This window comes from Nocardiopsis chromatogenes YIM 90109, assembly GCF_000341185.1.
Classification (GTDB): Bacteria; Actinomycetota; Actinomycetes; order Streptosporangiales; family Streptosporangiaceae; genus Nocardiopsis_A; species Nocardiopsis_A chromatogenes.
The window spans coordinates 1-54,149 of sequence record NZ_ANBH01000007.1 but is presented as its reverse complement, the minus strand read 5'-3'; the positions used below and the strand labels follow the sequence as shown (position 1 = coordinate 54,149).

Here is a 54,149-nt window from a genome sequence, read left to right as displayed (position 1 = left end):
GGGGCGCGCGCCCCGCCTGCTGGCCGAGCAGCGGGCCGCCGGAGCGGTGGTCATGCCCGTCGACGGCGACACCGCCGACCTGCTGTGGCTGCGCAAGCAGGGCGTGAGCGGGGTGCTCCTGGACCGCGGCGACGTCGGCCCCGAGGTGGCGTGCAGCGTGTCGGTGGACAACCTCGCCGGAGGGGCCGCGGCGGCCCGTCACCTGATCGGCCTGGGCCACGAGCGCATCACCTTCCTGAGCGGCCCCGAGGAGCTGGAGCAGTGCCGCACCCGCCTGCAGGGGCTGCGTGAGGGCCTGGGCGAGGTGGGCATCGATCCGCAGGAGGCGGTGCGGGTCGTGCACACGGCCCAGCTCAACGCCGAGTCCGGGGAGAAGGCGGTGGAGGAGGTCCTGGCCGGCGGCCCGGGGCGGCGCCCGACGGCCGTCTTCTGCGCCAACGACCAGCTCGCCCTCGGCGTCCTGAAGGGGCTGGGCGAGCGCGGCCTGAGCGCGCCGGGCGACCTGTCGGTGGTCGGGTACGACGACGTGGCGACCGCGTCCCTGGTGCACCCGGGGCTCACGACGGTGGCCCAGCCCAAGTACGAGCTGGGCTGTGCGGCGATGCGCCTGCTGCTCGGGGAGCTGAACGACCCCGACCACACGCATGAGCGGGTGCGCTACACCCCGGAACTGGTGGTGCGCGGCTCGACGGCGGTCAACCGCGGCTGAAGGGCGGGCGGCGGGCCGACCATCGCCGTGGGCCCGGGCCTGTTCGAGCGCCTGTACGCGGTTCCGGAGTCCCCGCGTGCCGATACCGAGGGCCCGGCTCAGGTGTGGTGTTCGGGACGGTTCTGATCGGGCTGCGGGCACGGCGAGGGGCGCCATTGTTCGGTGTGTGCGGGCCGGGGTGTGCCGGAGGGGCTGCGCGCTCGACGCCGTGGGGCGGGGCGACCGGCTGATCGGTGCCCCGGCCAACGGTTGTCGGTGGCCGACGACCGCTGACCGGGGCACACATTCCCCGTCAACGGTCTAGACCTCGGTGAACCGGACGACCGTCTCGCCGATCTCGTACTCCTCCATGGGGGACGCGGCGTCGGGATTCTGCTGGGTCGCCTCGCACGACATCGGCAGCGGCTCGTTGCCCGCCCCGCCGTCGGGGCGGCGCAGTGCCAGCCGCTCGCACGAGTTGTCGCCCAGGTACAGGCGCTGCTGCCCGGTCCCGGCCCACCCGGTCATGACCTCGCCTTCACCCGAGGCGAACCTTTCGGCGAGGTCCACCGCGTCCTCGCACCCCATGTCCCACGACACGGCGTGCACGTTCCACTCCCTCCCGCCGTTCATGGACACCTGGCCGCACGCGGGCGTGTACATGAGCGCGTCGTAGGGCACTTCGAAGATCTGCGTCTCCGGCGCGAACATGGCGCCTTCGGGCTCCTCGACCGGGGGCGCCTCGTCGACGGAGGTGAAGTCCACGGTCGTCGCCCAGTCGGCCGAGGTGTAGGCCAGGCGCAGCGGCAGCCCGTCTGCGTCCAGGTCCAGCTCCCCGCGCGCGTCCATCGGCTCGCCGTCGGGGCCGTCGATCGTGAACGTCCCGGTCAGGCGGGTCACTTGGGCGCCGTCCACCTCGGTCTCGGTGCCGTCCAGGTCCTCCGCGGACGTCAGCGCCTCCATGGCGCCGAGCACCGCGTCCCGGCTGTAGGCGTCGGCGGTGAACCGGTCCGCCTCCGCGTACCATCCCACCGGGTCGTCGATGACGGAATCGCGCGGGGCATAGGCGAGCACGCGGTCCCCGATGTTGGCCACGGTCTCGCCGCCCTGTTCGGGCGGGATCCGGTAGAGCAGCACGTTCTGCGGGGCGGTGGCGTAGAGCAGTTCGGCGGTGAAGGGCTCGCCGCCGGTGCCCTCGTCGGCCGGTTCGCGCACCAGGTCCGCGGTGAACCCGTCGCCGTCCTCCAGCACCGCGGCCGCCTGCCCGGCCAGGTCCGCGCGCTGGGTGGCGGCGTAGGACTCGTACCCGGCGTAGCCGCCGACCCCGGCGGCGCCCGCCGCGACGACGGCGGCGGAGGCGATCGCGATGCCCTTGGCGCCGAGCAGCGCCGAGCCGCCTCCGGTGGCCGCGGCCCCGCCGAGGCCGCCTCCTGCGCCCGCGCCGACGGCTCCGCCCCCGGCGGCCGTTCCCGCCCCGGTGGCGGCTCCGCCTCCTGCCGCGCCCGCGGCCCCGGCGCCCGCACCGATCCCGGAGGTGNGGGGGGGGCGGCCCCCGCCACGGCCGTCCCCGCGGCCATCCAGGCCTCGGGGCTGTGCCCGGCGGCGTCGAACCCGCGCCAGACGGACGCGAGGGCCGAACGCAGGCGCATGCGGGGCGACGCGCCGGGCGCGGCCCGGACCTGCTCGGCGCCTTCGGGCGCGGCACCTGCGACCCCCGTGGGCGCGGCCGCGTCGAGCGCGGCGGCGAAGCAGTCGCGCGCGCTCGGACGACGGGCGGGGTCGGATGCCAGGGCGGCCGTGACGATGCCGAGGAGTTCATCGGGAACCCCGTCCAGGTCGTACTCGCCCGCGCGCGTGCGGGCGAGCACCGTGNGGGCGGCCCCCGTGTCCCCCCCGCCGCCACCGAACGGCGGCCGCCCCGTCGCGGCATAGGCGACCATCGCTCCCCAGGCGAATACGTCGACGGCCGGGGACGGGGGCGCTCCCCCGAGGCGCTCGGGCGCCAGGTAGCCGGGCGTGCCTTCGATCCTGTCGGGTCCGGGGCGCCCCGCCGCGCGGGCGATGCCGAAGTCCAGCACCCGCGGGCCCACGGGGGAGAGCACCACGTTCCCCGGCTTGATGTCGCAGTGGACGACGCCCAGCCGGTGCAGCGCCTCCAGGGCCTCGGCGGTCCCGGCCGCGAAGGCGGCGAGCGCCGGGGCCTCCAGCGGCCCCGACTCCCGCACCCGGGCGCGCAGCGTGCGGCCGGGGACGAACTCGATCGCCAGCCAGGGCGGCTCGGCCGAGGGGTCGGCCCCCAGGAAGGCGGGGGCGCACTCGGCGTCCAGGGCGCGCATCAGGTCGGCCTCGCGTGCGAACGCGGCACGGTACTCCGGGGCCCCCGCGTGGCGCGGGTGGACGACCTTGACCGCCACGCACCTGCCCGACGCGTCGAGCGCCCCGTACACCGCGCCCATGCCGCCGGAGCCGAGCCTGCCGACCGGGCGGAACGGGCCGATCGCGCGGGGGTCTCCCGGCTCCAGCGCGGCGAGTTCGGGGGGAAGGGGGATGTTCACGGCTCTCCTGTCCGGCTATGGGGGTGTCGCGCCCCAATGATGCCGGTTCGCCGGACACGGCGGGATCCGGGCCCGTCCGGGATCACTCCGGAGGGCCGACCTTCTCCTCCGGGCGCCCGGGGAACTCCACGAGGGAGAAGAACTTCTCGGTCTCGGCGCCCCTGATGGCCCGGTACCGCTCGAAGAGCGACCGGTCGGCCTCCGCGATGCGGGCGTCCCGCTCGGGGCCGGCCGTCCCCGGGTCGACGGCCGCGAGCGACCACTCCAGGTGCGCGTCCTCCAGGTCCAGCTGGGCGCCGCGCAGGAGCCGCCACTGGCGGTCCCAGCGGAAGAAGGCGTGCAGGCTCGCCGACAGGGACATCGCCACGCCGGCCACCGAGACCGCCGCGGCCTTGTAGGGGTAGTCGGCGATGGCGAAGAGCGGCATCGCCGCGCCGAGCAGGATGAGCGCCGTCCCCGAGAGGCGGAACAGGAGCAGGGCGCGGTCGGCGCGGCGCCGGTACTCGTCCCGCAGGCGCAGGACGGCGGTCGGGACGTCGCCGGGCACGCCGTCGGCGGGCCGGTTCACGAGGGGCGGGCCGCGGGGCGGCCGGGGGCCGGACCGGCACCCGTGCGGGGGCGGGGCGTGCGGAGCGGGGGGTGGGGCAACGCGCCTCCTCGGTCGGCCGGTCGGCAAGGAGCGGTTGCGCCCAAGATAGCCCGTGCACGCGGGATTCAGGAGGGCGGCGGGCGGTTCCGCGGCCCAGGCACTTACCTAGTCATCAGTACTTACCTGAAAGTGGGTACCATAGACTCGGAATGTGCTGAGGTCGGCGGCGGTTGGAGGGGCTGACGGCCGGGATCGGCCCGGCCGCGACCGAGAGGACCGCCCATGTCCGTCGTCGTCACCGGTGCCACCGGCCACCTGGGCCGCACCGCCGTCGAAACGCTCCTTGACCGCGGCCTTCCGGCCGGGTCGGTCACCGCCGTGGGCCGCGACCCCGAGCGGCTGTCGGGCCTGGCCGAGCGCGGCGTCCGCACGGCGCGCGCCGACTACGGCGACCCCGCCTCTCTCAAGGCCGCCTTCGCAGGCGCCGACGTGCTGCTGCTGGTCTCGGGCAGCGAGATCGGCAAGAGGGTGGCCCAGCACCGCAACGCCGTCGAAGCCGCGGCCGATGCCGGGGTGGGGCACCTCGTCTACACCAGCGCGCCCAAGGCGACCGACACGACGCTGGTGTTGGCCCCCGAGCACGCGGCCACCGAGGAGATCATCGCCGCGTCCGGTCTGACGTCCACGATCCTGCGCAACGGCTGGTACAACGAGAACTTCCTCCCGCAACTGGAGGAGGCCCGCGCGACGGGCCGGATCGTCGGCAGCGCGGGGGAGGGGCTCACGTCGAGCGCCGCCCGGCGGGACTTCGCGGAGGCGGCCGCCGCGGTGCTGCTGGAGCCCGAGGCGCACGCGGGCGCCGTGTACGAGCTCTCCGGCGACGTGGCGTGGAGCAGGGCCGACTTGGCCCGGACCCTGTCCGAGGTGCTGGGCAAGGAGGTCGTCTACCAGGACCTGGGCACGGAGGACCACGTCGCCGCGCTGAAGGGGGCGGGGCTGGACGCGGACACGGCCGGGTTCGTGGCGGCCCTGGACGCCAACACGCGCGACGGTGAGCTGGGGGCGGTCACCGACACCCTGCGGCGGCTGATCGGGCGCCCGACCACTCCGATCGGGGAGACGCTGCGCGCCTCGGTGTGAGGCCGATCCCGCCTCGGGCGGCGACCCGGATCGTCCGTAAGGGGGTGGACCCCGACCGTCAGGCGCCGGTGTGCCCTCCGTCCCGGGCGCACCGTCCGGCCCTCGCGGCATCGAGGGCGGTCGGGCGGCGTCCGGAGAGCCCACTCCCGGGGCGGTCCGCCCCATCCGAGGCCGGTCACGCCCGCCGGAGCGGTGCCGTTTCCGTCCGACCGGCTCGGCGAGGCCGTGGCGGCCTGGGGCGGGGCCCGTCCCCCCGTGTTCGGCGCCCNGGGCGGCCCCTCGGCCGCCCGCCGACGGCGGTCACGGCCGCCGAACGCGGTACCCCTCCAACGGACACGTCGACCGCGGACGCCGTATCGACGCTCCTCCTCCGAGCGGTCGGGGACCGGGCCTGGAGCTCGCGGGCCGTGCGCGCGCAAGCGCGGAAGCTCAGACCAGGAAGCCGAACAGCGGACTGTCCGGCGACACCCGCTCGATCCGCAGCGGGGCGCTCTCCATCCGCTTCACCAGCGGGTCCAGGTTCTCCGGCGCCCCCAGCTCGACACCCACCAGCGCCGGGCCGGTCTCGCGGTTGTTGCGCTTGACGTACTCGAACCGCGTGATGTCGTCGTCGGGCCCCAGAACGTCGTCGAGGAACCGGCGCAGCGCCCCCGGCTCCTGCGGGAACTCGACCAGGAAGTAGTGCTTGCGGCCCTGGTGGATCAGGGCCCGCTCCACGATCTCGGCGTACCGGCTCACGTCGTTGTTGCCGCCCGAGAGCACGCACACCACCGTCGCCCCCCGCGGCAGGGCCGCCGCCGCGGACGCAGGGCCCAGGGCCGCCGGGGCCAGCGCACCGGCGGGCTCGCTGATGATCCCGTCGGTCTGGTAGAGGTCGAGCATCTCCACGCAGATCCGGCCCTCCGGGACGGCGGCCATGTGCGGCGCCCCGGCCGCCGCGATCGCGTGGGTCAGCCGCCCTACCTCGCGCACCGCCGCCCCGTCCACGAACGGGTCGATGTGCTCCAGCCCCACCGGGTGCCCGGCCTCCAGGGCGGCGGCCATGCTCGCCGCGCCCAGCGGCTCGGCACCGACCACCGGCACCCCGGGGTGGGTCTCGCGCAGCCACGCCAGGGTGCCCGCCAGCAGGCCGCCGCCGCCCACCGGCACCACCACGGCGTCGGGGGCGCCTCCCAACTGCTCGACGGCCTCGCGGACCACGGTCCCCTGCCCGGCGACCGTGCGCGGGTCGTCGAAGGCGGGGAGCGGCGTCATACCGAGCCCCTCGGCGTCGGCGCGGGCCGCGGCGGCCGCGTCGTCGTAGGTCTCCCCGGTCACGATGGGCTCGACGAAGGAGCCGCCCAGGGCCGCGACGCGGTCGCGCTTCTGGCGCGGGGTCGTGCGCGGCAGGTAGACCCGGGCCCGGATGCCCAGTGAGGCGCACGCGAACGCCACACCCTGGGCGTGGTTGCCCGCACTCGCGCAGACCACGCCCCGCCTCCGCTGCTCCGCGTCGAGCAAGCGCGCGAAGTTGAGCGCGCCGCGGCCCTTGTAGGAGCGCATCGGGGTGAGGTCCTCACGCTTGAGGCGGACGTCGAGGCCGTACTGGACCGACAGGCGCTCGCTGCGCTGCAGAGGCGTGGGCGGGATGACACCGGAGATCCTTGAGGCGGCCGCGGCCACGTCGGCCGCGGTCACCGTGGCAGGGGCCGTGCGCTCGTGGGTGCCGTTCTCGGTCAACGCGATCCTTCTTTCCACGGGGCGGGGTCGCAACGACCGTACAGCGGCGCGCGCCGGTGCGCGGGCGGACCCGGCCGGAGACGGCGCCCCGCGACCGGGGCGGCGGCCGGTGCGCGGAACGGTCCGATACCGATACGGGGAGTGTGCGGCGTTTTGCGCTCAGCCCCGAAAACCGCTTCGATGGGACGCCCCCGCGAGCGTTCAATGGGAACCGGCGGGGTCCGGAACGGGCGGCCCCGCGGGCCCGGCGCGCGCACCGGGCACCGCGCGGCGCCGCGCACGGCCTCCGGAACGCGCATGTCGGGTCGTTAACATTGCGACAAGGGAGAGGGGCAGTCGTTCATGGCTGAACAGGGCAAGGTGGCCCCCGCCAGACGGCGGGGACTGGCCGGTGAGGTCGCCGACCGCATTCGGGAGGCGATCTTCAACGGCGCCTATGCCCCTGGGGCGCAGCTGCGCGAGGTGGAGCTGTCCACGGCGCTCGACGTCAGCCGCGGACCGGTCCGCGAAGCGCTGCTGCTCCTCGAACGCGAAGGGCTCGTGCACAGCGCCTGGCACCGCGGTGTGACCGTCACCGAGCTGGAGCCCGGCGACGTCGCCGAGCTGGACACCCTGCGCGACGCCCTCGACGGCCTGGCCGTGCGCACCGTCGTCGCCGAGGCCGCCGAGGACGACCTGGACGCGGTGGAGGCGGCCGCCGAGCGGATGGCGCGGGCCGAGGACGGCCACACCATGGTGAAGTGCGACATCGCCTTCCACGACGCGGTGTACGCGGCCTCGGGCCACCGCCGGCTCCAGGAGGCATGGCGGGCGATCCGATCCCAGGTGCACCTGTTCCTGCTGACGCGGATCGGCCGGGACACCGACGGATACCTGGCGCACATCCCCGGGGAGCACCGGGAGCTGGCGGCCGCGCTGCGCGCGCGGGACGCCGGGCGCGCGCTGGAGCTGTTCGCCGCGCACCGCCGTGTCGCCTTCGAGGTGGTCACGCGGGCAGAGGGCGGGGGCGCGCCGACGGCGGTGGACGGGGCTCCGGCTCCGGAGCGCCGTTCCCAGCCCTGACCCTCGCCGCGCGGCCGCCCTGGTCCGGCCGCAGCCCCTGTGCCGTCCTTAGGATCGGGGGGAGAGTGCGTGTCGGCCGTCGAGGAGGCGCCATGCGGGCGAACAGGGTCCCGACCGAGGAGATCAAGCGCGAACCGGCGGCCTTCGCCGACCGGGTCACCGCGGACGGGCGGTTCGGGCGGGCCGCCGAGCCCGGCCGGTACCGCCTGGTGGTGAGCAGGGCGTGCCCGTGGGCGCACCGCGTCGTCATGGTCCGCAGACTGATGGGCCTGGAGGGCGCGGTCACGCTCGCGGTCGCCGACCCCGTCCAGGAGATCATCGAGGGCGACCCGCACTGGGTGTTCACCGAGGAGACCGGCAGCCCCGGCGGCCGCGACCCGGTGCTGGGGATCCACGCGCTGCGCGAGGCCTACCTGGCGGCCGACCCCGGCTACGAGGGCGGGGTCAGCGTTCCCGCCCTCGTGGACACCGAGTCCGGGCATGTGGTGTCCAACGACTACGACCGGCTCTCCATCGACATGGCCGCCGAGTGGGGCGCGCTGGCCCGCCCCGGGGCGCCGGACCTGTACCCGGAGCGGCTGCGGGAGGAGATCGAGGAGGTCGGGGAGGGGGTCTACCGGGACGTCAACAACGGGGTGTACCGCACCGGGTTCGCCCCCGACCAGGAGCGCTACGACGCGGCGGTCGCCCGCCTGTTCGCACGCCTGGACCGGCTGGAGGAGCGGCTGAGCACGCGGCGCTACCTCGTCGGCGACCACATCACCCTGGCCGACGTGCGCCTGTGGTCGACGCTGCTCCGCTTCGACGCGGTCTACCACGGCCTGTTCAAGTGCAACGTGCGCAAGATCAGCGAGTACCCGGCGCTGTGGGGGTACGCGCGCGACCTGTTCCAGACCCCGGGGTTCGGCGACACCGCGAACCTGGACCACATCAGGGCGCACTACTACCGGGTGATGACGGGCATCAACCCGACCGGTGTGATCGCGGCGGGCCCGGACCCGCGCGGCTGGCTGGCCCCGCACCACAGGGAGGAGCTGGGAGGCAGCCCCTTCGGCGAGGGGACGGCACCGGGCCCGGTCCCGGAGGACGAGCGGGTGCCGCCCATCGGCTGAGACGCCCGGCCCGAGCCGGACCGCCGGGAGCGACCGACAGGGAGCGACCGCGTCGGGAGGCGCTGATGGCCCGCATCCGATGTGCCGACCGGCCGGAGATGCGATACGCTTCCCAACGCCCCGGGGGCAGCGGCCGAACAGTCGCGAACCTGCGGGGGCACCGGGACGTAGCGCAGTTTGGCAGCGCACTTGACTGGGGGTCAAGGGGTCGTGGGTTCAAATCCCGCCGTCCCGACAGGCGAGGGGCGCTCACGCATGTGAGCGCCCCTTTGGCGTTCCCGGTGAGAGGATTCTCCTGAGTCGGCCACGGGTGGGGCCGCAGGGCACGCCGGGGTGGGTTTCACCGGGTTCTCGGCTATTTGACGGCCGTCGGTGCGCTTGGGTGCCGAGTGGCTGCCCGCCCTCCCTGTTCCGGGAGGGAGAACCTTGGTGCGGAGGTCATCGCTGCTCACTCGCTCAACCTGCGCAGGCGGGTGAGGCGGCGTAGGCCGGTGCCGTCCTCTCCTTCCCCGGCGGGGTGCAGGGCCTCCTTCAGCCTGCGCCTCACCTCGGCGGTGTCCAGGTGCATGCCGATGGCCACCAGGCCGTCCTCGCCGCCCCGCTGCGCGTGGGAGGCCACGTGGAGCTGCCTTCCGACCATGTTCACCGCGAACCGGCGCGTCCCGGCGCCCGCCGCCACCGTGACCGTGCCCTTCAGGCGGTAGGCGCCCTCCGGCGGGTCCTCCAGCAGGTCGACGAGGCGTCCCGGGTCGGCCGGGGCGTCCGCCGCGACGGTCACCGCGTCGGCGTGCACGTGCGGCGCGTGGTCCTCCCCGGCCGCCTCGGCGAACGGGAGCTCGGGCTGGGCCGCCTCCTCCGCCGCCGCGTCGAACACCAGGGCCGGATCGATGCGCCCGTGCTCGGTGGCCACGACGTGCGCCTGCGGGTTGCGCTCCTTGACCCTCTCGGCGATGCGCGCCCGCACCGCGTCCCGGTCCGGCCCGGCGATCCGGTCGATCTTGTTGATCACGACCAGGGTGGCCGCCGCGTACCGCTCGGGCGGCAGCACCCCGGTGTCGACGGTCGCGAAGTGCGCTCCGGCGTCGACGACGTCGACGACCCCGCCCGAGCGCACCCCCTTGACCTCGCTGAAGCGGATCAGCCGCGCCAGCGACGACGGGTCGGCCACACCGCTGGCCTCGACGATCACCGCGTCCAGGCGCAGACGGGGCTGGGCGAGCTTCTCCAACGCCTCGTCCAGGCCGCCCGCGTCGGGCAGGCAGCACACGCAGCCGCCGCTGATCGCCTCGGCCTCGTCGACCTGGCCGGTCACCAGCCCCGCGTCGACGTTGATGGAGCCGAAGTCGTTGACGACCACGCCGAGCCGCGCGCCGGGGGCGTGCAGAAGCCGGTTGAGGAGGGTCGTCTTACCCGCGCCGAGGTGTCCGGTCAGCGCGATGACGGGGAGCTGCCGCATGCCGTCATGCCTCTCGCATCGTCCGTTGGGTGGGTCGGTGCCACGATTGTCTTATGACTCGGGGCGGGCAGGCCGCACGATCGGATCGGATGGAGCGTGATCTGGGCCTCGGAGGGCCTACACGACCGTCGGCGGGACGCTCTTGGGAGGATCGCCCCGGGCGCCGACCGGCGGCGCCGGACCACCGTCGTCCCGTAGGGGGGCTCTTGAGCGCTGGCGAACCGCACGACGACATGGGGACGCCCGTGCCCCTGCGCCGTCCCGTGCGCCGGGTGGTCTCCCTGGTGCCCTCCCTGACCGAGGCCGTCGCGGTCACGGCGCCCGGCACGCTGGTCGGGGCCACGCAGTGGTGCACACACCCGCCCGGCCTTGAGGCCGAACGGGTGCGCGGGACGAAGAACCCGGACGTGCGCCGCATCCGGGAGCTGGCGCCCGACCTCGTCATCGCCAACAAGGAGGAGAACCGCGAACTGGACGTGCGGCGCCTGCGAGAGGCGGGCATCCCCGTGTGGGTCACCGTCATCGAGAGCGTCGAGCAGGCGCTGCGCTCCCTGCGCCGCCTCTTCGAGGAGGCCCTGGGCGTCCCGGTGCCCGACTGGTGGCAGAGCGCCCGCGCGGCCTTCGCGGCGCCGCCGCCCACGCCCCTCGCGAACGCGGTTGTGTGCGTCTGGCGCGACCCCTGGATGGTCGTCGGGCGGAGCAACTTCGCCTCGGAGGTGCTGCGGTACGCCGGTGCGGCCAACGTTTTCCAGGACCACGGCGACCGTTACCCGCGCGTGGGGCTCGACGAGATCCGCGGCTCCGGAGCCGACCTGGTCGTGCTGCCGGACGAGCCCTATGCGTTCTCCGCGGACGACGGCCCGGAGGAGTTCGGGGACCGGGCCCGGCTGGTGACCGGCCGACTGCTCACCTGGTACGGCCCGTCCCTGACCGACGCGCTGCCCCGCCTGCGGGCCGAGCTGGGGTTCGGGGACCACCCGGCCCAATGGTGCCCGGGGCGCGGCTAGGGGGTGTTGCGTGGATCATGGCCGTAGAAGGCACTGGCGGTGTCATGTCCATCGCAGGGCCGCTGTGCTCCCGAAAAGCAGGAGGAGCCGGCCTGGGTGTGCTGTCGACTGATGAGAACGCGGCGAGGGGCGTTCCTGGGCGCCGCGCAGTCGGGCCTGATCCAAGCAGCACGCGCCCTATTCCAGTCGGAGCCGCCCGGGGGCCTGGGCCTCGATGACGTCCACCAGCCAATCGAACACGGTCGGCCCTTCGCCCGCCGCAGCGCGGTCGCGTTCGGCCTGCACGGCGGGCCGGTTGGAGGGGTGGGCCCTTTGAATGCGCTCGTCGAGGCGGCGGACGGTCTCGTCGTACCCCAGGGCGCGGCGGGACGCCTCGTGGTCCCGCCATTCGATGATGAAGTCCCCGTCCTCGGGGGTGCCGTACCCTCCGCTCAGACAGTCGGCGAACGCGTCCAGGTTCGTGCCGAAGTAGCCGCCCGGGCCGTTCACGGCTTCGCCGACCACCTGCCAGAAGCGGTCGAGGCCGGTCACCTCGCGGCCCTCGATCACGTAGGTCGCCGTCATGTGCGGAGGGTACCCGGCCTTTCCTCGTCAGTGGGGTTCCTCAGGGGTGTTCCGCCCCCGGCACGGCCCGGCGGGCGCCGCCCGGACGGCCGTGCACCGGCGGGTCAGCAGCCGTAGTCGACCAGGCGGAACGAGGCGTAGTGGTCGGCGGTGTAGTAGTCCTCCTGGTAGGAGTCGCCGGTGACGATGCGGCGTGCGCCGCGGTGGGACAGGCCCGGCGTCTCGACGGTGTACTCGCGGTAGTAGCCCGTCTCCTGGTCCGGGAGGAGGTCTTCCCGGTTGTAGAAGGTCGTTCCGTCCTGCGGGTAGGGGAAGGGGCCGCCGGCCTCGATCAGGTCGAGGGTGTCGTGTGCCTCCGGGGGCAGGGCCGTGTAGCAGACGTGACCGACGGCGGCCACGGCCGGGGCGGTCGCACCGCCGACGAAGAGCGCCGCCATGAGGACGGCTGCGGTACCGATACGCGAAAACAGCGGGGAGATTCGCATGCCCACCATTGGGCGGTGCGGACCCGCGGCGCGTCAACGGCCGTCGAACGGAGTTCCCCGTCGTGTAGTCGGGCCGTCACCGGGGCGACGGCCCGGCTCCACGCCCGGCCGCCCCGCCCCGTCGCGGATGTGCGAGCAGCGGGGGCCGTGCGGAGGAGGACCCGGACACGCGAAAAGGGGCCCGGATTACTCCGAACCCCTTCGCGACCTGTCGGGACGGCGGGATTTGAACCCACGACCCCTTGACCCCCAGTCAAGTGCGCTGCCAAACTGCGCTACGTCCCGTGTCCTGCCGCTGGGCCCGGACTCCGTGCCCCGGCGACGGATGAAACTCTATCGCACTCGCGCCCGTGGTCGGGACAGGTTTCCCGGCGCGCAGGCGATCCCGGGACTTTCGTCGCTCTGCGTGTATGTGCTGGTGACAACGGGCAATCCGTGATGCACCATGAACCATGGAGCACACAGAGGCCGAGCAGGCCGGACGCCGGGTTCCGCCGGAGGTCGTCGACATCGTCGGGCGCATGGCGGGGCTCGTTCCCGGGCAAGCCCGTGCGGTCGCGGTCGTCGCCCGCACCTACCACCCCGCCGAGCTCGAGACCCGAGGGCAGCGGGAGACCGCCGACGCGGCCGCCCGAACCGCCGTCGCCGAGGAGATCGAGGAGCGCTGGCCCGGCGCACCCTACGTGGTCCTCCACGGCCCCGCCGAGGACTTCCCCGGGGCCGTGCCCGAGGCCGCCCGCGGGGACGAGGTCGTCATCGGCGTCGTCTACCGGGTCGGTGCGCCCCTGTCCGGGGAGTGATCCGCGGCCCCAGGGGCGCACGGCGCGCACTCTCGGGGGAAGGGTGCCGCGCGCGAACGGCTGAGGGCGGGCCCCGGGGCGGCCGATCGTGCCCCGAAAGCGTCGCCCGGAGTGTGTTCGCGCACGTCCGCTTGCGGTCGGTGCCTCCGTGCCGCATGCTCGGGCGGCGGGCCCGGTCCGGCGGACCGGGTATGAGGGGAAACGGGAGTGGCGCTGGGCACAGCGCGCCTCCCGCCGGAATGATCTTCCAGGGCTCGGGGTTGAGCCGCGGAGGACGCGAATCACCGCAACGGGGGAGAGACATGTTCGAGGTGCCTGAGGTCACTCTCAACAACGGCGTGCGCATGCCGCAGCTGGGCTTCGGGGTCTGGCAGGTGGGCTCGGCGGAGGCGACCGACGCCGTCGGCACCGCATTGCAGGCCGGATACCGCAGCGTGGACACCGCCGCCGCCTACGGCAACGAGGAGGGCGTCGGCGAGGCGGTCCGCCGTTCCGGCATCGCGCGCGACGACCTGTTCATCACGTCCAAGCTGTGGAACAGCGACCAGGGGTACGACGCGACGCTGAGGGCCTTCGACGCCTCGATGCAGCGCCTCGGCCTGGAGCAGCTCGACCTGTACCTGATCCACTGGCCGCTCCCCGCCCGGGACGCCTACGTCAGCACGTGGAAGGCGCTGGAGCGGCTCTACGCCGACGGGCGCGTACGCGCCATCGGCGTCTCCAACTTCCACGCGGCCCACCTTGAGCGGGTGATGGACGAGGGCGGCATCACGCCGATGGTCAACCAGATCGAGCTGCACCCCAGACTCGTCCAGGAGGAGCTGCGCCGGTTCGACGCCGAGCACGGCATCGTCACCGAGGCGTGGAGCCCGCTGGGGCAGGGCAACCTGCTGCAGGACCCGGCCATCGTGAAGATCGCCGACGCCTACGGCAAATCCCCGGCGCAGGTGATCATCCGCTGGCACCTGCAGCTCGGCAACGTGGTGATCCCCAAGTCGGTGACGCCGGAGCGGATCCGCGCCAACATCGACGTCTTCGACTTCGAGCTGTCCAGCGGCGACATGGGGGCGATCAGCGGCCTCAACGCCGACCAGCGCTTCGGCCCGGACCCGGACACCTTCGACGTGGTGGACTGACGTGCGCTGAGGAGCGGTAGGACGACACGCGGCGGTGGGCGGCCCCCCGGGACAGGGGGCCGCCCACCGCCGCGTGCATGTGCCTCTGTAGGCCCCGGCCGCCGAGGAGCGGCGACCGCTGGGGCGCGGCCGGTCAGGCCACCTCGCGGCGCTTGCGCGCAGCGGCCAGCGCGGCTTCCGGACCCTTGCGCGCCACGCGCGCGGTGTAGACGGCGAAACCCCCGAAGATGCTGACGGGGATCGCCATGATGACGGCCAGCATGATCAGGCCGACGATTCCGAGTTCACCCATGGCCCCATCCTAAGCGCCGCGCCCCGCTCGTGAGCAGTGGAGTGCCCCTCGCCGCCGGGATGCGCCCGAGCGGTGGTGCGCGCACGGTCACCGTGACGGGCGGCGGCGGTGCCGGAGCCCCGCTCCCGGGCCTGTCTCTTGATCTCGGGAGGTCGGTCGTGCAGCGGCCGACTTGAGGCCGACGTTCCGAGAGCAACAGCAGGAGGCCGCACGGTGGGACCGCGCATCGCGATGCGGGACACCCCGACCGGGGCCGGAGCGCGTTCCGACCGCCCGCCGGTCCGCGTGCGGCCCGGGGCCGGGCTCCCGCCGCCCCGCCACCCCTGTCGTGTGTCGTATTCGTGACGGCGGTCATGTTCGAGTGATACCTTCCCCCCATGGAGGCTGCCCCCCGACGCGCCCTGGTATCCGGCGGGGCCGGTGGAATCGGCCGCGCCGTCTGCGCCGAGCTGGTCCGCGCCGGTCTCGACGTCGTCGCCCTCGGGCGGGACGAGAAGAGGCTGGACCGGCTCTCCCGCGACCTCCCGGTGCGCACCCTGGTGTGCGACGCCGCCGACGAGGACCAGGTGGCGGCCGCCGCGGACGCCCTCTCCGGCCCCGTCGACGTGCTGGTCAACAACGCGGGCGCGGCCGAGTCCGCCCCGCTGCACCGCACCGGCCTGGACTCCTGGAACGCCCACTTCGCCGCCAACGCCATCACCGCCTTCCTGCTCACCCGCGCCCTGCTGCCCGGCATGCGCGAGCGCGACCGCGGCCGGATCGTGTTCGTCGCCTCGACCGCGGCCCTGGCCGGGACCCCCTACACCGCCGCCTACGCCGCCTCCAAGCACGCCGTCCTCGGCCTGGCCCGCGTCGTCGCGGCGGAGGTCGCCGGGACCGGCGTCACCAGCAACGCCGTCTGCCCCGCCTTCGTGCGCACCCCCATGACCGAGCGCTCCGCCGCGCGCATCGCCGAACGGACCGGCCGCGACGCGCGCGCCGCGGAGGAGGCGCTCGCCCGCTCCGCCCCGCTCGGGCGCCTGGTGGAGCCCGAAGAGGTCGCCTCCGCCGTCGCCTACCTCGCCTCCGACGCCGCCGCCTGCGTCAACGGCCAGTCCCTCGTACTCGACGGAGGAGGAATCCAGTCGTGAGCCCGTTCCGCGCCTCGGCGCCCTTCACCCCGGAGTGGAAGCACTTCGGCTTCACGGTCGACGACGGCGTCGCCACGGTCGCCTTCGACCGCCCCGAGCGCCTCAACGCCCTCACCTTCGAGGCCTACGCCGACCTGCGCGACCTGCTGCTGGAGCTGCCCCACCGGGACGACGTGCGCGCCCTGGTGCTGCGCGGGCGCGGCCGCGGGTTCTGTTCGGGCGGCGACGTCGACGCGATCATCGGCGCCACCCTCGACATGGCCCCCGACGACCTGCTGGCCTTCACCCGCATGACGGGCGAGACCGTGCGGGCGATGCGCGAGTGCCCGGTGCCCGTCATCGCCGCGGTGCACGGCGTGGCCGCCGGGGCCGGCGCGGTGCTGGCCCTGGCCGCCGACTTCCGGGTGGTGGAGAGCACCGCCCGGTTCGCGTTCCTGTTCACCCGGGTCGGCCTGGCCGGGGGCGACATGGGCGCGGCCTACCTGCTGCCGCGCATCGCGGGGCTGGGACACGCCACCCGGCTGCTGATGCTGGGCGACACGGTCGGCGCCGAGGAGGCCGACCGCTGCGGCCTGGTCAGCGAGGCGGTGGGGGAGGGCGAGGCGGCCGAGGCCGCCGGGCGGCTGGCCCGGCGCCTGGCCGACGGCCCCGCCTTCGCCTACGCCCAGACCAAGGCGCTGCTCTCCCGCGAGCTGGACATGGGCCTGTCCGGGGCGGTGGAGCTGGAGGCGGTCACCCAGGCCCTGCTCATGAAGAGCGAGGACTACCGGGAGTTCCACGCCGCCTTCACCGGCAGGCGGGACCCCCAGTGGAAGGGGAGGTAGTGCGATGACGGCGGACGCGAACGGGGACGGGCGGGAAACGGGCGCCGCAGGCGCCGGCTCCGGGGAGGCGCGTGTGGCCACCCGCCACCGCCTGGTCGACCCGCCGGGGCTGGCGCCCGCCGTGGGGTTCGCCCACGCGGTGGCGGCCGCCCCCGGCCGCACGGTCCACCTGGCGGGGCAGACCGCGCAGCTCCCCGACGGCACCATCGGCGCCCCGGACCTGCCCGGCCAGTTCCACCTTGCGCTGGGCAACCTGCTCACCGCACTGCGGGCGGCGGGCGGCGCCCCAGGCGACCTGGTGTCCCTGACCGTGTACACCACCGATGTCCCGGCCTACCGGGCCGACCTCGGGCACATCGGCCGGGTGTACCGCCGCCACCTCGGGCGCCACTACCCGGCGATGGCGCTGTTCGGCGTGACCGGGCTGTTCGACCCTCAGGCGCGGGTGGAGCTGGTGGGCACCGCCGTCGTCCCCTAGGAGGGGCCGTCGGGGTCCTCAGGGGCCCCGGGGGCCGGTTCGGGCTGACCGGCGCCGGAGGGCGCCGCGTCGGGGGAGCCCGGGTCGGGGAACGGCCCGGCGACCTCCTCGACGTGGCGCAGCGCCGGTTCCCGCAGCAGGGCGTGCAGGTCGGCGAAGACCCGGCCCGCGCGCACGCCCGACCACCGGGCGGGCAGCACCTCGGGCGGCAGCCCCGGGTCGAGGAAGGGCATGCGCCGCCAGGCGTCCACGGCGCGCAGGTGGTCGGCGAAGGCCGACGGCCCCTCGGCCGCCCGCCCCCGGGGCCCCTCCTGCGCCGCCCCGCCGTGGCCGCCGTGCAGCACGGCGCGCCAGCGCGCGAGGACGGGCTCGTACTCGTCCAGGAACCCCTGGTACATCTCCTGCAGCGCATCCAGGTCCCACCAGTCGGCGACGGCGTCGGACAGTTCCCCGAAGCCGATGCGGTGCCCGCTGAACAGTTGGGCGTACTCGCTCACGCCGAGCTCGCCCAAGGCCCGGCGCGCTTCGCTCGCCAGGTGCGCCGGGGCGATCCATACCCCCGCGGCCGTGGTGCCGAACCCCAGCCAGGCCAGGCGCGTGCGCAGCAGGTGGCGCTTTCCGCGCTCGGATTCGGGGATGGAGAACACCACCAGCACCCACCCGTCGGCCAGGTCGGCCGGGCGGCGGTCGAAGATCCGGCGGTCGCCGTCGGACAGGATGCGCACGCCCTCCCCGGACAGCCGGTACCCGGCGGTCCCGCCGCGCCGCTCGGCCTCCAGCAGCCCGCGCCGCTTGAGCCGGGAGACCGCCGAGCGCACCGCGGGCGGGTCCACGTCGAGCCCGCCCATCAGGCCGATGAGGCCCGAGACCGAGACCCACCCGCCGATGCGGCGGCCGTGGGCGCCGAAGAAGGACACGATGAGCGACCGGGGGCGGCGGTTGCGCCGCTCGCCGCCCGTGCGCGGGGCCCACCCGCCCCCGGCCGCGTTCGATGGGGTCGTCACACCGGCACGATACCGGCGGACCGGACGCCGTGTCGTCCTATTGACGGGCGTCATCAACTCTGTATATTCGGGTGGGAGCCACCGGTCACTCGGGGAGGGCACATGGCGTTCTCGCTCAGCCCGCACCACCGCGGCTTCGCCGAACGGGCGCGGGCCGCGGCCGAGCGCGAGTTCGGGCGCGACGGCCCGGCCGCCGCCGACCCGCCGCCCGCCACCGGCCCGGCCGACGGCCCCGGCGGCGAGCGCGACCTGCTGCGCCGCCTGGCCCGCTGCGGACTGCTGGAGCGCCTCTTCCCGGGCGGCCCGGCCCCCGCCATCGAGATCTGCCTGCTGCGCGAGGCCGTCGCGGGCGTGAGCACCGCCGCGGAGACGGCCCTGGCCCTGCAGGGCCTCGGCGCCTACCCGATCCTCCAGTCGGGCACCCCCGAACAGGTCGAGCGCTGGATTCCCGCGGTCGCCTCGGGCACCGCCGCGGCGGCCTTCGCCCTCAGCGAGCCCGAGGCCGGGTCCGACGCGGCCGCGCTCCAGCTGGAGGCCCGCCCCGACCCGCTGAGCGGGGGCTGGACGCTGCACGGCGAGAAGACCTGGATCTCCAACGCCCCCCACGCCGACGTCGCCACCGTCTTCGCCCGCACCGGTCCGGAACCGGGGGCCAAAGGCGTCACGGCCTTCCTGGTGCCCGCCGACCGCCCCGGGCTGTCGGCCGAGCCGATCGAGATGCTCGGCGAACACGCCCTGGGCTCACTGCACTTCGACGGCGTCCCGGTCGGCCGCGGCGACCTGCTGGGCGACGAGGGGCGCGGGTTCCGCACCGCCATGCGCACCCTCGACCTGTTCCGCCCCAGCGTGGGCGCGTTCGCCGTGGGCATGGCGCAGGCCGCGCTGGACGCCGCCCGCGGGCACGCCGCACGGCGCCAGGCCTTCGGCGGCCCACTGCGCGACCAGCAGGCGGTCGCGCACACACTGGCCGAGATGGCCACCCGCACCGAGGCCGCCCGCCTGCTCGTCTACTGGGCGGCCGACGCCCTCGACGCCCAAAGCGGAGACGGGGACGGCCCCTCCGGCGCGGCCTCCGACGCCCCGCCGGGCGACGGCCCGGCCGCCGGTCCGGGCCCCGGCGCCACCGAGCGCGCCGCCATGGCCAAGCTCTACGCCACCGAGACGGCCCAGTTCGTCGTCGACGCGGCCGTGCAGATCCACGGCGCCCGCGCCCTGCGCCGCGGGCACCTGCTCGAACACCTCTACCGCGAGGTGCGCGCCCCGCGCATCTACGAGGGCGCCTCGGAGGTCCAGCGCGGGATCATCGCGCGCGAGATGTACCGCCGCGCGGACGCCCCCCGGACGCACGGCACCGGCGCCGGCTGAACACGCCGGTACCGCCACCGGGGGAGGAAGACCGGAGGAGGAGCACGCAATGGAGCCGACCCTTTCCCCGTCCGCCTACACCGACACCTTCGCCCGAGACCGCCTTCCTCCGGCCGAGGAATGGCCCGAACTCCGCTTCACCCTGCCCGAGCTCGACCGCACCGGCCAGCACCTCAACTGCGCCGAGGAGCTGCTGGACGGCGGCCTGGAGCGCTTCGGCGCCGACCGCCCGTGCATCCGCGGCGAGCACGCGGGCGCGCGCCACTCCTGGAGCTTCGGTCAGCTCCGCGCGCGCGTGGACCGCATCGCCCGCACCCTCACCGAGGACATGGGGGTCCGCCCCGGCAACCGCGTCCTGCTGCGCGGCCCCAACTCGCCGTGGCTGGCCGCCTGCTGGCTGGCGGTCCTCAAGGCCGGGGGCGTCGTGGTGACCGTCCTGCCCGTACTGCGCACCGAAGAGCTGGAGGCCATCCTCCGCTCGGCGCGCGTCTCCCACGCCCTGTGCGACTCCCGCTTCGCCGACGACCTGGAGGAGGCGGCCGACCGCGCCGCCCCGGGCCTCGGGGAGCGCACCACCATCGCGCTCTACGGCGACGGCGGGCCGCAGGACCCGGCGGAACTGGCCGAGCGCGCCGCGGCCGAGGGCGAGCCCCCGTTCCCGGCGGTGCGGACCGCGGCCGACGACGTCGCCCTCATCGCCTACACCTCCGGGACCACCGGCCGCCCCAAGGGGTGCGTGCACTTCCACCGCGACGTCACCGCCATCGCCGACACGTTCTCGGCCCACATCCTCAAACCGCGCCCCGACGACCTGTTCGCCGGGAGCCCGCCGTTCGCCTTCACCTTCGGCCTGGGCGGGCTGCTCATCTTCCCGATGCGGGCCGGAGCCGAGACGCTGCTGCTGGAGAAGGCCGGGCCCGAACGGCTCGCGCGCGCGGTGGCCGAGGAGCGCGTCACCGTCCTGTTCACCGCCCCCACCGCCTACCGGGCGATGCTGGCCGAGGCGCGGTCCGGCACCGGCGCCGGCGCCCTGTCCTCGCTCAGGAGGTGCGTGTCGGCCGGGGAGCACCTGCCCGAGGCGGTGTGGAGCGCCTGGTACGAGGCCACCGGCGTCAAACTGATCGACGGCATCGGCGCCACCGAGATGCTGCACATCTTCATCTCCGCCTCCGACGACGACATCCGCCCCGGCTCCACCGGCAGGCCGGTGCCCGGGTTCACCGCCGAGGTCCTCGACGACGAGGGCCGCCCCGCCCCCGACGGCGTCCCCGGCCGCCTGGCCGTGCGCGGCCCCGTGGGCTGCCGCTACCTGGCCGACGAACGCCAGCGCCGCTACGTGCAGGACGGCTGGAACATCACCGGCGACACCTATATCCGCGACGCCGACGGCTACTTCTGGTACCGGTCGCGCTCGGACGACATCATCGTCTCGGCCGGGTACAACATCGCCGCCATGGAGGTCGAGGAGGTCCTCATGCGCTCGCCGCTGGTGCGCGAGGCGGCGGTGGTGGGGGTGCCCGACCCCGACCGGGGCCAGATCGTCAAGGCGGTGGTGGTCCCCGCCGAGGGCACGCCGTCGGACGGGGCCACCGCCGATGCGCTGAAGGCCTACGTCAAACAGAGCGTGGCCCCGTACAAGACGCCGCGGCTGGTCGAGTTCACCGCCGCGCTGCCCCGCACCGAGACGGGCAAGCTCCAGCGCTACAAACTGCGCGAGAACGGCTGAGGGGGGACATGCGCATCGCCTGCGTCGGCGGCGGCCCGGGAGGGCTGTACTTCGCCGCCCTGATGAAGGGGCTCGGCCCCGGACACGAGGTCACCGTCTACGAGCGCAACGCCCCCGGGGACTCCTTCGGGTTCGGCGTCGTGCTCTCCGACGAGACGCTCGGCGGCATCGAGCACGCCGACCCCGAGGTGTACGCGGCGCTGTCGGCCGAGTTCGCCCGGTGGGACGACATCGACGTGCACTACCGGGGGACCGTCACGACCTCCGGAGGGCACGGGTTCTCCGCCGTCGACCGCCGCCGCCTGCTGGGCATCCTGCGCGACCGGTGCGCGGCGCTCGGCGTGGACCTGCGCCTGCGCACCGAGGCCCCGCCGGCCGAGGAGCTGGAGCGCACCCACGACGTGGTGGTGGCCTGCGACGGGGCCGGGAGCGCCACCCGCACCGCCTTCGCGGGCGACTTCGGCACCACCCTGGAGCGGCGGCACTGCCGCTACATGTGGCTGGCCACCGACAAGGTCTTCGACGCCTTCAACTTCCACGTCGTCGAGACCCCCTACGGGGTGATGCAGGGGCACGCCTACCCCTACTCCGACGGCGCCTCCACGTTCATCGCGGAGATGCACGAGGACGTGTGGCGCGCCGCGGGCTTCGACGCGCCGGGGCGGCCGACCGCCTCCGACGGCACCGACCTGGAGGCCGTGGAGCGCTGCGCCGACCTGTTCGCCGACGCCCTGGAGGGGCACACCCTCATCCCCAACGCCTCGCGGTGGCGGTCCTTCACCACGGTCCGCAACCGGACCTGGCGGCGCGGTGCCATCGTGCTCCTGGGGGACGCCGCGCACACCGCGCACTTCTCCATCGGCTCGGGCACCAAGCTGGCCATGGAGGACGCCCTGGCGCTGGCGGCGTGCCTGCACGAGCACGACGGGGTGAAGGAGGCGCTGGCCGCCTATGAGGAGGAGCGGCGCCCGGTCGCCGAGAGCGTCCAGCGCGCGGCGCAGGCGAGCCTGGAGTGGTTCGAGGACATGGCGATGCACGTCGGCCAGGAGCCGAAGCAGTTCGCCTTCAACCTGCTCACCCGCAGCCGCAGGGTCGGCCGGGACAACCTCCGGCTGCGGGACCCGGACTTCGCCGACGCGGTGGACGGCTGGTTCGCCCGGGCCAACGGCGGCGGCGAGGCGCGGCCCCCCATGTTCCACCCGTTCCGCCTGCGCGGCCTGGAGCTGAAGAACCGGGTCGTGGTCTCGGCGATGGACATGTACTCCTCCGAGGACGGCACCCCCGGCGACTTCCACCTGGTCCACCTGGGCTCCAAGGCGCTGGGCGGCGCGGGGCTGGTGATGACCGAGATGGTGTGCGTGTCGGCGCCGGGCCGCATCACCCCCGGGTGCGCGGGGCTGTACGCCCCCGAGCACACCGAGGCCTGGCGCCGCGTCACCGACTTCGTGCACGAACGCTCCTCGGCGGCCATCGGTGTGCAGCTCGGGCACTCGGGCCGCAAGGGCGCCACCCGCCTGATGTGGGAGGGCATCGACGAACCCCTGGAGGAGGGGGAGTGGCCGGTGGTCGCGCCGTCGCCCCTGCCCTACCGCGAAGGCGTCAACCAGGTGCCCGAAGAGCTGACACGGGAGGGTATGGACCGGATCCGCGACGCGTTCGTGCGCAGCGCGCGCGAGGCCGAACGCGCCGGGTTCGACCTGCTGGAGCTGCACTGCGCCCACGGGTACCTGCTGTCGTCGTTCCTGTCGCCGGTCACCAACCGGCGCACCGACCGCTACGGCGGCGACCTTCAGGGCCGCCTGCGCTACCCGCTGGAGGTGTTCGCGGCGGTGCGCGAGGTGTGGTCCGGGCACAAGCCGGTGACCGTGCGGATCTCGGCCACCGACTGGGTCGAGGGCGGCACCACCGGTGAGGACGCGGTGGAGATCGCGCGCGCCTTCGCCGAGGCCGGGGCCGACGCCATCGACGTGTCCACCGGCCAGGTGACGCCGGACGAGCGGCCCGCCTACGGGCGCAGCTTCCAGGTGCCCTTTGCCGAGCGCATCCGCGCGCGCGTGGGCGTGCCGGTCATCGCGGTGGGGGCCATCTCCTCCCACGACGACGTCAACTCGCTGCTGCTGGCGGGGCGGGCCGACCTGTGCGCCCTGGGACGCACCCACCTGTACGACCCGCAGTGGACGCTGCACGCCGCCGCCGAACAGGGGTACTCCGGGCCGGGCGCACAGTGGCCGGTGCAGTTCCAGGCCGGGTCCCGGCGCCCGCCCACCGGGCGCACCGACGGCCCCCGCCCCCGCCTGGAGCTGCTGCGCAGCCCCGACCCCGGGCCCGCGCACCGGCGGTGGCGGCCCCAACACGCCGGAGGCCCGCGGACCGCCTGACCGGGCGCGCGGTGACGGAGGATGGGATCCATGGAGCGCGACGAGCGGGAACTGCGGTACGGAGACCACCCGAGCCAGCGGGTGAGCGTCCTGGGGCCGGAGCCGGGCGGGGACGGCCCCGCGCCGGTGGCGGTCCTGTTGCACGGGGGGTTCTGGCGGGACCGGCACGGCATGGAGCTGATGGACCCGCTCGCCGAGGACCTGGTGCGGGCCGGGTGGCAGGTGTGGAACGTGGAGTACCGCCGCACCGGCGCCGACGGCGGCGGCTGGCCGCAGACGCTCGACGACGTGCGGGCCGCCCTCGTGCTGCTGTCCGAGGAGCTCTCCGAGCGCCCGGAGGGGGCCGCGCCCGGCAAGGTGGTCGCCGTGGGGCATTCGGCCGGAGGCCACCTGGCACTGCTGGCCGCCCCCGGGTCGCCGCTGGGCGGGGTGGTCGGGCTGGCGCCGGTCACCGACATGGTGGACACCGCCGAACGGGGGCTGGGGGAGGGCGCGGCCGACGCGTTCCTGGGCGAGGAGGCGCCGCACTCGGCGTTCCACGCCTCCTCGCCCCTGCGGCAGGTGCCCGTGGGCGTCCCGCAGCTGATCGTGCACGGGGACCAGGACCAGCGCGTCCCGGTGGAGCAGAGCAGGACCTACGTGCAGGAGGCGCGCCTGGCCGGAGACGAGGTCGACTTCGAGGAGGTCTCCGGCGCCGACCACTTCGTGCTGATCGACCCGTCCCACCGCGCCTGGGCCGCCGCGCGCGCGTGGATGGAGTCCAGCTCGGGGCCCTGAGCGAGCCCCCCTGCCCGCTTCCGGCCACTGTGCTCACGGGGCCCTCCGGGCCCGGGTGCGCGTGCGAGAATCCAGGCACCACAGGCGATCTGGATCGGGTAGGGACATGGCCCCCTCCTCTCTGCGCGACATCCTCAACAAGCGTCGGAGCGAAGCGTTCTTCGGCCGTGAGGAGTACCTGCAGGACTACCGGGCGAACCTCGGGTTGGCGCCCGATGACGACCGGAGACGGTTCGTCTACAACGTCCACGGCAACTCCGGTGTCGGGAAGAGCCTCCTGCTGAGGGTCTTCCAGCAGATCGCCGACGAGCGAGGCGCCATCACGGCCCGGGTCGACTATGAGCGGACGACCGACGTCCTGGAGACGCTCGACGGCTTCGCCGACCAGTTGGGCCACCAAGGGGTCCGCCTGGCCTCCTTCAAGAAGGAGTACGACGCCTACGAGAAGACCCGGCGCGACCTGTTCGCGGACGAGGCCATGCCGGACTCCGTCACCGGCCTGCTCACCCACGGCGCCACCTATGCGGGCCTGGCCGGTGCCTCGGCCATGACCGGCATGGAGGCCGTCGAGCACGCGCACGCGCACGCCGGGCAGATCGCCGCCGCGCTCGACGACGGGCGCGCCTGGCTGGTGCGCAAGCTCCAGGAGCCCCAGAAGGTCAAGCTCGCCGTCGACCCGGTCTCCGAACTCACCCGCACGTTCGTGCGCGACCTGGACAAGGCGGTCGGCGCGCGGCCGCTGGCGCTGTTCCTGGACACCTTCGAGAACGCCCCGCCCCGGACCGCCGCCTGGTTGCTGGACCTGCTCGAAGGGGAGGAGTACGGGTCGCTGCCGCCCGACGTGGTCGTGGCCGTGGCGGGCCAGCACCGCCCCGGGCCCGACTCCTGGTCGCGGCTGGGGCCCTTCATGGTCGGGATCGAGCTGCACCCGTTCGGGCGCGGGGAGGTGACCCGGTTCCTGGCGAGCCGCGAGATCACCGCCTCCGAGGTGGTGGAGTCGATCTGGGAGCACAGCCAAGGGCTGCCCGTCCTGGTCGACACATTGGCCCAGGCATCGCCCACCGGGCCCGACGACGTCGCGGACAAGAGCAGCGACGCCGTCGACCGGTTCCTCAAGTGGGTCGAGGACCCGATCCGCCGCAAGGTCGCGACGCTGGGCGCCCTGGCACGCTACGTGGACCGGGATGTGCTCGCCCTCTTCCTGCCCGAACAGGAGCGGGAGAACGCCGCCGACCACTTCGCCTGGCTGCGGTCGCTGCGTTTCGTGATGGACGACGGCGGCCGGTGCACCTACCACCAGTACGTGCGCTCGCTCATCGTGCGGATGCTGCGCAACAGCTCTCCGGCCGAATTCTCCGAATGGCACGCGGCGCTCGCCGAGCACTACGGCGGCAGGGCGGGGCACGAGGCCGAGACCGAGCGGACCTACCATGCCCTGTGCGCATCCCCGCGCACCGCGCTCGACCCCGCGTTGGCGGGGGCCGTGGACGCGGTGGCGGAGGGGACGGCAAAGGCCCAGCGGTGGGCGTCGATGCTGGAGCGCGCGGGCATCGACGGCGCGGACTCCGCGATCGAGGAATGGGGGACCCGGCTCTCCTCGGCACTCACCGATGAGGAGCCGGTCCTGAGCTACCTGGGGCGCCTGATCGACGACGGGGGCGTCGAAGGCGCCCCCTTGGCCAAGGCGCTGACGGAGCGCTGGTTCGCCCTGACCGACCGGAACCTTTATGAGCAGGCGCTTCCCGACATCGAGCGGGTCCTGTCGGTCAAGCCCGACGATGTCCGCGCGCGCATCCGACGGGGAAGGACCTATCGCGAACTCGGCGACCTCGATGCCGCGCTGGCCGACCTCGACCGCGCGGTGGCGGACGCTCCCGAGAACTCCACCGCTCTGCTCCAGCGTTCCCTGACCCGTCAGGAAGCGCAGGACTTCGACCGCGCGGAGGCGGACCTCTCTACGCTCCTGGAGCTGGTCCCGGGGAACGTCCACCTCTATGCGCACCGCGGGCAGGTCAGAAGGGAGAAAGGCGACCTGGAGGGAGCCCGTTCCGACCTGGACAAGGCGGTGAAGGGCGATCCTTCGGATGTCTGGGCTCTGGCGCAGCGCGCCGCCACCCACGCGGATTCCGGCGCTCCTCAAGCGGCGCTGGACGACCTCAGCCGGTGTATCGACCTGGCTCCATCGAACGTCGGGTACTTGTGCCATCGCAGCCTGGTCCACCTGGCCCTGGGACGGCCCACGGAGGCCCTTGCCGACATGGACAGGGCTGTCGAGCTCGAGCCGGAGAACGGCCACCTCTACGCGCACCGGGCCCGCGCGCATATCGAGGTGTCCGACCTGGAGGCGGCCGTCGAGGACCTGGGGGTCGCTCTGGCCACTGATCCCTACGACACATGGGCGCTGCACCAACGGGGGTTCGTCAACCTCAACCTGAACAACATGGGTGAAGGGGCCGTCGACCTGCTCCGGTCTTATGAGGCCGGGTGCCGGTGCGATCCCGCGGTGAGGGGCATCGGGGTGGGGCTGCTCTGCTCGGGGGACGTCGAGCGGGCCACAGCCTTTCTCTCCGAAGCCGCGGATATGGAGACGGGGGACGACGGATGGTACCGCGCCCTCGCCGGGATCTCCTGCCTGTTCTCAGGAGACAGGGCCGTCGGCACCGAGTACCTCGATCGGGTCATCGCGGCCGGGCTGCGGGAGCGTGCCGAGGACCCGGGCGAGGAGGCGCACTACTTCAACCCCGCGATCTGCCACCTTGCCCTCGGGGAGTTGGAGGAGGCGTTCGGGCTCATCCGCGCCATGGAGGAGGTGGATCCCTCCGTTGAGCGGCTGGAGGAGGCGCACTCCAACCTCCTCAGTCTCCGGGAGGTCATCGGCGCGTACGACCTCTACCCGGACGCCTTCGATCAGGTGATCGGGATCCTCGAAGGCCAGATCGCTTCGGCCGTCCAACGGCGTGACGGTTTGGACGGGTAACGGGCCCTGAGCCAGGCGCTCCATTCACGCCCGCGCCGAGCGGGACTTCTTCTCTCCGTAGCCCAGGCGGGACAGTTCGGTCTTGGCGACGGAACGGACCTCCGCTTGCTGGTCGGTCGTCAGGCGGGTGCGGGGCGGCGGCCCGGCCGCCTCCTCGCGGATCAGTTCCACGGCCGACACGCGTGCCCCGGCGAAGGCCCGCAGCTGTTCCGCCGTCTCGACCTCCTTGCCCGCCAAATCCTCGTAGCGCAGCGTGATCAGGCGCTCGGCGTCCAGCTCGCCCCGCAGGCGGGCCGACAGGCGCACGGCGCCCCGCCAGCGCATCGCGCACTTGGCGGTGTCGGAGAGCGACGGGTACCCCTCGCGCTCCTCCTCGTCCTCCACCCCGTAGAAGGGGTGCGGCAGCTCGTCGGCCAGGCGTACGGCGCCCGGGCGGAACCAGGCCATCGACCGCTCGTCCTCCAGCATCTCCGCCACCACGTCCCGGCCGTCCCGGATGATCTGGACGAACGCCGCGTCCGGGAAGGCCGCGCTCAGGGCCGGGGCGCTGTAGAGCAGGTCCGGGCTGGCGTCCCCGTAGGCGTTGGTCCCGCCCGCGTGGCGGCACGGGGCGGCCGCCTCACGGGCCGGGAAGCGCGCCCCCGGGCAGAACGGGCAGTTGGGCGGCGTCAGACTCCACGCCTCGGCGAACGCGTCCCGCAGGAGGGCGGAGGTGCCCGAGGCGCGCTCCTCGGCCAGCGCCGGGCGCCGCGCCACGGTGTAGACGGCATTGAGAACGGCCGCGTGCCCGGCCCTCACCAGGAAGCCGGGAGCACGGCCGAGCGCACGGGCGAGGAGGTCGACACCCGAATGGGGGGCGCCCAGGACGAACACCGGGCGCCTGACCTTCGTCCCGTTGACGACGAGGATGTGCGGCGGCTGCTTCATGTAGGTCGATTTTTACACTCTTTGCCGGACTCCGCCGCGCACCTCGCCGCCGTTTCTCCGCCCCGATCGGCGTCGCCGCTGGTCAGCGGGGGGAAGCCGATTCGGCCGGGGGAGCCTCCCGTGTCGCATCCGTTGCCGATCGGTCGCCGCCCCGTGCCTTGTCGGCGGAGCCGCCGGAGGCCTCCGCGTACGCGGGGTCGGCCGGTGTCCTGAGGAACCAGGTCATCGCCGCCGCGATCAGGTAGAGCACCGCGAAGGAGATCACCACGCCGCTCGCACCGAACGGCACCAGCAGCAGGCTCACCAGAGCGGGGCCGACGAACGTGGCGCCGCCGGCGCCGAAGTTCAGCAGCGCCATCGCGCCGCCCTTGTTCTCCGGGGCCAGGGACGGCAGCAGCGCGGAGATCGGCACGAACCCGGCGAGCGTCGCGCCGTACAGGGCGCCCACGATCAGCGCCAGCCAGTAGTAGTCGGCGCCGAAGGCCATCGGCACGTAGTACAGCAGCAGGATGGACACCGAGCAGCCCAGCGCGCCGAACCACAAGATCGTGTTGCGCCAGCCCATCCTGTCGCTGACCAGGCCGAAGATGAGGTTGAAGAAGATGTTGGTGCCGTAGATGACCGACACCAGCAGCAGCCACCGGGCCTCGCCGAAGCCGATCTGCCGGGCGAAGAGGGTCGGGAACAGCACCAGCATGCCGAACTGCGGCGCGGTGTTGATGATGCGCACCACGGTGCCCATGCCCACGCGCGGGTTGCGCCAGGCGAGGGACATGCTCGACATCAGGCTCTGCACCGGCTTGACGCCCTCGGGGGCCATGCGGGTGTAGCCGGTGCGCTCGCGCACGCCCAGCAGGCAGATGGCGCCGCCCAGCGCGATCACGCCCAGGGACAGCCACAGCGTGCCGTAGTGGCCCAGGATCGGGTTGGTGCCGCTGGCCACGAGCGAGCCGAGCGTCGGCAGGCCGCCGGTGAAGGCGAAGTAGAACCAGCCGACCGCCGCGCCCAGCCGCGCGGTGGGCGCGACCGCGGTGATCCAGACCAGGAAGCCGAACGCGAACATGGGGTAGCCGAAGCCGCGCAGGCCGTAGGCGGCCAGCATCATCGGGTAGTTCTGCGCCCCGGCCGCCGCCAGGAAGGCGATGTGGAACACCAGCCAGATGCCCAGGCCGATCATCATGACCCGGCGCGGGCCCCAGAGTTGGGACAGCGCCCCGGACAGCCACGAGGCGACCATGACCGCCACGCCGTAGACGGTGACGGCGTAGGAGGCGTGCACGTCGTCGCCGGCGCCGTTGGCGGCCATGAACGGGGTGATGAAGCCGGACTCGATGCCGTCGCCGATCATGAAGATCAGCAGGCCCAGGTAGCCCAGGGCCAGGGGGACGGGGACGCCCACCCGGTCCAGCCACCGGGAGAGCGCGCTCGGCGCGCGGGAGTCCGCCGTCGGTGAAGTTGCGGTCATGTGTCCTCCAGGTGAGATCCGGAGCACATCATGGACCTTGTTAACTTAACGCGCAATATGTGAATGAAAAATCCATGGGCGGGCCGGCCGTGTCCGCCCGCCGTCCGCCCCCCAGTCCACCCGCGGTTCGCCCCCCCGCCGGGGCCCGGTCCTGCGGGGCCGGTCCGGGCTCAGAGCGCGGCCACGTCCACCGGGAGGTGCTGGCGGGCCTCCTCGACCAGGTCGGCGGGGACGCCCTCGTCCACGACCAGGCGGTCGTACTCGGCCAGCGGCGCCAGCCGGTGCAGGGCGGGGCGCGGCATCTTGCTGGAGTCCATCAGCAGCACCCGGGTGCGCGAGGCGGCCATCATGGCCCGCTTGACCATGATGATCTCCGGCTCCTGGTGGAAGGTGGTCTGCGCGGTCATCGACGAGGTCGACAGGAACGCGGCGTCCACGGTCAGCCGCTCGACCGCCTCGATGCAGGCCATGCCGTTGAAGGAGTCGTGGGTGGAGGAGTAGTCCCCGCCCAGGCAGATCAGCCGCACCTCCTCGGCGCCCTTGAGCGCCTCGATGGCCTGCAGGTAGTTGGTGGCCACGGTCAGCGGGCCCACGGAGGGCAGCAGGCGGGCCACCTCCAGGGCGGTGGTGGAGTCGTCGAGCATCACCGACATCCCGGGCTCGACCAGCTCGGCGGCCTTGCGCGCGATCGCCGCCTTGGCCTCCACGTGCACCTGGCGCCGGTACTCCTCGTTGCTCTCGAACACCGTCGAGGGCAGGGCCGACACCCCGCCGCGGAACTTGCGCAGCAGCCCGCGCCGGGCCAGCTCGTCCAGGTCGCGGTGGACCGTCATCAGGCTGACCCCGGTCAGCTCGACCAGCTCGGCGGCCGAGGCGGCCCCCCGGCTGATGACGTAGTCCGTGATCCGCTGCTGCCGGATGTTGCGGGAGCGGGTGCTGCCGCCGCTCGGCGTCTCCTTGTTCATGGGGACCAGGATCGCGCATCGGGCCGGGGTTCCGCCCGGAAGGGCATCAGATCGGTCGTGACAAATAACAGTGTTCGTGTTAATTTCCCGGTGAGTTTGTGAGAGGGGTTGCTGACATGGCCTTCGCCGCCGTGGTGTTCGACATGGACGGGGTGCTCGTGGAGAGCGAACACCTATGGGAGGAGAACTGGACGGCCTACGCCGCCCGGCACGGCGTGCGGTGGTCGCCTGAGGACACCGCCGCCTGCCAGGGCAAGAGCGCCCCCGAGTGGGCGGCCTACCTGGCCGAGGCCTGCGGGGTGCCCGAGCGCGCCGCCGAGGCCGAGAAGGCGGTGGTCGGCGGGCTGGTCGCGGCGGTCGCCGAGGGCCGCGCGCCGCTGCTGGAAGGCGCGGCCGCCATGGTCCGCGACACCGCCGCCCGGGTCCCGGTCGCCCTGGCCTCCTCGGCCGCCCGCCCGGTCATCGACGCAGCGCTGTCCGCGCACGGCCTGGCCGACGCCTTCACCGCCACCGTCTCCAGCGCCGAGGTGGCCCGCGGCAAGCCGAGCCCGGACGTGTACCGGGAGGCCGCCGCCCGCCTGGGCCGCACCGGCGCCGAATGCCTCGGGGTCGAGGACTCCAGCAACGGCATCCGCGCGGCGGCCGCCGCCGGACTGACCGTCATCGCGGTGCCCAATCCCGCCTACCCGCCCAAGCCCGACGCCCTGGAACTGGCCGCCGAGGTCGCCGACGGCGCGGTCGCCGCGCGCGGCCTGCTGCTGGCCCGCCTGGACGGCGAGCGCGAGACCGAAGGAGCACGGCGATGACGGTCCTGGGAGAGGCCGCGACCTTCAAACGGGACTGGCTCGACGGGTTCGCCACCACCTACGGGCGCCTGGTCCGCAAGGTCCCCGGCGCCTACGGCGTGGTCACCCGCGACCGCCCCCGCGCGGGCAAGGTCGCCGTGGTCATCGGCGGCGGCTGCGGGCACTACCCGGCCTTCGCCGGGCTCGTGGGCCCCGGACTGGCCGGCGGCGCGGTGGTCGGCGACGTCTTCACCAGCCCCAGCGCCGAGCAGGTGTACCGCACCGCGCGCGAGGCCGACAACGGCGGCGGCGTCCTCTTCGGCTACGGCAACTACCAGGGCGACGTCCTCCACTTCGGCCTGGCCGCGCGCCGCCTGGCCGCCGAGGGGATCGACTCGCGCACCGTCCTGGTCACCGACGACGTGGCCAGCGGCCCGGCCGACGACACCGCGCGCCGCCGCGGCGTGGCGGGCGACTTCCTCGTCTTCAAGGTCGCCGGCGCGGCCGCCGAGCGCGGCGACGGCCTCGCCGCGGTGCACGCCGCCGCCGAGAAGGCCAACGCCGCCACCCGCACCTTCGGGGTCGCCTTCGGCGGGTGCACGCTCCCCGGAGCGCACGACCCGCTGTTCACCGTCGACGGCGGCGCGATGGAGCTGGGGCTGGGCATCCACGGCGAGCCCGGGGTGCGCACGGTCGGGCGGCTGGGCCCCGAGGCCCTGGCCGACGAGCTCGTCGACGGGCTCCTGCCCGAACTGCCCTCCCGGGGGCGTGTGGCCGTCCTGCTCAACGGCCTGGGCCGCACCAAGTACGAGGAGATCTTCACCGTCTCCACCCGGGTGCACGAGCGCCTGGCCGCCGCCGGGCTCACCCCCGTGCACACCGAGGCCGGGGAGTTCGTCACCTCCCTGGACATGGCGGGCCTGTCGCTGTCGGTCATGGTGCTCGACGACGAGTTGGCCGACCTCTACGCCGCCCCCTGCGACACCCCCGGCTACCGCAGCACCGGCGCCCGCCTGGAGCCGGTCGAGCCGGTGCGCACCGCCGACGCCGGGCTGGAGCGCCCCGACCCGGCGGCCGCCGCCGGGCCGGTCGACCGCGCCCTCAGCGCGGCCATGGTCCGCCTCGAAGAGGCCGAGGACGAGCTGGGCCGCCTCGACGCGGTCGCCGCCGACGGCGACCACGGGCTCGGCATGACGCGCGGCATCCGCGCCGCCGTCGCCGCNCGGGGGCGGGGAGGGGGGGGGGGAGCCGGTCTCCGGGGCGCTGCTGGCCGCCGGGACCGCCTTCGCCGACGCGGCCGGCGGCGCCTCCGGGGCGCTGTACGGGGTCCTGCTCGCCGAGACCGGCGCCGGACTGGACGGGCACGGCGTCGGGGACATCGCCCCGGCCGCCCTCGCCGACGCCGTCGACGGGGCCGTGCGCGCCTTCACCGCCCTGGGCGGGGCCCGCCCGGGGGACAAGACGATGCTCGACGCGATCGAACCGTTCCGCCGCGCCCTGAGGGAGGGCGCCGACGCGGCGGCCCCCGGCGCAGGCCCGGCCGAGGCCGCCGCCTGCTGGGCCCAGGCCGCCGAGCAGGCCCGGCACGCCGCGCGCGCCACCGCCGACCTCACCCCCGCCAAGGGGCGCGCGGCCCGCCTGGCCGCGCGCAGCCACGGCCACCCCGACCCGGGGGCCACCTCCTTCGCCCACCTGGTGACCGCCGTGTCGGAAGCGGCCGGGCGGTCCGAGTCGTCCCCGGCCGCCGCCGGGCAGTCCACTGGAGGGAACCGATGACCGCCGAAACGCACACCGGAGCGCCGACGGGGCCGACGCCGGACGGCGGCGGGGCGCGCCCCCTGCGCGTCGTCGTCGCCGCCGACAACGCGGGCGTCGAGCTCAAGAACCGGCTGCGCGACCTGATGCTGGCCGACCCCCGGGTCGCCGTCGTCGACGACGTCGGCGTCGCCGACGCCTCCGACGACGTGGCCTACCCGGTCCCCGCCCTGGAGGGCGCCGAACGCATCGCCCGCGGGGAGGCCGACCGCGGCGTGTTCGTCTGCGGCACCGGCATCGGGGTGGCGATCTCCGCCAACAAGGTGCCCGGCATCCGCGCGACCGTCGCCCACGACTCCTACTCGGCCGAACGGTCCGTCAAGTCCAACAACTGCCAGGTCATCACGTTCGGGGCGCGTGTGATCGGCCCGGACGCGGCTGAGAAGATCCTCACCGAGTGGCTCGGCCACACCTTCGACGAGAACTCGCCGAGCGCGGCGAAGGTCGCCCGCATCGACTCCTACGAAGCCGGCCGCGTCTGAGACGGCCGCACGGCAAGAGAGGCACCCGCTTTGCGCATACTCGCTGCAGGAGACGAATTCGTCCGCACCGGCCTGCTCGCCGACGCGGTCGCGGCCGAGCTCGCCACCGCCCCCGAGATCTCCCGGCTCGACCTGCCCTGGCCGGTCGAGCCCTTCGGGCCGGTGGGCGGCGTGCACGAGGCGAGCGGCACCGAGGAGCAGGTCATCGAGGCCCTGCACGGCGCCGAGGTCGCCGTCACCCAGATGGCCCCCTTCACCGAGAAGGTGTTCGCCGCCGCCCCCGGCCTGAAGCTGGTGTCGGTCTGCCGCGGCGGACCCGTCAACGTCGACCTCAAGGCCGCCACCGCGGCCGGGGTCGCCGTCACCTACGCCCCCGGCCGCAACGCCGCCGCGGCCGCCGAGTTCGCCGTCGGTATGATCCTGGCCGCGCTGCGCCGCATCCCCGGCTCCTCGGCCGAGCTGCTGCGCGACGGCACCTGGCGCGGCGACCTGTACGCCTACGACAACGCCGGGGTGGAACTGGAGAACACCACCGTCGGCCTGGTCGGCTACGGCGCCATCGGCGCCCGTGTCGCGCGGGTCCTGGTCGCCTTCGGCGCCCGCGTCCTGGTCAGCGACCCCTACGCCGACCCGGGCCAGGTGCGCGCCGACGGGGCCGAGCCCGCCGGCCTCGACGACCTGCTGCGCCGGAGCACCGCCGTGAGCCTGCACGCCCGGCTCACCGAGGAGACGCAGGGGCTCATCGACGCCGACCGGCTGGCGCTGCTGCCGCACGGCGCGGTACTGGTGAACACCGCGCGCGGCGGCCTGCTCGACTACGCGCCCCTGCCCGAGGCGCTGCGGTCGGGCCGCCTGGGCGCCCTGGCCCTGGACGTCTACGACGTCGAACCGCCTCCGGCCGACTGGGCGCTGCGCGACGCGCCGAACGTCATCGCCACCCCGCACCTGGCCGGGTGCAGCCGCCAGACCGCCGAGCGCGCCGCCCGCATCGTCGCCGCCGAGGTGGGGCGCTACAGCCGCGGCGAGGCCCAGGCCCACCTGGCCAACCCCGACGTGCTGGAGCGGTAGCGCCATGATCATCGGTGTGGACATCGGGACGTCGCTGACCAAGGCGGTCGCCTTCGACCGGGACGGCGCCGCCGTCGCCCAGGCCGGAGCCGCCAGCACCCTGCACCACCTGCCCGGCGGCCGGGTCGAGCAGGACCTCGAAGAGGTCCTGGAGACGGTGGCCCGGGTGGTGCGCGAGGTCGCCTCCGGGCTGGACGGGCCCGTCACCGCGCTGGCGCTCACCGGGCAGGGCGACGGCCTGTGGCTGCGCGACGAGCGCGGCCGCGCCGTGCGCCCGGCCGTGTCCTGGCTGGACGGGCGCGCCTCCGGGCTGGTGGACACGTGGATGCGGGACGGCACCGCGCGGCGCGTGTTCGCCCGCACCGGGTCGGGCATCTTCCCCGGCTGCGCGGCGGCCCTGCTGTCCCACCTGGACACCGAGGAGCCGGAGTCGCTGGAGGCGGCCGCCGTCGCCGGGTACTGCGTGGACGCGGTGGCCCAGCGGCTGACCGGCACCGTGGCGGTGGACGTCTCCGACGCCTCACTGCCGTTCCTCGACCCGCGCACCCGCCGCTACGACGCCGAGGCCCTGAAGGCCTGCGGCGTGGGGCACCTCCGCGGGCTGCTCGCCGAGCCGACGCCTCCGGGCACCGTGCTGCACCTGGACGCCGCCGGGTCCGAGCTGCTGGGCCTGCCCCAGGGACTGCCGGTGACGGCAGGGCCGTTCGACATGCCCGCCTGCGCCATGGGCGCGGGGGTGCGCCGACCGGGCGACGGCGTCCTCATCGCGGGCACCACGCTCGCCTGCCAGGTGCTCCAGCACGGACCCGGGTTCGACCCGGACGGCGAGCCCGCGGGCATGCTGCTGGCCCTGCCCGAGTCCGACCGCTACCTGCGGGCCATGGCGGCCATGGTCGGGACGGCGGGGCTGGACTGGGCGTGCGAGCTGATGGGGGTGCGGGTCGAGGACGCCGACGCCATGCTGGCCGAGTCCGGCAGGGGCGCCGGGGGAGTGCGGGCGCTGCCGTTCCTGGCCGAGTCGGGGGAGAGGGCGCCGTTCGTCGACGCGGGGGCGCGTGCCCGTTTCACCGGGCTGAGCCTGCAGAACACGCGGGCGGACGTCATCCGCGCGCTGTGCGAGTCGGTGGCGTTCGCGGCCCGGCACTGCCTGGAGACGGCGGGGCTCGACGGGGACCTGTACGCCTGCGGCGGCGGGGTGCGCTCCCCTGAGTGGACGCGCATCTTCGCGGACGTGCTGGGGCGGCCGGTGACCATCCCCGACGACCCGGGGGTGGGTGCGCGCGGCACCGTGATCGCGTGCGCACGCGCGCTGGGCGAGCCGGTGGACGAGGAACGCTGGTGGTCGGCGTCCCGCACGGTCGAACCGACCGTTGAGGGCACGGAGTTCTACCAGAACGCCTACACCGAGTACCGGTCCTCCCTCGACCAGGCCCGCACCGCCTGGGCCGCCTGAAGAGAGGGACCTGGCGGCGGGCGGGGCCGGCCGACCGACGGCCCCCGCCCGCCGATCGCCGATGGGGGCGGGGGCCGCATTCGCCTGTCCTTCTTCCTTGTGCCCCGGCGGCTTGGCGCTCGGCTGGGGGCCGCGAGTGGGGGACCTGCTGTTTCGCCGCCTTCCCGGCCCGGCGGGTGGTGGGCGGATCGTGAGCGGGGCACGAATCGGGCCCGTCGTCGATGGATCGANNNNCGGCGGGCCCCCCCGACCGCCCGCCGCTCCGGCTCCCTGGCACCGATCGGAAGGCGGTGGAGACCCATGGCAGACGGACCCTCCCTCGCGGCGGCGGAGGCACTGCTCAGCGGGTCCGGGAAGGTCGCCGTCCTCACCGGTGCGGGCATTTCCACCGACTCCGGGATCCCCGACTTCCGGGGGCCGCAGGGCGTCTGGACCAAGGACCCCGCGGCCGCCGCGATGTTCGACTACGACACCTACATGTCCGACGCCGACGTCCGCCGCAGGGTGTGGCTGATGCGGCGCGACCACCCCGCCTGGGACGCCGAGCCCAACGACGCCCACCGGGCGCTGGCCGACCTGGCCGGGTCGGGCCGCCTCCGGGGCCTGATCACCCAGAACATCGACGGCCTGCACCAGGCCGCAGGGGTCCCCGACGACCGCGTCATCGAGGTCCACGGGACCATGCACCGGGTGGCGTGCATGTCCTGCGGGCTGCGCACCCCCACACCGGAGGTCCTGGCCCGCCTGGACGAGGAGTCGGACCCGCACTGCCTCGCCTGCGGCGGGATCCAGAAGACGGACACCATCTCCTTCGGGCAGATGCTCGACCCGGAGGTGATCGAGGCGGCCGCGGCCGCGGCCGAGGACGCCGAGGTGTTCATCGCCATCGGCACCTCCCTGACCGTCCACCCGGCGGCGGGCCTGTGCGACGTCGCCTTGAGCGCGGGGGCCACCCTGATCGTCGTCAACGCCGAGCCGACCCCCTACGACGAGGCCGCATCCGCCGTCCTGCGCGACCCGATCGGCGACGCGGTCCCGGCCCTGGTGCGCGCCGTGGCGGTGTGACGCCGAAGGCGCGAAGGGCCGACCGCCCCGCCGCGTGCACGGCGTCCGCCGGAACGGTGTGACCGTGGGCGGCCGTGGCCGCCACCGGCGGGTGGCCGGACAGGACACCGGAGGTGGGCCAGGCCCGTGGGGCCGTGGTCACCGTCCTGGACGGGTCGGACCGTAGCCGCTCCGCACCAGGGGCGGGACCGTCGGGCGACGCGCTCGCCGTGTGGTGCGGATCCGGTCCGATGCGGCACGGGGCCTTCCGGACCCGCGGGCGGCCGGACGCCCGCCCGCGGAGTCCTCTGATCCGGGGTTCCCCCGCCCTTTCCGGAGGTCCTCCTCCGCCATTGAGGGCGGTGTCACCCGTCGGTCCGGCACAGCACCGTCCGCAGGGCCGCCGCCAGCTCGTCCGTGTCGGCCGGGGAGGCGGTGCGCCAGGCGATGAAGCGGTCCGGGCGTACCAGCGTCGCCCCGTGGGCCGGGATGCCGTACAGCGTCCGCCACCGGCCCCGCGGGTCGACCAGCCCGTGCCCGGAGCCCGGTACGCCCACCACCTCGGCGCGCATCGGGACGCCCAGCCGTTCCGCCGCCCGCTCGGCGGCCGCGGCCCACGCCGGGTCCTCGGTCAGCAGGACGAAGCCCCGCCCGAACAGGTCCAGCACCGGCAGCGGCTCGCCGTCCCGCTCCAGCCACACGTGCGGGGCGTGCGACCCCGGGCGGCCCGTGGGCTCCGCCGGGTCCTCGGTCGGCGCCCCGTCCTCGTCGGCCTCGCGCACCACCGCGCCGTCGGGAACGCGGTGGCCCAAAAGCAGCCGCTCGGGGGAGACCGGCTCGGCCTCGGTGCCGTCGGCCAGGTGCGGCGACTGCCGCCGCACCATGTTCGCGTACTGCTGGTCGGCGACCATCCGGCCGTACGGCCGCCGCTCGGCGTCGTGCGAGGCCGGCAGCCCCTCACCCGCCCAGCCCTGGACCGCCGCCGCCAGCTTCCAGGCCAGGTGGAAGCCGTCCATCACGGCGGTGTTGCCGCCCTGCCCGCCGTGCGGGGGCATGGTGTGCGCGCAGTCTCCGATCAGGTGCACGCGCCCGCTGCTGAACCGGTCGGCGACCACGTGCGCGGTGCCGGTGAGGTCCTTGGCGAGGATCTTCACGTCCAGGTCGGGGATTCCGGCCGCGATCCGCACCTGCTCGGCGCACTCGGCGTCGGTGTAGTCCTCGGCCTCCTTCCCGGAGGCCGGGTCGTGCCCGAAGGCCAGGGCGTAGCGCCCGGGGGTGTCGGTCGTGGTGAACGCGCCGCCACCGCCCGCCATCCGCGGGTTCTGCAGGTAGTAGAGGCTGAACTCGCGCCCCTGGGTGGCCGCGGTCAGGTCGGCCTCGGCCACCAGGCCGACCGACGTGGAGATGGTGCCGCGCCCGTGCGTGCCGATGCCCAGGGCGTCGCGGATCCCGCCGCGCCAGCCGTCGGCGGCGACCAGGTAGGCGGCGCGGACCGTGTACTCCTCGCCGGTTTCCAGGTCGCGCAGGTGCGCGGTCACGCCCTCGTCGTCCTGCTCGAAGGAGTCCAGGCGGGTGGAGAAGCGGACCTCGGCGCCCAGCTCGCGGGCGCGTCCGATGAGCACCGGCTCGGTGCGCTCCTGACTGGCCATGCCCATCCGCTCGGGGGTCAGGTGCGACCAGTCGGGCCACTCCTCGCCGAGGATCTCGTGCAGGACCGGCTCGGTGAGGCTGCGGGCGATGACGATCGGCATGGGCCGGTCGACGTCGAAACCGGCCGCGCGCACGGTGTCGGCGACCCCCGCGATGCGCAGCGCCTCCATCGTGGGCCAGGACTGGCCGCGGGCCTTGGGCTGGTCGGAGGGGCCGGGGTGGCGGCTGACGGCCAGCGCCGACACCCCGTGCAGGGCTAGGAACATCGCCGCCGAGGCGCCGGCGAGGCCGGCGCCGACGATCAGGACGGGGGCGTGCTCGGTACGTGTCGCCATGGCGGGACCTCGCTATCGAACGGTGTTCGTGTACGAACACTGTTCTATCCGCGAACGACGTTCGTGGCAAATACACTGTTCGCCATGAGCTCCACCCCGTTCGCCGCCGACCCGTCCGGGTCCGCGGCCGTCCCTCCGCCGCCGTGGCGCAAGTCCGCGCGCCCGACGCCGCGGCGCCCGTTGAGCACCGAGGCCGTCGTGGAGGCGGCGCTGCGGATCATGGCCGAGGAAGGGCTGGCCGGGGTGACGATGCGCCGCGTCGCCCAGGCACTGGGCACGGGCCCGGCCTCGCTCTACGCCCACGTGCGCGACAAGCAGGACCTGTACGAGCTGATGCTGGACGAGGTCTTCGCGGACGCCCCGGTCCCGGTCCCCGACCCGGGGCGGTGGCGCGAGCAGCTCCGCGAGCACACCGTGATGCAGGTCCGGGTGCTGCTCGACAACCCGGGGTCGGCCGAGATCGCCATGCGCACGGCGATCCCCACGACTCCGCGGCTGATGGCGCAGATGGACGCCCAGATCGGCATCCTGCGCGCGGGCGGGATGACGCTCGAAGCGGCGGGGGCCGCGGGCGACCTGCTGGCGCTCTACGGCACGGCGTTCGCCTTCGAGCAGGAGATGCGCGGCGGCCCCGGGCAGGCGGCCGGAACGGAGGAGGTCTCACGCAGGATCGGGGAGATCATCGGATACCTCCGGTCACTGCCCCAGGGGGTGTTCCCGCACCTGGCGGCGCTGGTCGGGGGCATGGCGTCCGAGCGCGTCGATCCCATGCGGCACTTCGAGTACGGCCTGGACGCGATCATCGCGGGCATCGAGCGCGCGGCGGAGCGCGAGTCCGGGGCCTGATCCGACGTGGGGTCGGAGCCCGGGAGACGTTCGGCCCGGTCCGGGGGCGCGTCCTTGCGAGTGGTCGTGTCCCCCCCTTCTGCGGACTGCGTCCGGCAAGGCGGGTTTCGGCCGCCGAATGGTGCACCACCCCAGCGGACGCCATCGGATCCTCACACTCGGAGTTCGAGTGCTGCCCGACACCACCGACATCAGCCGGTGCGGATGACGGCGGCTGCAGGGGATGGTTCGGCCCCACGTCGCATACCGGGCGTCTTCGGCGGTGATCTCGGCAGAAGTGCAGAAGTGCCGAAGTGCAGTCGGGATCGCCGGTTCGACAGCACGTCGGCACGTCAGTCGAGATCACCGCGGGGCCGAACGGGGGCGACACCGCTCCAGCGGACGACAACCCATCCGGCGGACGGGACCGCTGCCGAAGGTCGCGCCCCTTCGGGCGGACGCCGCCTGCCGCCCGTGGCCGGTGCCGGAGGCGCCCGCTTGGCGTCCGAGGTCCGTCCATGGTGCATCGGCCTGTGCCGCCGACCGGCGAGAGGGCGCACCCCCGAAGAATGGGGCGCCGGTGTTCGCACACCCGGCGTGCGGCGGCCGGGGGCCCGGGTCAGCCCGGCCCGTCGTCGGGGTCTCCGGTGCCCGTCCGGGGTTCCTCCGCCGCACCCGGTGTCCCAGCAGAGCCCGGCGGACTCGTCGGCGGCACGCCGGTGATCTCCTCAGGCAGGCCGTCGAACCACGCCAGCACCGCCCGCTCGTACTGGATGCCGAAGCTCAAGGTCGCCACCGCGTACGGGTCGCTCATGTCCGGGAGCTGGTGCTCGTAGCGTGCCAGGCGGCTCCTGTGCACGGCCCGGTGGTGCTCGACCGCAGTGGCCAGGTGCTCGCGCGGGATGTGGCGGCCGAGCGTCAGCATCAGCAGGAGCGGGAACCGCACCGCCTCCTCCGCGGGGACGGCCGCGCTCCAGTCGGCGAACGCCTTGCGCCCCGCGTCGGTGATCGCGTAGGGGCGCCGGTCCCGCTTGCCGCGCTCCAGCTCCTCCACCAGCCCGGCCTCGGCCATCGACGACAGCTCCCGGTACACCTGGCTGCGGGTGATCGACCAGAAGTCGCCCATCAGGTCCTCGGCCGCCGCCACCAGGTCCCACCCGGTCATGGGGCGCTCGTGCAGGAACCCCAGGAGCGAGGCGGCCGTGTTGTTCAGTCCGTGCGGCGCGTCCTTGGCCGTGCGGCGTCCGTTCATCCGAAACCCCCTTGACAGTCCACTGTGTCAGGTCCACTCTGTGGGGGCAACATTCCACAATGGACTGTCGGTGGGCGCGAGCCGCCCCTCCGCCCGTCGGCCCCACGGGGAGTCCCGATGCACGCCGTCCTTCTCACCCTGCACATCGCCGCCGGGACCGTCGGCCTCGCCGCGGCCCTGGCCGCCCTGACCGCCCGCAAGCGCCGCGGCCCGCACACCGTCACCGGCCGCGTCTTCGGCGCCACCGTGGTGGTCGTGGCCGCCACGACCTACGCCCTGCTGCCGTTCGCCCCCGACATGTGGTGGCTCGGCATCGTCGCGACGGCCACGCTCGCCGCCGTCGCCGCCGGAGTGTACCTGGCCCGGCGCAAGCCGGTGGCGCACTGGTACCGCATCCACCTCGTGCTGATGATGTCCGCGGTCATCGCCTACGTGACCCCGGTCGTCGTGCAGTTCGCCGACGGGAACCTCCTGGCCTGGTTCCTGCCCACCGTCATCGGCTCCCCGCTGATCGCCTACCGCTCGCTCGTCGCCGCACGCGCCCTGCCCGCCTGGCACGAGGCCCTGATGCCCTGGCGGAGGACCGGAGAGCGAAGGCGGGCGGCCCGCACCTAGGGCGGCGACACCGCGGTCAGGCGATGCTCACCTCTCCGTCATGGCCGAACAGGCGCCCGTTCACGTAGGTTGACCGCGTCGTCCGGGCGGCCCTGTCGCCCGAACGGCGAAACGAGTCCGGACCGCGAAAGGGGCCCGGGCGCGAGTGGAAAGGGTCTTCTGTGAAGAGAGCCGCCTACCGCGTCGCCGCCGCCCTCGGGATCGTCGACAGCAAGCGCCTCACCCGGCCCTACGTCTACTACTGATCACCACTTCCTTCCGCTGAACCGCGGCGCGCGGGCGCCTTCGGCCCGCGCGCTGCAGCCGCTCCGCGGCGAGCCCCCGCAGCAGGAGGTGGGATGACTCGGGCCCGGCCGTCTCCGGCCCCGCGCGACCGCCGGCCGCCCGGCCCCTCAGGCGGCGACGGCGCGGCCAACGCGGCCGACTTCGCCGTCGACCCCCTCGGCTTCCTCACCCGCGCCGCCCGCGACCACGGCGACGTCGTCGCGCTCACCTCCGGCAACGTCCTGCTCGTCCACCCCGACGACGTCGGCCGCGCCCTCGTCGACCGCGACCGGAACCTGATCAAGGTGCGCCCCGGCGAGCGCCGCCGCGGCGGTACCGGCTTCCCGCTGGCCATGATGAACAGCGAAGGCGAGGACTGGGCGCGCAAGCGCCGCCGCCTGCAGCCCGCCTTCCGCAGTGAACGCCTGGCCGGGCTGAGGGCCCACGCCCGGGACGCGGTCGCCCGCACCGTCGGCTCCTGGGCCGAGGGCGGCACCATCGACGTCCACAAGGAGATGTCCCGGCTGGCCATGCGCATCGGCGCCGTGCACATCGCCGGGCGCCCCCTGGGCGGCGAGGCCGACGCGCTCGCCGACGCCGTGGCCGCCATCATGCGCCTGACCGCCGGCCCCGTCCGCCTGCCGGTATGGGTGCCCACCCCCGTCAACCTCACCCTGCGCCGCGCCATGCGCGCCCTCGACGCGTCCCTGCGGCGGCTCATCGACGGCCACCGGCCCGACGGCGGCGCCACCGCCCTGGGCCGCCTCGTCGAGGAGCGCCCCCGCGCCCCCTTCCCCGAGATCCGGGACGAGCTGGCCACCCTGCTCATGTCGGGCTATGAGACCACCGCCGACGCGCTCACCTGGCTGGTGCACTGCCTCGGGACCGCCCCGGAGGCCGACGCGGCGCTCGCGGCCTCCGCGCGTGCCGCGGGCGCCGACGGGTACGCCGCCGCCTGCGCCAAGGAGGCCGTGCGCCTCTACCCGCCCGCGTGGGTGATCAGCAGGGAGGCGGCCCGGCCCGTCGAGTTCGGCGGATACCGCCTGCCCGCCGGGACGGTCATCGGCCTCAGCCAGTGGGTGACCCAGCGCGACGAGCGCTGGTTCCCCGAGCCGGACCGCTTCCGCCCGGAGCGGTGGCTGGACGGCGCCGGTCCCGCGCACCGGTACGCCTACTTCCCCTTCGGCGCCGGGGCACGCGGCTGCCTGGGCGCGTCCATGGCCCTGAGCGAGATCGAGGAGGTCGCCACCGCGCTGCGCGCGCACGTGCGCTTCAAGCCCGTCGCCCCCGGGGACGTGCGCCCCCGCCCCGCCCTGGCCCTGCAACCGGTCGGGGTGCGCGCCCGCGTGTTCAAGGAGCACCCGCGAGGTGCGCGATGGTCGCGGTGATCGGGGCCGGGTTCGGGCGGACCGGCACCCTGTCCCTGCGCGCCGCTCTGGCCCTGCTCGGCTTCGGGCCCGTCCACCACATGAAGGAGCTGTACGACCGGCCCGAGCGGCTGGCCGCCTGGCGCGACGCGGCGGAGGGGCGCGCGTCGGCGGCCCGCGCCGTCGCCGGGTACGGTGCGGCCGTCGGCTGGCCCGCCTGCGCCTTCGTGGGCGGGCTCGTGCACGCCTTCCCCGAAGCGAAGGTCGTCCTGACCGACCGCGACCCCGACGCCTGGTACGAGAGCGCCTACCGCACCCTGTACCTGAGCCGGTACGACGAGGAGGGCAGGAGGCGCCGCCTGGACGGGGACGCCGGACGGGTCGCCGCCTTCGCCGAAGAGCTCATCTGGGAGCGCACCTTCGGCGGCCGGTTCGAGGACCGCGCGCACGCGCTCGGCGTCCTGGCCGAGCACCGCGCACGCGTGCGGGCCGTCGTGCCGAACGACCGCCTGCTGGTGTTCCGCGCCGAGCAGGGGTGGGAGCCGCTGTGCGCCTTCCTCGGAGTGCCGGTCCCCGACACCCCGTACCCCAGGGGGAACACGGCGGCCGACTTCCACGCGCGCGTGCGGCGGCGTATCGGCGGCCGCTGAGGGTGCGCCGCCGGGGAGCACCGGAACCGGTGCCCGTGGCGGGAAAGTTCTGACGAATCGGCCGATTCTCCGTCCACGCCGCCAACGTGCGCCGTGTGGGGCGCGTCATACGTAATGATTCGTATCGCACCAATGGACGGAGAGTGAAGAATGGCGCGTACGACATCTCGACGCAGAGCGGTGCGCCGCACGGCGGCGACCCCCGTCGCCGCCGTGTCCGCGGTCGCCGCCGCGGCAGCCCTCGCCGCCGCCCCCGCGGGACCGGCCCTCGCCGAGCAGGGCCCGTGGCGGCAGGTCCACGGGTCGCCCGACGACGGCGGCTCGTTCACCGCCGTCGCCGCCGCGGGCCCCGACGCGGTGTGGGCCTTCGGCGACGACAGCGCCCAGGGGCCCGGCTCCACATGGATCCACCGCTGGGACGGCGACGCCTGGACCCGCGAACCCGTCCCCGAGGGGTGGACCGTCGAGCCGGACGCCGCCGACGCCTCCGCGCAGGACGAGGTGTGGGCGGCCGGAGGAACCCCCGACGGGGACGCGGTCGTGCTGCACTACGACGGCGAGGCGTGGACAGCGCCGGAGATCGACCCCGCCCTGCTGCCCACCGACGTGGCGGCGGTCGGCGACGGCACCGCCTGGATGCTCTCCCGCCCCGTGGACGGCTACGACCGCGCGGCGTACTTCGACGGCGACATCTGGAGGGACTACCCGGCGCCGTCGGTCACCCAGGCGGTCTCGGCGGCCGGGCCGGACGCGGTGTTCGCGGCCGGGATCCGGGACCGCACGGCCGCCGTCGACCGGTGGGACGGGGAGCGGTGGAAGCCCATGGAGGTGCCCGGCGTGGACCTGCCTCCGGGCGAGTCCGACGCGGTCTTCACCGACGTCCTGGCGCGCTCCGCCGAGGACGTCGTGGCGGTGGGCCACGTGTTCTGGAAGGACGGGAACGACCTGAACCACTACCGGCCGCTCCTGGCCCGCTTCGACGGCGAGTCGTGGTCGGTGGAGCAGGGCGAGGAGCCGGGCACCTACGACAAAGTCGCCGAGGACGGCGACGGCGGCCTGTGGGTCGTGAACAGCGGGTGGAACCCGACCATGGTGCACATCGCCGCCGACGGCACCACGACCGAGCAGCCGCTCTCGGACGAGAAGTACGACCTGTCGACGGGCGCGATGGACACCGTCCCCGGAGGCGGCGCCGTGGTGGTCGGGACCGCCTTCGAGAAGGGCGACCCGGACGTGTTCACCGACTACGGCTTCGTCTACGGCACGGGGCCCTGGGCGGCCGGGGGCGCGGGCTCCTGAGGCCGGGAAGCGGTTCGGCTCGGGTCCGGTTCAGGAGGCACGTCCCCTGAACCGGAGTCGTGTCCGTCCTGCGGGGCGGGTGCGATGGTCGAGGCGCCGACCAGGGCCCGACGGCGGCCCGGTCCGTCAGCGGGACTCCTGGCCGGGGCGCGCCGACCGCAGATCGCCGACCGCTCGAAGGCCCCGGCTGTAAGGGCGGTCGGCGAGGGCGTCCGGAGGGGCGCTCATCACAACACCTCTTCAATGAGGCGGTGTTGCCTAGCCCCGTCCTTCAGCTTCAGGACGGGGAGGAAACCGGCTCCCCGCGTAGCGGAACCAGTGAGTGCCGGACCGCCGGTGGGCGGTCCGGTTTGAGCCCGCCCGGGCCGCCGGCCCGCGGGACGCTAGAAGGTGACACAGGTGTCAACTTCAACCCGGACATGGCGCTCGTGGCGGAGGACACATGGGGAGTCCGTTCGCGGCGGCCCCGTTCGACCCGCTGGACGCCCGAACGGCCGGGGCACGCGCCTGGTGATCGGCACAGGGCGTATGCGGAACTCCCGGCGGCCACTGACGCCCACCGGTCGGCGGCGCGCGGCCCGGGGCTCATCACGTGACCGAACCGGATGCCTACTCACCGGACCGGCGCGGTCCGCTCATACTCGGCCGTGGTACCGCAGGTGCAGCCGGTGGACGCGCTCCGACATCTCCGGGGACGGGCCGTCCACCGCCACCCCGGGGGCCACCTCACGGATCGGCAGCGGGCGGACCGGAGGCTCCGGAAGGCCGAGGTCGGAGAGCCACCCCGTGAGCTGTTCGCTGGAGGCGGCGTACACGATCCGCCCCAGCCCCACCCAGGCGTGCGCGGCCGAGCACATCGGGCAGTGCTCGCCCGACGTGTAGACGGTCGCGGCCGGGCGGTCCTCAGGGCGCATCTTCTCGGCCGCCCACCGCGCGAGGGCGAACTCGGGGTGGCGGGTGCTGTCGCCGTCGGCGATGCGGTTGCGGTCCTCGGCCAGGACGACACCGTCGCCGGAGACCAGGACCGACCCGAAGGGTTCGTCACCGGCGTCCAGTGCCTCTTCGGCCAGGTCCACGCAGCGGCGCAGGTGCCGCAGGTCGGTGGCGTCCATGAACAACCGCCTCTCAGAGTCGTCGGGGCTACATCGGGGCTACAGCGGCCGGAAGGGCGGGGCCCAGACGGGCATTCTCCCGTAGAGGGCGGCGTGTGCGCGGGAAGGCCGCGTTCGTGGCGGACGCGGATCGCGTGTCCGATTCGACGGTGTCAGTGGCGCCGCCTAGTCTGCGCGGCGTGTCGAATACTTCCTCTCCTTCCTTCTCCGACCTCCTCGACGACGCCGCCTTCCTGTCGCTCGAGCACCAGCTCCGGCTGGAAGAGGCCGTCGGCCAGCACAACTGGAACGTGGACCTGCAGGCCCAGCGCTTCACCTTCACCGGCGAGCACGAGCTGACCTGCACCGACGTGCACCTGCTGGGCAGCGCCGCCCCCGGCCCCGGCTCCTGGCTGTGGGCGTGGGCCAACCCGTCCGGCTACCCCGAGGCGATCACCGCCCTCACCACCGCCGTGCGCGACTTCGGGCGCGAGCACGGCATCCCCGAGCTGGCCGAGCCGGAGGTGCCCTTCGGCGCCCTCCCGGGCGCGCCCGACCACCCGCGCGTGGTCGCCGCCCTGATGACCGAGGCGGCCAAGGCCGTCTCGGGCCGCTGGACCTCCTACACCGCCGAGGTCGGCTCGGGCACGCACGCCTCCTTCATGATCGAGCACCCCGCGTTCGCCCTCCCGGCGCCGGAGGGCCCACGGGTCATGCGGACCATCCAGGAGGGCCTGTCCGGCCTGCCGCTGAACGACCGGCGCCGGGCCCTGTACTCCTACGGGGTGCGGCGCGGCCTGCAGGCCGAATTCGACCCGTCGGGGTCCCGGCTCGACCTGGCCGGGCCGACCTTCCGGGCCACCGTCGAGTTCGACGAGTACGGGCGTCCCACCAAGATCGACGCGAAGATGGCGGGTGCGGACGGCGCGGACGGTGCCCAGGGCGCGGAGGGCGCGGAGGGCGCGTAGCCGCCGGGCTGACAGGCCGTGCGCCGGACGGTGCCGGTCCCCGACCCGGGCGGACGGGGACCGGCACCGCGGAGGTGCGGCGGAGGGGGATGGAGGGGGAGCCCCTTCGGCGCCGGTGCGCGGTCGGGATCAGTCCCCGCCGCCGCCTCCGCCCCCGTCGCCCGCGCCGTCCCCTCCGCTCCAGCCGCCTCCACCGCCGTAGCCCCCATAGCCGCCGTAGCCTCCGGCAGCGCCTCCGCCCCCGATCCTGCGGACGGGGGAGCGGTCGCCGAAGATGATGTAGGCCAGCACCAGCCCGACCACCCCCAGGCCGAAGGCGTAGATCGGCCACATGTCCGTCTGGGGGGTCTCGGCCTCCTCCGTCGTGGGCAGCTCCGGGTCGACGGCGCCCTTGGGCAGGACGACGTCGACACTCATCGCCTGCCCCGGCTCGACCTCGTCATGGGTGAAGGTCGCGCTCTTACCGCCGATGTCGGCGGACGTGCAGGGTGAGGTGCCGCCGAGGTTCCCCGCATAGCAGTCGATACCGTCCGGCTCCGCGGGCAGGTCCACCTCGACGCTCACATCGCGCACGGGCAGGGACCACTCGCTGCCGACCGTGTTCAGGAACATGCGGGGGTGGTCGCCCTCCCCGCGCACCATCAGCGTCTCGTAGGTGTAGGCGACGGCGAAGGTGCGGGTGCCGGTGAAGGGCCGGTCCGACTCGCCGATGACCACCTCGGTCACGTTGTCCCGCTCGTCCACCTCGACGGACCGCACGCCGCCGTTGTCGACCACCTCCACGTCCCGCAGTCCCAGGCCGATCTCCCGGGACCCCGAGATGCTGCCGTTGTGCGGCAGCAGGCGGCGGACGGGGGAGCCGTCGCCGCCGAAGTCGTAGGTCATCCGTTCGGTGATGCGGACGGTGGCGTCCCGGCCGACCCGTACCTCCACGTCCAGGGAGGCGATGGAGCGCTCACCGGCGGCCAGCGCGGGTGCGGCGGGGAACGCCGCGAACACCGCTCCGCACAGGGCCGTGGCGGTGGCGGCCCGCCGCGCGTGGGGTGCGTGCGGGAGGGGGAGCAAGCGGCGTCCGGGGCCGCGCAGGGGAGGGGCGCCGCGCCGGGCGGCGGAGGCGGGGAGAGGGACACCGGTGCAGACACGGGGGAGTGTGGAGTCCATGTCTCCTTGGATGCCGGGGGAGCCGATCCGGTTGCCTGTGTCGGACGGCGCCCCCGCACTCGCCCTCAACGTCCCTGGACGCTGGGCCTTACCAGGCTCCGGAGTTGGGGTTCATGGGCGAGTAGGGCCTCGTGCTTTCAGGGAACCTGCTGCTGAAGCGGACGGCTTCTCTCACCGTCCTTTCCTCGGAGGCGCCCTGCTTCTTCTCGCTCGGCTGTTCCGGCTGTTCCTCCTCGGCCTCATTCAGGATCTCGTTCTGCTCCGCCTGTTCGAGGAGCCGTGTGCAGCCTGCGGAGAAATCGGTGTCGACGGCCAAGTGCGCTTGGAGCACGGAGAAGACGGCGTCCAATTCGTCGCGACCGAGCCGGGGTCCGGAAACAACGCTTTCGGCGCCGATGATGAATCCGATGACCAGGCTGCCCAGTTCGACGAAGGACACGTCCCCGCTCGGCTCGCGCTCCAGACGGCCGAGGTCCTCGGCGGCCTGTCTCAGCGTCAGGAGTTCGATGCGGCCGAGAGTCGGCGTACTCAGGAGCCGTCTATAGGCCCTGAGGCGCCCGTTGATGTCCTCGTGCAGGGGTTCGGTGCGCAGGCGCAGAATGTCGTGGGTCTCGCTCCATGTCCGTGTCGGATCGTCCGGATCCGCGTACCAGATCAGCGCCTCTTCGTTCACATACCGCAGCATCGGCGTCATCATCAGCATGATCCGCGCCGCCGTTCCGTTCGTGCGAACGGCCGTGCTGCGCAGAAGCTTCGATGTCACCCCGTCGTAGGGGACCGTGATCTCGTACGGGTCGGTGATGTCGAGGTCCCCCGGCCCCTCGGGGCTCACCTCGAAGCCCAGGCATTCGCCGACGACCACCGGTTCACCGCGCTCGCGCTCCATCGTGGTCGTCGTCTCGCGCCTCAGGCCGCCTGAGTGCCGGATGCGGACCGTGTCCACGAACCCGTGCCACTCCTCGTCCATGAGCCCGCGCCAGTGCGCCGCCTGCCGCCGCCACCCGTGCCACGCCATCCGGTCCTCGTCCGGGAACAGCTTCGCCAGGTCCAGCGTCTCCCCGCAGCACGCCAGCAGCACCGCGAGGTTCAGCGAGTAGGCGGCCTGCCGGTACACGACCGTCGCGCGCCAGGGCTCGTAGCCCTCGAACTCCTGCGACGGGCGGGCGTACGGCGCCTCGTGGAACAGCGTCAGCAGCAGGTCGATGTAGTCGGAGCGTTCCTCCGGGACCTCGGCGAAGCGCTGGTGCAGGAGGTCGTCCAGGAACTCCACCACGGCCGCCCGCGACGTGAACGCCGCATAGGAGGTGATGGCGTACAGCTCCCCGTAGTCCAAGGGGCGTGTGCTCCGCCGCCGCCGGGAGCGCTTGCGCTCCTCCCGGCGGTCCTCGACCAGCCCGTCCAGCACGGCGGCCGCGTACCGTGCCACCAGGTACTCGCCGAACGTGGCGTGCAGGAACTCGTACACGCTCGCCGCGCGGTCCTTCGCCTCCGCACGCGACTCGTGCACGAAGAAGAACCGCCCCAGCACCTGGTCCGCGTCGCTCAGCGCACCGTGGAGGTCGGCACCCTCCGGGTGGACACCGGCGTCCGGGAACAGCGTCTCCAGGTCCTTGTCCAGCTCCTCCGCCGAGATCGTCTGACGGTGCCGAGTGAACATCGCCAGCGCCACGACCTCCAGACGGCGCAACTCACCCTCCACGGCCTGCTCGGCCTCGTCCTCGGTGAGGTTGGACCGGTGCTTGTCGATCTCCCGGTCGGCGAACATCCGGAGCAGCTCCTCATACAGGGCCGAGCGCGACAGCGCCCCCTCCTTACCCTGTAGGGCGTTGGCGTCCGAGTCGTAGATGAGCAGCATCATCAACAGCAGCGGCTGCTCGGCCAGCTCCCGGTACGCCAGCACCGACTCCAACGGGACCGGCGACAGGCCCCGGGCCGCGAGGGACTCTTCCTGGGCGTCGTTCCAGACCTCCAGCATCCGCTGGATCTGCGGGGTGCTGAACGACTCCAACTTGATCACCGGGCAGTTCTCCGGGAACCGCATCCGCCCGGCGACCACGGTCCGGCTGGTGACGATCACCGCCACCGGCCGCCCCATCTCCTCCTGCCGCCGCTGGAACTCCTGCACCTGCTCCAGGTAGTCCGACCGGTCCACGCCGGTGGCCTGGAGCAGCTCGTCGAAGCCGTCGAGGATCACCACCGGGAGTGCGCCCTCGGCCTCGTCGGCCAGCTCGCGCCAGGACACCCCGGTGTGCAGGGACGCGCGCAGGCCGTCGTCGATCTGGGCGTGGATCGGCGAGTTCGCCTGCACGCCGCGCAGCTCGACACGGATCGCCATGAAGTCCGACGGCGGCAGCTGCGCGGCGATCATCTCGGTCAGCTTGGACTTGCCCGCCCCCGGGTGTCCGAGGACGGTGATCGGGTAGCGCAGGGCCGTCCGACGCGTCAGCAGCCCGGCGATGACGAGCTGGATGTCGTCGTGGGTGGTGGCGTGCTCCTGCCACCACTTCTCGGAGGCGAGGTTCGCCCCGACGAGGCTGTGGGTGAACCGTCCGCGAGGGGAGAGGTAGCCCTCGGCGGCAGTGGGTACCCCGGCGCCCGGGCCGGCCGTGCGCAGGATGGGCCGGTCGAGCACGGCCCGGTTGAGCGTCGCCAGCTCCTCGCGCCGCCGTCCGGGGGCGCTCCCGGAGGAGACCTGCTCCAGGATGCCGCGCAGCGCGGCCAGTCCGGTCTCCACCCGTTCCATGCCCGCGTCGGTCCGCCGCTGCGCCTGCATCTGCGCCCAGATGCGCACCTCCGGGACGTCGGCGGCCAGCCCCAGGAGGCTGTCGGCGTAGTGCGCGACGGTCTTGGGCGCGATCGCGTCGACGTCCAGGCGTGCGCGCACGGCATCGCGCCCCGCCTTGTCCAGGCGCCCGAACGCCTCGCTCTGCTCGACGTGCTCCCGCAGCTCCCGGGTGATCCGGCGGTGCAGGCCGTAGGCCCTGAGCGAGGCAATGTCCCCGGATACCGACAGGGTCCCGTCCTCGATCCGCAGCACGCCCTCGTCCAGAGGCCGCACACCGTCGGCGATCTCCAGCTGTACTTCGCGGGTGAGCCGCAGGTCCTTCATGGCCAGCGGGCTGTCGGACTCGTCCAGCACCTCTTCGACCGCCGTGAAGAACGCCTCCACCGCGATGATCTTCAGCGCCGCCTCGATGCGCTCCATGCGGGTCATCCGGCTGACGCCGGTGATCTTCTCCCGCAGCGGCCGGATCGCCTCGCGCCCCTTCTTCACCAGCTCGCTGCGCACTCCGAACAGGTCCGGGACGCCCAGCGCGCCCAACCCGCCGTCGACCAGCATCTCCGCGAAGTCCAGGAGGGCGGGCTCGTCCTTGCCCAGAACCTTCAGCGCGTCCGCGTAGCTCAACTGCCTCTTCGCCATGTGGGGGGCGGCCTCTCCTCGTCCGGGGGCGACGGGTGCGTTCCGTGTGTGCGTTCCGTGCGCGGAAAACGGCTTTGATCCCGTCCGTCCGCGATGCGAGCATGCCATGGAAAGCCCCCAGCCGCAGGGGGTGCGGCACCGGGGCGGAGGAGCGCCGGGGCCGGACGGTGCGGCCGGGGACCGGACCGACCTGGAGGCCGCATGCCGTCCTACATCCGCGCCGTCACGTTCGACTGCGCCGACCCGTACACGCTCGCCCGGTTCTGGGCCGAGGTGGTCGGCGGGGAACTCGGCCCCGAGAACGCTCCCGGCGGGGACGAGGCGTGGGTGGTCGCCGCGGACGGGCGCCCCGAGCTGCTCTTCCTGCGGGTGCCCGAGGGCAAGGCCGTGAAGAACCGGGTGCACCTGGACCTGGGCCCGCGCGGCATCCGGCGCGAGGACGAGAAGCAGCGCCTCGTCGACCTCGGTGCGACGGTCCTGAAGGACTTCCGCCGCGACAACGGGGGCGGCTTCTGGCTCCTGGCCGACCCCGAGGGCAACGAGTTCTGCGTCGAGCTCAGCGACGAGGAGATCCCGGAGGTCTACGGCCGGCAGCCCTGAGGGCCGGGGCCCACGGGTACCCGATGGCCGGTCCGGAGGCGACCGGCCCGGCCATCGGAGGGAGACCGCTAGGGCAGGCGCCAGTCCACCGGCTCGCCGCCCCGCTCCTGCAGCAGCGCATTGGCCCGGCTGAACGGGCGCGAGCCGAAGAAGCCGTTCTTGGCCGACATGGGGCTCGGGTGCGTCGACTCCACGCACGGCACGTCCGGCATCAGCGGGCGCAGGTTGCGCGCGTCGCGGCCCCACAGGATCGCCACCATGGGCGTGCTGCGCGCGGCCAGGGCGCGGATGGCCTGGTCGGTGACCTCCTCCCAGCCCTTGCCCCGGTGCGAGGCGGGCTTGCCCGGCATCACCGTCAGCGCCCTGTTCAGCAGCAGCACACCCTGCTTGGTCCACGGCGTGAGGTCGCCGTTGGAGGGCTTCGGCAGCCCCAGGTCGTCGCAGTACTCCTGGAAGATGTTGCGCAGGCTGCCGGGGAGCTTGACGTCGGGCGCCACCGCGAAGCTCAGCCCGATCGCGTGCCCGGGGGTGGGGTAGGGGTCCTGCCCCACGATCAGTACGCGCACGTCGTCGAACGGCTGCTGGAAGGCGCGCAGCACGTTCTCACCGGCCGGGAGGTAGGTCCGCCCGTCGGCGACCTCTTGGCGCAGGAAGGCGCCCATCTCCTCGATCTTCCCGGCAACCGGCTCCAGGGCTTCGGCCCAGCCCTTGTCCATGATCTCGTTCAGCGGTCGTCCCATGCGGACAAACCTAGCGACGCCCGAAGACCGAATCGGACGGATTCGCCGATCCGGCGGGGAGCGGCGAGCAGACCGGACCCGGCCGCCGTTCCGGGGAACGGAACAGGGCCCGTCCGGGTCTGAGTCAGATGCGCGGCCCCGCCCGGAGCGCCGCGTCGGGGCGGGGCACCCGGGCGAGGGGCGGGCGAACACCTCCGGCGGGGCGGTTATCGTGGCCCAGCGACCCCGATGGGGCCGTATCCCCGCGACCCCGGACCATTGCGAGCAGCGCGTGAACCAGCAGCCCGACGGCGACCGGAACCCCCAGCCCCCGCAGCACGGCCCCGGGCCCGGTGGGCCCACCCCTCCCGGCGCACCGGCGGGTCCGCCGGTGCCCGGACCTGCCGGACCGCCTTCCGGGCATCAGCCCCCCGGTCCGCAGGACCCCGGGCGGTACCCCTCTGGGCCTCAGCCCTCGGGCTATGGGCCTCCGCCGGGCCCGCCCGGCCCGCAGGGCGGGCACCCCGTCGGCCCACCGCCCGCGGGGCCCGGCCCCGCAGGGCCTCCGCCTCCGGGCGGCCCCGGCGCGCCTCCCGGCCCTCCGCCCGGCGCCCCGCAGGGCCCGCCTCCTGGGCCCCCTGGATCGCCGGGAGCGCCCGGCGGC

46 protein-coding genes, 2 tRNA genes and 2 pseudogenes are annotated in these 54,149 nt (G+C 74.2%); 31 read left to right on the top strand and 19 right to left on the bottom strand.

The window, feature by feature from the left end; translation table 11 throughout:
• The coding region (locus tag D476_RS0100920) for a substrate-binding domain-containing protein (RefSeq protein WP_017622108.1) at window positions 1-709 on the top strand (709 nt) is incomplete at its 5' end.
• 300 nt (window positions 710-1,009) lie between these two features.
• Here D476_RS0100920 and D476_RS0100915 read toward each other — a convergent pair.
• The 3 genes and pseudogenes from D476_RS0100915 to D476_RS35390 form a co-directional block, all read right to left on the bottom strand.
• On the bottom strand, window positions 1,010-1,939 hold the full coding sequence (locus D476_RS0100915) for a hypothetical protein (RefSeq protein ID WP_017622107.1): 930 nt from the start codon (window positions 1,937-1,939) through the stop codon (window positions 1,010-1,012).
• A 554-nt stretch (window positions 1,940-2,493) separates the two neighbouring features.
• Window positions 2,494-3,144, bottom strand: a pseudogene (locus D476_RS40015) (serine/threonine-protein kinase); the annotation flags it as partial.
• Between the two features lie 181 nt (window positions 3,145-3,325).
• Window positions 3,326-3,811: a DUF4231 domain-containing protein gene (locus tag D476_RS35390; protein WP_017622105.1), complete on the bottom strand. Its 486-nt coding sequence runs from the start codon at window positions 3,809-3,811 to the stop codon at window positions 3,326-3,328.
• A gap of 303 nt (window positions 3,812-4,114) precedes the next feature.
• Between D476_RS35390 and D476_RS0100900 the strand changes: the two genes are divergently transcribed.
• Window positions 4,115-4,972, top strand: a complete 858-nt coding sequence (locus D476_RS0100900) for an SDR family oxidoreductase (protein ID WP_017622104.1) — start codon at window positions 4,115-4,117, stop codon at window positions 4,970-4,972.
• 429 nt (window positions 4,973-5,401) lie between these two features.
• Here the strand turns inward: D476_RS0100900 and ilvA are convergent, their stop codons facing one another.
• A complete protein-coding gene (gene ilvA / locus D476_RS0100895; RefSeq protein WP_017622103.1) occupies window positions 5,402-6,691 on the bottom strand; it encodes a threonine ammonia-lyase IlvA in 1,290 nt (429 codons plus the stop codon).
• A gap of 342 nt (window positions 6,692-7,033) precedes the next feature.
• Between ilvA and D476_RS0100890 the strand changes: the two genes are divergently transcribed.
• The 3 genes from D476_RS0100890 to D476_RS0100880 all read left to right on the top strand — a co-directional run bounded on the left by D476_RS0100890 (window position 7,034) and on the right by D476_RS0100880 (window position 9,100).
• Window positions 7,034-7,753: a GntR family transcriptional regulator gene (locus D476_RS0100890; RefSeq protein ID WP_017622102.1), complete on the top strand. Its 720-nt coding sequence runs from the start codon at window positions 7,034-7,036 to the stop codon at window positions 7,751-7,753.
• A 92-nt stretch (window positions 7,754-7,845) separates the two neighbouring features.
• Complete coding sequence (locus D476_RS0100885; protein ID WP_017622101.1) at window positions 7,846-8,865, top strand: glutathione S-transferase family protein; 1,020 nt, start codon at window positions 7,846-7,848, stop codon at window positions 8,863-8,865.
• 161 nt (window positions 8,866-9,026) lie between these two features.
• Window positions 9,027-9,100, top strand: a tRNA-Pro gene (locus D476_RS0100880).
• Between the two features lie 213 nt (window positions 9,101-9,313).
• Here D476_RS0100880 and D476_RS0100875 read toward each other — a convergent pair.
• Window positions 9,314-10,321, bottom strand: coding sequence for a CobW family GTP-binding protein (locus D476_RS0100875; protein ID WP_017622100.1), 1,008 nt, complete (start codon window positions 10,319-10,321; stop codon window positions 9,314-9,316).
• Between the two features lie 233 nt (window positions 10,322-10,554).
• Between D476_RS0100875 and D476_RS0100870 the strand changes: the two genes are divergently transcribed.
• Window positions 10,555-11,328, top strand: a complete 774-nt coding sequence (locus tag D476_RS0100870; protein WP_017622099.1) for a helical backbone metal receptor — start codon at window positions 10,555-10,557, stop codon at window positions 11,326-11,328.
• Between the two features lie 177 nt (window positions 11,329-11,505).
• Here D476_RS0100870 and D476_RS0100865 read toward each other — a convergent pair whose 3' ends face one another.
• From D476_RS0100865 to D476_RS0100855, 3 genes are all read right to left on the bottom strand, one after another.
• The gene (locus D476_RS0100865; RefSeq protein WP_017622098.1) at window positions 11,506-11,892 is read right to left on the bottom strand and encodes a barstar family protein; all 387 of its coding nucleotides are present in this window, start codon (window positions 11,890-11,892) and stop codon (window positions 11,506-11,508) included.
• A gap of 104 nt (window positions 11,893-11,996) precedes the next feature.
• The gene (locus tag D476_RS0100860; RefSeq protein WP_239648562.1) at window positions 11,997-12,377 is read right to left on the bottom strand and encodes a ribonuclease domain-containing protein; all 381 of its coding nucleotides are present in this window, start codon (window positions 12,375-12,377) and stop codon (window positions 11,997-11,999) included.
• A 211-nt stretch (window positions 12,378-12,588) separates the two neighbouring features.
• Window positions 12,589-12,662: transfer RNA gene (locus tag D476_RS0100855), tRNA-Pro, on the bottom strand.
• Between the two features lie 167 nt (window positions 12,663-12,829).
• Here D476_RS0100855 and D476_RS0100850 point away from each other — a divergent pair.
• On the top strand, window positions 12,830-13,177 hold the full coding sequence (locus D476_RS0100850; protein ID WP_017622096.1) for a hypothetical protein: 348 nt from the start codon (window positions 12,830-12,832) through the stop codon (window positions 13,175-13,177).
• A gap of 302 nt (window positions 13,178-13,479) precedes the next feature.
• A complete protein-coding gene (locus tag D476_RS0100845) occupies window positions 13,480-14,313 on the top strand; it encodes an aldo/keto reductase (RefSeq protein ID WP_017622095.1) in 834 nt (277 codons plus the stop codon).
• A gap of 133 nt (window positions 14,314-14,446) precedes the next feature.
• On the opposite strand, the gene D476_RS38125 is transcribed toward D476_RS0100845, so the two are convergent.
• Window positions 14,447-14,605, bottom strand: a complete 159-nt coding sequence (locus D476_RS38125; RefSeq protein ID WP_017622094.1) for a hypothetical protein — start codon at window positions 14,603-14,605, stop codon at window positions 14,447-14,449.
• Window positions 14,606-14,982: 377 nt separating this feature from the next.
• On the opposite strand from D476_RS38125, the gene D476_RS0100835 reads away from it, so the two are divergent.
• Genes D476_RS0100835 through D476_RS0100825 form a run of 3 tightly spaced genes read left to right on the top strand, consistent with a single transcriptional unit; the run spans window position 14,983 to window position 17,037 of the window.
• On the top strand, window positions 14,983-15,735 hold the full coding sequence (locus D476_RS0100835) for an SDR family NAD(P)-dependent oxidoreductase (RefSeq protein WP_017622093.1): 753 nt from the start codon (window positions 14,983-14,985) through the stop codon (window positions 15,733-15,735).
• Entirely contained in the window at window positions 15,732-16,559 is an 828-nt protein-coding gene (locus D476_RS0100830; protein WP_017622092.1) for an enoyl-CoA hydratase family protein, read from the top strand. Before D476_RS0100835 ends, D476_RS0100830 begins: the two co-directional genes overlap by 4 nt.
• Before the next feature lie 4 nt (window positions 16,560-16,563).
• A complete protein-coding gene (locus D476_RS0100825; RefSeq protein WP_017622091.1) occupies window positions 16,564-17,037 on the top strand; it encodes a RidA family protein in 474 nt (157 codons plus the stop codon).
• Here D476_RS0100825 and D476_RS0100820 read toward each other — a convergent pair.
• A complete protein-coding gene (locus D476_RS0100820) occupies window positions 17,034-18,041 on the bottom strand; it encodes a PaaX family transcriptional regulator (protein ID WP_017622090.1) in 1,008 nt (335 codons plus the stop codon). The genes D476_RS0100825 and D476_RS0100820 overlap by 4 nt on opposite strands.
• A gap of 102 nt (window positions 18,042-18,143) precedes the next feature.
• Between D476_RS0100820 and D476_RS0100815 the strand changes: the two genes are divergently transcribed.
• The 5 genes from D476_RS0100815 to D476_RS0100795 all read left to right on the top strand — a co-directional run bounded on the left by D476_RS0100815 (window position 18,144) and on the right by D476_RS0100795 (window position 27,264).
• On the top strand, window positions 18,144-19,406 hold the full coding sequence (locus D476_RS0100815; RefSeq protein ID WP_017622089.1) for an acyl-CoA dehydrogenase family protein: 1,263 nt from the start codon (window positions 18,144-18,146) through the stop codon (window positions 19,404-19,406).
• A gap of 49 nt (window positions 19,407-19,455) precedes the next feature.
• Window positions 19,456-21,132, top strand: coding sequence for an AMP-binding protein (locus D476_RS0100810; protein ID WP_017622088.1), 1,677 nt, complete (start codon window positions 19,456-19,458; stop codon window positions 21,130-21,132).
• A gap of 8 nt (window positions 21,133-21,140) precedes the next feature.
• Window positions 21,141-23,510 (top strand): bifunctional salicylyl-CoA 5-hydroxylase/oxidoreductase, encoded by a 2,370-nt coding sequence (locus tag D476_RS0100805; RefSeq protein ID WP_017622087.1) that lies wholly within the window; start codon window positions 21,141-21,143, stop codon window positions 23,508-23,510.
• Window positions 23,511-23,540: 30 nt separating this feature from the next.
• Window positions 23,541-24,287, top strand: a complete 747-nt coding sequence (locus tag D476_RS0100800; RefSeq protein WP_017622086.1) for an alpha/beta hydrolase family protein — start codon at window positions 23,541-23,543, stop codon at window positions 24,285-24,287.
• Between the two features lie 106 nt (window positions 24,288-24,393).
• Window positions 24,394-27,264, top strand: coding sequence for an ATP-binding protein (locus D476_RS0100795; RefSeq protein WP_017622085.1), 2,871 nt, complete (start codon window positions 24,394-24,396; stop codon window positions 27,262-27,264).
• Window positions 27,265-27,288: 24 nt separating this feature from the next.
• Here the strand turns inward: D476_RS0100795 and D476_RS0100790 are convergent, their stop codons facing one another.
• From D476_RS0100790 to D476_RS0100780, 3 genes are all read right to left on the bottom strand, one after another.
• Window positions 27,289-28,191: a sulfotransferase family protein gene (locus D476_RS0100790; RefSeq protein ID WP_017622084.1), complete on the bottom strand. Its 903-nt coding sequence runs from the start codon at window positions 28,189-28,191 to the stop codon at window positions 27,289-27,291.
• A gap of 82 nt (window positions 28,192-28,273) precedes the next feature.
• On the bottom strand, window positions 28,274-29,656 hold the full coding sequence (locus D476_RS0100785; RefSeq protein ID WP_017622083.1) for an MFS transporter: 1,383 nt from the start codon (window positions 29,654-29,656) through the stop codon (window positions 28,274-28,276).
• Between the two features lie 170 nt (window positions 29,657-29,826).
• The gene (locus tag D476_RS0100780; RefSeq protein WP_017622082.1) at window positions 29,827-30,621 is read right to left on the bottom strand and encodes a DeoR/GlpR family DNA-binding transcription regulator; all 795 of its coding nucleotides are present in this window, start codon (window positions 30,619-30,621) and stop codon (window positions 29,827-29,829) included.
• A gap of 116 nt (window positions 30,622-30,737) precedes the next feature.
• Here D476_RS0100780 and D476_RS0100775 point away from each other — a divergent pair, with 116 nt between their 5' ends.
• The 7 genes and pseudogenes from D476_RS0100775 (at window position 30,738) to D476_RS0100750 (ending at window position 37,289) form a co-directional block, all read left to right on the top strand.
• Window positions 30,738-31,427, top strand: a complete 690-nt coding sequence (locus D476_RS0100775; protein WP_017622081.1) for an HAD family hydrolase — start codon at window positions 30,738-30,740, stop codon at window positions 31,425-31,427.
• A pseudogene (locus tag D476_RS31705) lies at window positions 31,424-32,572 on the top strand (dihydroxyacetone kinase subunit DhaK); the annotation flags it as partial. The gene D476_RS0100775 and the pseudogene D476_RS31705, both read left to right, overlap by 4 nt.
• A gap of 97 nt (window positions 32,573-32,669) precedes the next feature.
• On the top strand, window positions 32,670-33,182 hold the full coding sequence (locus tag D476_RS38660) for a DAK2 domain-containing protein (protein WP_338036227.1): 513 nt from the start codon (window positions 32,670-32,672) through the stop codon (window positions 33,180-33,182).
• Window positions 33,179-33,703 (top strand): RpiB/LacA/LacB family sugar-phosphate isomerase, encoded by a 525-nt coding sequence (locus D476_RS0100765; protein ID WP_026123110.1) that lies wholly within the window; start codon window positions 33,179-33,181, stop codon window positions 33,701-33,703. The genes D476_RS38660 and D476_RS0100765 overlap by 4 nt, the downstream gene beginning before the upstream one ends.
• 30 nt (window positions 33,704-33,733) lie before the next feature.
• The gene (locus D476_RS0100760; protein ID WP_017622080.1) at window positions 33,734-34,771 is read left to right on the top strand and encodes a 2-hydroxyacid dehydrogenase; all 1,038 of its coding nucleotides are present in this window, start codon (window positions 33,734-33,736) and stop codon (window positions 34,769-34,771) included.
• A gap of 4 nt (window positions 34,772-34,775) precedes the next feature.
• Window positions 34,776-36,224, top strand: coding sequence for an FGGY-family carbohydrate kinase (locus D476_RS0100755; protein WP_017622079.1), 1,449 nt, complete (start codon window positions 34,776-34,778; stop codon window positions 36,222-36,224).
• Between the two features lie 300 nt (window positions 36,225-36,524).
• Window positions 36,525-37,289 (top strand): SIR2 family NAD-dependent protein deacylase, encoded by a 765-nt coding sequence (locus D476_RS0100750; protein ID WP_017622078.1) that lies wholly within the window; start codon window positions 36,525-36,527, stop codon window positions 37,287-37,289.
• 344 nt (window positions 37,290-37,633) lie between these two features.
• Here the strand turns inward: D476_RS0100750 and D476_RS0100745 are convergent, their stop codons facing one another.
• On the bottom strand, window positions 37,634-39,253 hold the full coding sequence (locus D476_RS0100745) for an FAD-dependent monooxygenase (RefSeq protein WP_017622077.1): 1,620 nt from the start codon (window positions 39,251-39,253) through the stop codon (window positions 37,634-37,636).
• 84 nt (window positions 39,254-39,337) lie between these two features.
• Between D476_RS0100745 and D476_RS0100740 the strand changes: the two genes are divergently transcribed.
• The gene (locus D476_RS0100740; RefSeq protein WP_017622076.1) at window positions 39,338-40,099 is read left to right on the top strand and encodes a TetR/AcrR family transcriptional regulator; all 762 of its coding nucleotides are present in this window, start codon (window positions 39,338-39,340) and stop codon (window positions 40,097-40,099) included.
• 598 nt (window positions 40,100-40,697) lie between these two features.
• On the opposite strand, the gene D476_RS0100735 is transcribed toward D476_RS0100740, so the two are convergent.
• A complete protein-coding gene (locus tag D476_RS0100735; protein ID WP_017622075.1) occupies window positions 40,698-41,330 on the bottom strand; it encodes a PadR family transcriptional regulator in 633 nt (210 codons plus the stop codon).
• A gap of 117 nt (window positions 41,331-41,447) precedes the next feature.
• Here D476_RS0100735 and D476_RS0100730 point away from each other — a divergent pair, with 117 nt between their 5' ends.
• From D476_RS0100730 to D476_RS0100710, 5 genes are all read left to right on the top strand, one after another.
• Window positions 41,448-41,945, top strand: coding sequence for a hypothetical protein (locus D476_RS0100730; RefSeq protein WP_017622074.1), 498 nt, complete (start codon window positions 41,448-41,450; stop codon window positions 41,943-41,945).
• Window positions 41,946-42,106: 161 nt separating this feature from the next.
• Entirely contained in the window at window positions 42,107-42,190 is an 84-nt protein-coding gene (locus tag D476_RS40010; RefSeq protein WP_394296920.1) for a cittilin family RiPP precursor, read from the top strand.
• Window positions 42,191-42,283: 93 nt separating this feature from the next.
• Window positions 42,284-43,597 carry a cytochrome P450 gene (locus tag D476_RS0100720; protein ID WP_017622073.1) on the top strand — a complete coding sequence of 438 codons (1,314 nt, stop codon included), beginning with the start codon at window positions 42,284-42,286 and terminating at the stop codon, window positions 43,595-43,597.
• Window positions 43,585-44,226: a sulfotransferase family protein gene (locus D476_RS0100715; protein ID WP_017622072.1), complete on the top strand. Its 642-nt coding sequence runs from the start codon at window positions 43,585-43,587 to the stop codon at window positions 44,224-44,226. The genes D476_RS0100720 and D476_RS0100715 overlap by 13 nt, the downstream gene beginning before the upstream one ends.
• Window positions 44,227-44,376: 150 nt before the next feature.
• Window positions 44,377-45,525: a hypothetical protein gene (locus tag D476_RS0100710; RefSeq protein WP_239648561.1), complete on the top strand. Its 1,149-nt coding sequence runs from the start codon at window positions 44,377-44,379 to the stop codon at window positions 45,523-45,525.
• 635 nt (window positions 45,526-46,160) lie between these two features.
• On the opposite strand, the gene D476_RS0100705 is transcribed toward D476_RS0100710, so the two are convergent.
• A complete protein-coding gene (locus tag D476_RS0100705; protein ID WP_026123109.1) occupies window positions 46,161-46,637 on the bottom strand; it encodes a nucleoside deaminase in 477 nt (158 codons plus the stop codon).
• A 179-nt stretch (window positions 46,638-46,816) separates the two neighbouring features.
• Here D476_RS0100705 and D476_RS0100700 point away from each other — a divergent pair, with 179 nt between their 5' ends.
• A complete protein-coding gene (locus D476_RS0100700; RefSeq protein ID WP_017622069.1) occupies window positions 46,817-47,584 on the top strand; it encodes a DUF6882 domain-containing protein in 768 nt (255 codons plus the stop codon).
• Window positions 47,585-47,713: 129 nt separating this feature from the next.
• Here the strand turns inward: D476_RS0100700 and D476_RS0100695 are convergent, their stop codons facing one another.
• Both D476_RS0100695 and D476_RS0100690 read right to left on the bottom strand, forming a co-directional pair.
• Window positions 47,714-48,745: a DUF2207 domain-containing protein gene (locus D476_RS0100695; RefSeq protein WP_017622068.1), complete on the bottom strand. Its 1,032-nt coding sequence runs from the start codon at window positions 48,743-48,745 to the stop codon at window positions 47,714-47,716.
• An 88-nt stretch (window positions 48,746-48,833) separates the two neighbouring features.
• A complete protein-coding gene (locus tag D476_RS0100690) occupies window positions 48,834-52,166 on the bottom strand; it encodes an NACHT domain-containing protein (protein WP_017622067.1) in 3,333 nt (1,110 codons plus the stop codon).
• 201 nt (window positions 52,167-52,367) lie between these two features.
• On the opposite strand from D476_RS0100690, the gene D476_RS0100685 reads away from it, so the two are divergent.
• A complete protein-coding gene (locus D476_RS0100685; protein WP_017622066.1) occupies window positions 52,368-52,766 on the top strand; it encodes a VOC family protein in 399 nt (132 codons plus the stop codon).
• Between the two features lie 68 nt (window positions 52,767-52,834).
• On the opposite strand, the gene D476_RS0100680 is transcribed toward D476_RS0100685, so the two are convergent.
• Window positions 52,835-53,506: a uracil-DNA glycosylase gene (locus tag D476_RS0100680; protein WP_017622065.1), complete on the bottom strand. Its 672-nt coding sequence runs from the start codon at window positions 53,504-53,506 to the stop codon at window positions 52,835-52,837.
• Between the last annotated feature and the right edge of the window lie 643 nt (window positions 53,507-54,149).

Coding starts and splice junctions, on each gene's coding strand:
- D476_RS0100900 (WP_017622104.1), top strand. CDS start 4,115: ATGTCCGTCGTCGTCACCGGTGCCACCGGCCACCTGGGCCGCACCGCC.
- D476_RS0100890 (WP_017622102.1), top strand. CDS start 7,034: ATGGCTGAACAGGGCAAGGTGGCCCCCGCCAGACGGCGGGGACTGGCC.
- D476_RS0100885 (WP_017622101.1), top strand. CDS start 7,846: ATGCGGGCGAACAGGGTCCCGACCGAGGAGATCAAGCGCGAACCGGCG.
- D476_RS0100875 (WP_017622100.1), bottom strand. CDS start 10,321: ATGCGGCAGCTCCCCGTCATCGCGCTGACCGGACACCTCGGCGCGGGT.
- D476_RS0100870 (WP_017622099.1), top strand. CDS start 10,555: ATGGGGACGCCCGTGCCCCTGCGCCGTCCCGTGCGCCGGGTGGTCTCC.
- D476_RS0100865 (WP_017622098.1), bottom strand. CDS start 11,892: ATGACGGCGACCTACGTGATCGAGGGCCGCGAGGTGACCGGCCTCGAC.
- D476_RS0100860 (WP_239648562.1), bottom strand. CDS start 12,377: ATGCGAATCTCCCCGCTGTTTTCGCGTATCGGTACCGCAGCCGTCCTC.
- D476_RS0100850 (WP_017622096.1), top strand. CDS start 12,830: ATGGAGCACACAGAGGCCGAGCAGGCCGGACGCCGGGTTCCGCCGGAG.
- D476_RS0100845 (WP_017622095.1), top strand. CDS start 13,480: ATGTTCGAGGTGCCTGAGGTCACTCTCAACAACGGCGTGCGCATGCCG.
- D476_RS38125 (WP_017622094.1), bottom strand. CDS start 14,605: ATGGGTGAACTCGGAATCGTCGGCCTGATCATGCTGGCCGTCATCATG.
- D476_RS0100835 (WP_017622093.1), top strand. CDS start 14,983: ATGGAGGCTGCCCCCCGACGCGCCCTGGTATCCGGCGGGGCCGGTGGA.
- D476_RS0100825 (WP_017622091.1), top strand. CDS start 16,564: ATGACGGCGGACGCGAACGGGGACGGGCGGGAAACGGGCGCCGCAGGC.
- D476_RS0100815 (WP_017622089.1), top strand. CDS start 18,144: ATGGCGTTCTCGCTCAGCCCGCACCACCGCGGCTTCGCCGAACGGGCG.
- D476_RS0100810 (WP_017622088.1), top strand. CDS start 19,456: ATGGAGCCGACCCTTTCCCCGTCCGCCTACACCGACACCTTCGCCCGA.
- D476_RS0100805 (WP_017622087.1), top strand. CDS start 21,141: ATGCGCATCGCCTGCGTCGGCGGCGGCCCGGGAGGGCTGTACTTCGCC.
- D476_RS0100800 (WP_017622086.1), top strand. CDS start 23,541: ATGGAGCGCGACGAGCGGGAACTGCGGTACGGAGACCACCCGAGCCAG.
- D476_RS0100795 (WP_017622085.1), top strand. CDS start 24,394: ATGGCCCCCTCCTCTCTGCGCGACATCCTCAACAAGCGTCGGAGCGAA.
- D476_RS0100790 (WP_017622084.1), bottom strand. CDS start 28,191: ATGAAGCAGCCGCCGCACATCCTCGTCGTCAACGGGACGAAGGTCAGG.
- D476_RS0100785 (WP_017622083.1), bottom strand. CDS start 29,656: ATGACCGCAACTTCACCGACGGCGGACTCCCGCGCGCCGAGCGCGCTC.
- D476_RS0100780 (WP_017622082.1), bottom strand. CDS start 30,621: ATGAACAAGGAGACGCCGAGCGGCGGCAGCACCCGCTCCCGCAACATC.
- D476_RS0100775 (WP_017622081.1), top strand. CDS start 30,738: ATGGCCTTCGCCGCCGTGGTGTTCGACATGGACGGGGTGCTCGTGGAG.
- D476_RS0100765 (WP_026123110.1), top strand. CDS start 33,179: ATGACCGCCGAAACGCACACCGGAGCGCCGACGGGGCCGACGCCGGAC.
- D476_RS0100755 (WP_017622079.1), top strand. CDS start 34,776: ATGATCATCGGTGTGGACATCGGGACGTCGCTGACCAAGGCGGTCGCC.
- D476_RS0100750 (WP_017622078.1), top strand. CDS start 36,525: ATGGCAGACGGACCCTCCCTCGCGGCGGCGGAGGCACTGCTCAGCGGG.
- D476_RS0100745 (WP_017622077.1), bottom strand. CDS start 39,253: ATGGCGACACGTACCGAGCACGCCCCCGTCCTGATCGTCGGCGCCGGC.
- D476_RS0100740 (WP_017622076.1), top strand. CDS start 39,338: ATGAGCTCCACCCCGTTCGCCGCCGACCCGTCCGGGTCCGCGGCCGTC.
- D476_RS0100735 (WP_017622075.1), bottom strand. CDS start 41,330: ATGAACGGACGCCGCACGGCCAAGGACGCGCCGCACGGACTGAACAAC.
- D476_RS0100730 (WP_017622074.1), top strand. CDS start 41,448: ATGCACGCCGTCCTTCTCACCCTGCACATCGCCGCCGGGACCGTCGGC.
- D476_RS0100720 (WP_017622073.1), top strand. CDS start 42,284: ATGACTCGGGCCCGGCCGTCTCCGGCCCCGCGCGACCGCCGGCCGCCC.
- D476_RS0100715 (WP_017622072.1), top strand. CDS start 43,585: ATGGTCGCGGTGATCGGGGCCGGGTTCGGGCGGACCGGCACCCTGTCC.
- D476_RS0100710 (WP_239648561.1), top strand. CDS start 44,377: ATGGCGCGTACGACATCTCGACGCAGAGCGGTGCGCCGCACGGCGGCG.
- D476_RS0100705 (WP_026123109.1), bottom strand. CDS start 46,637: ATGGACGCCACCGACCTGCGGCACCTGCGCCGCTGCGTGGACCTGGCC.
- D476_RS0100695 (WP_017622068.1), bottom strand. CDS start 48,745: ATGGACTCCACACTCCCCCGTGTCTGCACCGGTGTCCCTCTCCCCGCC.
- D476_RS0100690 (WP_017622067.1), bottom strand. CDS start 52,166: ATGGCGAAGAGGCAGTTGAGCTACGCGGACGCGCTGAAGGTTCTGGGC.
- D476_RS0100685 (WP_017622066.1), top strand. CDS start 52,368: ATGCCGTCCTACATCCGCGCCGTCACGTTCGACTGCGCCGACCCGTAC.
- D476_RS0100680 (WP_017622065.1), bottom strand. CDS start 53,506: ATGGGACGACCGCTGAACGAGATCATGGACAAGGGCTGGGCCGAAGCC.